At 56.7% G+C, this 57,671-nt stretch carries 43 protein-coding genes (2 of these 43 cut by a window edge); 18 read left to right on the forward strand and 25 right to left on the reverse strand.

What is annotated here, in order from left to right; all coding sequences use genetic code 11:
- On the forward strand, positions 1-338 hold the 3' portion of the coding sequence (locus tag ACOYW0_RS24835; RefSeq protein WP_180145134.1) for a hypothetical protein. The gene continues 10 nt to the left of window position 1, outside the view; only the last 338 of its 348 coding nucleotides appear in the window; the start codon falls outside the window, past its left edge; it ends in the stop codon at positions 336-338.
- A 65-nt stretch (positions 339-403) separates the two neighbouring features.
- Here ACOYW0_RS24835 and ACOYW0_RS24840 read toward each other — a convergent pair whose 3' ends face one another.
- From ACOYW0_RS24840 to ACOYW0_RS24900, 13 genes are all read right to left on the reverse strand, one after another.
- Complete coding sequence (locus tag ACOYW0_RS24840; RefSeq protein ID WP_482416394.1) at positions 404-1,537, reverse strand: amidohydrolase; 1,134 nt, start codon at positions 1,535-1,537, stop codon at positions 404-406.
- A gap of 207 nt (positions 1,538-1,744) precedes the next feature.
- A complete protein-coding gene (locus ACOYW0_RS24845; RefSeq protein ID WP_180145128.1) occupies positions 1,745-2,239 on the reverse strand; it encodes an Lcl C-terminal domain-containing protein in 495 nt (164 codons plus the stop codon).
- A gap of 122 nt (positions 2,240-2,361) precedes the next feature.
- Positions 2,362-3,153: a DUF3786 domain-containing protein gene (locus ACOYW0_RS24850; RefSeq protein WP_482416395.1), complete on the reverse strand. Its 792-nt coding sequence runs from the start codon at positions 3,151-3,153 to the stop codon at positions 2,362-2,364.
- Positions 3,154-3,282: 129 nt separating this feature from the next.
- Entirely contained in the window at positions 3,283-4,185 is a 903-nt protein-coding gene (locus ACOYW0_RS24855) for a universal stress protein (RefSeq protein ID WP_482416396.1), read from the reverse strand.
- Positions 4,186-4,246: 61 nt separating this feature from the next.
- The gene (locus ACOYW0_RS24860; protein WP_482416397.1) at positions 4,247-4,417 is read right to left on the reverse strand and encodes a hypothetical protein; all 171 of its coding nucleotides are present in this window, start codon (positions 4,415-4,417) and stop codon (positions 4,247-4,249) included.
- A 208-nt stretch (positions 4,418-4,625) separates the two neighbouring features.
- Positions 4,626-6,017, reverse strand: a complete 1,392-nt coding sequence (gene hmcF / locus ACOYW0_RS24865; protein ID WP_180145119.1) for a sulfate respiration complex iron-sulfur protein HmcF — start codon at positions 6,015-6,017, stop codon at positions 4,626-4,628.
- A 41-nt stretch (positions 6,018-6,058) separates the two neighbouring features.
- On the reverse strand, positions 6,059-6,736 hold the full coding sequence (gene hmcE / locus ACOYW0_RS24870; protein ID WP_482416398.1) for a sulfate respiration complex protein HmcE: 678 nt from the start codon (positions 6,734-6,736) through the stop codon (positions 6,059-6,061).
- A gap of 136 nt (positions 6,737-6,872) precedes the next feature.
- Positions 6,873-7,820 (reverse strand): cytochrome c3 family protein, encoded by a 948-nt coding sequence (locus ACOYW0_RS24875; RefSeq protein WP_482416399.1) that lies wholly within the window; start codon positions 7,818-7,820, stop codon positions 6,873-6,875.
- Positions 7,821-8,441: 621 nt separating this feature from the next.
- Complete coding sequence (gene hmcF, locus ACOYW0_RS24880) at positions 8,442-9,830, reverse strand: sulfate respiration complex iron-sulfur protein HmcF (RefSeq protein ID WP_482416400.1); 1,389 nt, start codon at positions 9,828-9,830, stop codon at positions 8,442-8,444.
- 79 nt (positions 9,831-9,909) lie between these two features.
- Complete coding sequence (gene hmcE / locus ACOYW0_RS24885) at positions 9,910-10,587, reverse strand: sulfate respiration complex protein HmcE (protein ID WP_482416401.1); 678 nt, start codon at positions 10,585-10,587, stop codon at positions 9,910-9,912.
- Positions 10,588-10,641: 54 nt separating this feature from the next.
- Positions 10,642-11,553 carry a cytochrome c3 family protein gene (locus ACOYW0_RS24890; protein WP_482416402.1) on the reverse strand — a complete coding sequence of 304 codons (912 nt, stop codon included), beginning with the start codon at positions 11,551-11,553 and terminating at the stop codon, positions 10,642-10,644.
- Positions 11,554-12,202: 649 nt separating this feature from the next.
- Complete coding sequence (locus ACOYW0_RS24895; RefSeq protein WP_482416403.1) at positions 12,203-12,796, reverse strand: hypothetical protein; 594 nt, start codon at positions 12,794-12,796, stop codon at positions 12,203-12,205.
- A 158-nt stretch (positions 12,797-12,954) separates the two neighbouring features.
- Complete coding sequence (locus ACOYW0_RS24900; protein WP_482418862.1) at positions 12,955-14,766, reverse strand: acyl-CoA dehydrogenase; 1,812 nt, start codon at positions 14,764-14,766, stop codon at positions 12,955-12,957.
- 221 nt (positions 14,767-14,987) lie between these two features.
- Here ACOYW0_RS24900 and ACOYW0_RS24905 point away from each other — a divergent pair, with 221 nt between their 5' ends.
- Entirely contained in the window at positions 14,988-15,809 is an 822-nt protein-coding gene (locus ACOYW0_RS24905; RefSeq protein ID WP_180145102.1) for an SDR family NAD(P)-dependent oxidoreductase, read from the forward strand.
- A gap of 344 nt (positions 15,810-16,153) precedes the next feature.
- Here the strand turns inward: ACOYW0_RS24905 and ACOYW0_RS24910 are convergent, their stop codons facing one another.
- Together ACOYW0_RS24910 and ACOYW0_RS24915 are read right to left on the reverse strand one after the other, a co-directional pair.
- On the reverse strand, positions 16,154-16,951 hold the full coding sequence (locus tag ACOYW0_RS24910; protein WP_482416404.1) for an alpha/beta fold hydrolase: 798 nt from the start codon (positions 16,949-16,951) through the stop codon (positions 16,154-16,156).
- A gap of 201 nt (positions 16,952-17,152) precedes the next feature.
- Complete coding sequence (locus ACOYW0_RS24915; protein WP_482416405.1) at positions 17,153-19,981, reverse strand: FAD-binding and (Fe-S)-binding domain-containing protein; 2,829 nt, start codon at positions 19,979-19,981, stop codon at positions 17,153-17,155.
- Positions 19,982-20,456: 475 nt separating this feature from the next.
- Between ACOYW0_RS24915 and ACOYW0_RS24920 the strand changes: the two genes are divergently transcribed.
- The gene (locus ACOYW0_RS24920; protein ID WP_482416406.1) at positions 20,457-21,722 is read left to right on the forward strand and encodes a 3-dehydroquinate synthase family protein; all 1,266 of its coding nucleotides are present in this window, start codon (positions 20,457-20,459) and stop codon (positions 21,720-21,722) included.
- A 16-nt stretch (positions 21,723-21,738) separates the two neighbouring features.
- Here ACOYW0_RS24920 and ACOYW0_RS24925 read toward each other — a convergent pair whose 3' ends face one another.
- Positions 21,739-22,179, reverse strand: coding sequence for an acyl-CoA thioesterase (locus tag ACOYW0_RS24925; RefSeq protein ID WP_482416407.1), 441 nt, complete (start codon positions 22,177-22,179; stop codon positions 21,739-21,741).
- Positions 22,180-22,595: 416 nt separating this feature from the next.
- Between ACOYW0_RS24925 and ACOYW0_RS24930 the strand changes: the two genes are divergently transcribed.
- From ACOYW0_RS24930 to ACOYW0_RS24965, 8 genes are all read left to right on the forward strand, one after another.
- Positions 22,596-24,380: a sigma-54 interaction domain-containing protein gene (locus ACOYW0_RS24930; protein ID WP_482416408.1), complete on the forward strand. Its 1,785-nt coding sequence runs from the start codon at positions 22,596-22,598 to the stop codon at positions 24,378-24,380.
- A gap of 481 nt (positions 24,381-24,861) precedes the next feature.
- A complete protein-coding gene (locus ACOYW0_RS24935) occupies positions 24,862-26,295 on the forward strand; it encodes a hypothetical protein (protein ID WP_180145087.1) in 1,434 nt (477 codons plus the stop codon).
- 76 nt (positions 26,296-26,371) lie between these two features.
- Entirely contained in the window at positions 26,372-27,082 is a 711-nt protein-coding gene (locus ACOYW0_RS24940) for a nuclease-related domain-containing protein (RefSeq protein ID WP_482416409.1), read from the forward strand.
- A 267-nt stretch (positions 27,083-27,349) separates the two neighbouring features.
- Positions 27,350-27,721, forward strand: a complete 372-nt coding sequence (locus tag ACOYW0_RS24945; RefSeq protein ID WP_482416410.1) for a hypothetical protein — start codon at positions 27,350-27,352, stop codon at positions 27,719-27,721.
- A 1,116-nt stretch (positions 27,722-28,837) separates the two neighbouring features.
- Positions 28,838-30,289 (forward strand): 4-hydroxyphenylacetate 3-hydroxylase family protein, encoded by a 1,452-nt coding sequence (locus ACOYW0_RS24950; RefSeq protein WP_180145078.1) that lies wholly within the window; start codon positions 28,838-28,840, stop codon positions 30,287-30,289.
- Positions 30,282-30,617 carry a hypothetical protein gene (locus tag ACOYW0_RS24955; protein WP_482416411.1) on the forward strand — a complete coding sequence of 112 codons (336 nt, stop codon included), beginning with the start codon at positions 30,282-30,284 and terminating at the stop codon, positions 30,615-30,617. The genes ACOYW0_RS24950 and ACOYW0_RS24955 overlap by 8 nt, the downstream gene beginning before the upstream one ends.
- 22 nt (positions 30,618-30,639) lie before the next feature.
- Positions 30,640-31,938: an acetyl-CoA hydrolase/transferase family protein gene (locus tag ACOYW0_RS24960; protein ID WP_482416412.1), complete on the forward strand. Its 1,299-nt coding sequence runs from the start codon at positions 30,640-30,642 to the stop codon at positions 31,936-31,938.
- 1,500 nt (positions 31,939-33,438) lie between these two features.
- Positions 33,439-34,593, forward strand: a complete 1,155-nt coding sequence (locus ACOYW0_RS24965; protein ID WP_482416413.1) for a uroporphyrinogen decarboxylase family protein — start codon at positions 33,439-33,441, stop codon at positions 34,591-34,593.
- A 104-nt stretch (positions 34,594-34,697) separates the two neighbouring features.
- Here the strand turns inward: ACOYW0_RS24965 and ACOYW0_RS24970 are convergent, their stop codons facing one another.
- Together ACOYW0_RS24970 and ACOYW0_RS24975 are read right to left on the reverse strand one after the other, a co-directional pair.
- Positions 34,698-36,062 carry an acetyl-CoA hydrolase/transferase family protein gene (locus ACOYW0_RS24970; RefSeq protein ID WP_482416414.1) on the reverse strand — a complete coding sequence of 455 codons (1,365 nt, stop codon included), beginning with the start codon at positions 36,060-36,062 and terminating at the stop codon, positions 34,698-34,700.
- 296 nt (positions 36,063-36,358) lie between these two features.
- The gene (locus ACOYW0_RS24975; protein WP_482416415.1) at positions 36,359-36,961 is read right to left on the reverse strand and encodes a hypothetical protein; all 603 of its coding nucleotides are present in this window, start codon (positions 36,959-36,961) and stop codon (positions 36,359-36,361) included.
- 493 nt (positions 36,962-37,454) lie between these two features.
- Between ACOYW0_RS24975 and ACOYW0_RS24980 the strand changes: the two genes are divergently transcribed.
- The 3 genes from ACOYW0_RS24980 (at position 37,455) to ACOYW0_RS24990 (ending at position 39,782) form a co-directional block, all read left to right on the forward strand.
- Complete coding sequence (locus tag ACOYW0_RS24980; RefSeq protein ID WP_180145060.1) at positions 37,455-37,655, forward strand: cold-shock protein; 201 nt, start codon at positions 37,455-37,457, stop codon at positions 37,653-37,655.
- Positions 37,656-38,001: 346 nt separating this feature from the next.
- A complete protein-coding gene (gene dctP / locus ACOYW0_RS24985; protein ID WP_482416416.1) occupies positions 38,002-39,030 on the forward strand; it encodes a TRAP transporter substrate-binding protein DctP in 1,029 nt (342 codons plus the stop codon).
- Positions 39,031-39,221: 191 nt separating this feature from the next.
- Complete coding sequence (locus tag ACOYW0_RS24990; RefSeq protein ID WP_482416417.1) at positions 39,222-39,782, forward strand: rhodanese-like domain-containing protein; 561 nt, start codon at positions 39,222-39,224, stop codon at positions 39,780-39,782.
- A 59-nt stretch (positions 39,783-39,841) separates the two neighbouring features.
- On the opposite strand, the gene ACOYW0_RS24995 is transcribed toward ACOYW0_RS24990, so the two are convergent.
- The 4 genes from ACOYW0_RS24995 to ACOYW0_RS25010 all read right to left on the reverse strand — a co-directional run bounded on the left by ACOYW0_RS24995 (position 39,842) and on the right by ACOYW0_RS25010 (position 43,312).
- Positions 39,842-40,690, reverse strand: coding sequence for an HAD family hydrolase (locus tag ACOYW0_RS24995; RefSeq protein ID WP_482416418.1), 849 nt, complete (start codon positions 40,688-40,690; stop codon positions 39,842-39,844).
- 543 nt (positions 40,691-41,233) lie between these two features.
- Positions 41,234-41,752, reverse strand: a complete 519-nt coding sequence (locus ACOYW0_RS25000; protein ID WP_482416419.1) for an REP-associated tyrosine transposase — start codon at positions 41,750-41,752, stop codon at positions 41,234-41,236.
- 676 nt (positions 41,753-42,428) lie between these two features.
- A complete protein-coding gene (locus tag ACOYW0_RS25005) occupies positions 42,429-42,758 on the reverse strand; it encodes a DUF302 domain-containing protein (RefSeq protein ID WP_482416420.1) in 330 nt (109 codons plus the stop codon).
- Entirely contained in the window at positions 42,758-43,312 is a 555-nt protein-coding gene (locus ACOYW0_RS25010) for a DUF302 domain-containing protein (RefSeq protein WP_482416421.1), read from the reverse strand. Before ACOYW0_RS25010 ends, ACOYW0_RS25005 begins: the two co-directional genes overlap by 1 nt.
- A gap of 1,586 nt (positions 43,313-44,898) precedes the next feature.
- On the opposite strand from ACOYW0_RS25010, the gene ACOYW0_RS25015 reads away from it, so the two are divergent.
- The 4 genes from ACOYW0_RS25015 to ACOYW0_RS25030 all read left to right on the forward strand — a co-directional run bounded on the left by ACOYW0_RS25015 (position 44,899) and on the right by ACOYW0_RS25030 (position 50,349).
- Positions 44,899-45,177: a hypothetical protein gene (locus tag ACOYW0_RS25015; protein ID WP_482416422.1), complete on the forward strand. Its 279-nt coding sequence runs from the start codon at positions 44,899-44,901 to the stop codon at positions 45,175-45,177.
- A 311-nt stretch (positions 45,178-45,488) separates the two neighbouring features.
- Positions 45,489-46,622, forward strand: a complete 1,134-nt coding sequence (locus tag ACOYW0_RS25020; RefSeq protein WP_482416423.1) for an RNA ligase RtcB family protein — start codon at positions 45,489-45,491, stop codon at positions 46,620-46,622.
- Complete coding sequence (gene prfH / locus ACOYW0_RS25025; RefSeq protein ID WP_482416424.1) at positions 46,619-47,245, forward strand: peptide chain release factor H; 627 nt, start codon at positions 46,619-46,621, stop codon at positions 47,243-47,245. The genes ACOYW0_RS25020 and prfH overlap by 4 nt, the downstream gene beginning before the upstream one ends.
- 1,445 nt (positions 47,246-48,690) lie before the next feature.
- Positions 48,691-50,349 carry a hypothetical protein gene (locus tag ACOYW0_RS25030; protein ID WP_482416425.1) on the forward strand — a complete coding sequence of 553 codons (1,659 nt, stop codon included), beginning with the start codon at positions 48,691-48,693 and terminating at the stop codon, positions 50,347-50,349.
- On the opposite strand, the gene ACOYW0_RS25035 is transcribed toward ACOYW0_RS25030, so the two are convergent.
- From ACOYW0_RS25035 to ACOYW0_RS25045, 3 genes are all read right to left on the reverse strand, one after another.
- Positions 50,333-51,676: a response regulator transcription factor gene (locus ACOYW0_RS25035; RefSeq protein ID WP_482416426.1), complete on the reverse strand. Its 1,344-nt coding sequence runs from the start codon at positions 51,674-51,676 to the stop codon at positions 50,333-50,335. The two genes, ACOYW0_RS25030 and ACOYW0_RS25035, sit on opposite strands and share 17 nt — an antisense overlap.
- Positions 51,677-52,225: 549 nt before the next feature.
- Entirely contained in the window at positions 52,226-56,266 is a 4,041-nt protein-coding gene (locus tag ACOYW0_RS25040; RefSeq protein WP_482416427.1) for an OmpA family protein, read from the reverse strand.
- Between the two features lie 728 nt (positions 56,267-56,994).
- Positions 56,995-57,671, reverse strand: the 3' portion of a protein-coding gene (locus ACOYW0_RS25045) for a hypothetical protein (protein WP_482416428.1). It continues 430 nt past the right edge of the window; the window shows 677 of its 1,107 coding nt (coding positions 431-1,107); its start codon lies beyond the right edge, outside the window — the gene reads right to left on this strand; its stop codon occupies positions 56,995-56,997.

The raw sequence follows: 57,671 nt of genomic DNA on the forward strand, positions 1-57,671 counted from the left end.
CATTTTCAACCAACCACGATATCAAGGGTAAAGCAACGGGTTTTTCCATAACAAACAGCGAAGGCAAGGAACGCAAGTTTGCCCTGACGGACAACACGTTGCCCGAGTCCCGCACAGACAGGCCCCAATCCTGTTTTGTCCGCGCCCCCTTCTCCCTTTTGTTCAAGGGCGCTGAGTGCACCTGCTCTTCCAGGGGAAGGGTGACCATCCGCCCCCCGGCCAAGGAAGACGCCTCCGGATTTGAGACGACCGAGCCCCGGGACGAAAACGGCAATGAGGCCCCGCGCCTTCGCTTCCAGGCGGTGTTCAATTCCAACTCCGGGTTGTGGAGCACCTGATCCGCCCTGGCCCGGATATTTCATGAGAAAACATCCTGATTTTCTCACCCTTCGGGCGAGCCGGGTCAGGGGGTCATGCTGCGCTGACATGTCCGGATGATGGCGGAAAACAGGGCAATGCCCGGCCCGAGAAGGGCGTCCGGAAAGTTGTAATCTGCGTTGTGAAGCTGCGGCCCCTCGCCGCAGCCCAGCCCCACCATCACCCCGGGGTAGCGGTGGGTGAACCACCCGAAGTCCTCACTCCACCTCATGGGCTCGGAGAGTGTGGTGACGTCCAGGCCCGCATCGGTGGCGGCCTCCATCACCATTTCAGCCATCTCCCGGTCCACGGGTGTTCCCGGAAACTCATTGGTCACCATCACCTCGCACCCCAGGCCTGAAAGCCCGCTTTTCTCCTCCAACGCCTCCTTGATACGGGACATGCGGTAATGCAGGTATGCGTCCGCCTCCCCCCGCAGGGTGAGCTGCACCCGCGCTTCGCCGGGGCTCACCCCGAACCCGGGCCCTCCCACCTGAAGATGGGTCACCGTGCTCATGAAAAACGGTCCGCCCTGTTCCCGTGCCAGCAGGCCCTCATCGGCCAGGAGCGATTGCACAATGGGCATGGGGGAGTTTCCGTGCTCGGGCCAGGCAGCATGGCTCGGCGTGCCGGAAAGATGGATATCCATGCCCAGGGAGGCGCAGGCAAAAAGCCTGTCCGGCACGCACACCTGCCCCAGGGGTCTGCCGGGCAGGTTGTGGAGGGCAAAGACCCGGTCCGGGATGATGCCCTGAAACCGAGGATCCTTGATCACGGCATCGGCCCCGGCCCCGGTCTCTTCGGCCGGTTGAAAGAGAAGCACCACCCGCCCCCGCTTAGGGGGCGCCTTTGAGAGTTCACGGGCCAGGCCGCAGAGGATGGCCGTGTGCCCGTCGTGGCCGCAGGCATGGGACAACTCCTTGTGGACCGATGCATAGGGAAGGCCCGTCATCTCGGTTACGGGCACCCCGTCTAGGTCGGCCCGGAAAAGAAGGGTCTCTCCGGTGGACGTCCCGTCAAAAAAAACCGCCACCCCGTGGCCGCCCAAATCCCTCACCATGCCGTGGTGGTCACAGCCAGTGAGCCAGTCGGCAACCATCCCTGCTGTTTTTTCCTCCTGCCCGGAGGCTTCGGGTATGCGATGCAGCGCCTGCCGCAGTGTCACCAAATCTTCATCCATAATCATCCTGTCTCATATCTGACGGGCACCAGCACGGTGCCCTTGTTGACCTTTGCCCAAAAGGGAACGCATCCGTATCACAGGCACAAGGGTACCCTCGGCAAAAGAGGCGTCTCCTTTGCCCTTTCAGCGTACGCTACCACCATCATGCCCGCAGGAAGCAGAAAAAAACGTCACCGCCCCGTACGGCCTGTGGGCAGAGGCGCTTTACGGAAGGGACCTCACGGCCCGAACATAATAGTGATTCGCTTTGTTGCTGATGTTGACGTACCCGATATAGTAGAAATCGATGCGCCAGGCATAGCCGGAATTGGCTTCGTAGGTTGTGGAGGACCAGTACCCCGAGGACGCCGTGTCCGGAAAAACTCGGGGGTCCACCGCAGGGTCGTAGCTCAGGTAGTTAATGATACTCTGGAGTTCATCGGAGCTGGGCAGGCGCCAGTCGTCGTACCCGGCCAGGTCGAGTTTTTTGCAGTAGGCCACCGCTTGGGCCCAGGTCAGGGCCTCATTGTCATTGCCTGTCTGGCGTTGCCACATGAGCCCTGTGGCGGTGTCGACAACCACCCCTTTTTTTTCATCCACCTTGAACTCGGCCAAGGCGGGCCCTGTGAGCATCACCACCAGAAGCAGCATGCCTCCCAGGGTCATTCCAAGGGTTCTCAGGTTTTTCCTCTCATCTTTTTTTTCTCCTTTTCCTGTCATGGCTCACCTCCATGCAGCTCTCGTTCCGAAAGGGGCTCCTCCCCTGCGACCACCGGAAGAAGAGGGCCTCTCCCAACCTTATATTGGTTCAGGTCCCGAGGCACGTCGGCGCATGTCCATTGTTACCCGTGCCGAAGGGCCAGGCGCTCCAGCATATACGTGAATCCCACGCCGAGGTAAAACAGGGATTCAGCGTCCACGTTTTCGATGGCGGTGCTGTCGTAATAAACATTCACGGCTGAACCCAGGCCGTCCTGATCGTTGCAGTAGCAGATCATAAAGGGAACCGTGGGGAAAAAATGAAGGACCACCGAGATGTCCGACTGGAACTGGGGCGGCACCTCTTTTGCGTCGAAGAGATGCACCAGGTCGTCAAACAGGCCGGTGTGTCCGTCCGCCAGGCGCAGAAGGTTCTCCTCGCAGCGCCGGTGAAACAGGTTGTACTGCTCGCGCCCTCCCGGAATATCCCGATAAGAGACCCACTGCCCTTTGGCCGGAACGCCCTTGCCGTCCAGGACATGGTTGAGAAAGGGAACCCCAAGGTAAGGGTTTACGTGCAGGTCGGTGTGAAACCGGCCCTGGTGATCCACCCCCACATCCTTGCCCAGCACTTTGAGGGTCAGCACCTCGCCGGACAGCGTTGCCCCGATGCGCCGGGATGCCTCGTCAAAATCGCAGGTCCCCATTTTTTTCTGGAGGGCGGCAAGATAGATATCGCCGTTGTCTCCGGTCTCCCCTGCCCCGCCCCTGAACAGGGCCCGTGTGGCCTCGTCTGCCCTGGGGCAGGCGTCTATGGACTTGGCGCCGGTAAACACCGCTCCGGCAAAGGCCAGGCAGCTCTTTTCGCCGCACTCCCGGCAATTGGATTTCTCCAGGTGCTTGAATATCTCCATGGCGTTTTTGGGTCGGGACACAGGTATACCTCCGTATTGTTGGGTCTCAGGATGAGGACGGTCGCAAAGGGAACCTACCTTCATTCATAGCCCAAAGAGAGCCGGGAACAAACCAAAATATGAACGCAGGCGGCGATTCCTTACGGGTGATTATCCCTTTTCGCCGTGGTTGACGCTCACCACCGGACAGGAGGCCCGTATGACAACCTGCTCCAGGGTTCCGCCCATGGCCGGGCTCTCCTCCGGTCCTTTGCCATGGTGCGCCATGACAACAAGGTCTCCGTGGCACCTGCGGGTCAGCTTCAGGATCTCAACGTACGGGGTCCCTTCGCACACCTCCACCTCCATGTTGGTGAAATCCCCGGTGCGGCTTAGAAAACGGGCTTCCACGGCTGCCCGCGCGTGGGCCAGGCGCCTGTCCATGGCAACGGGATCTTCGGGGATCCCGGAGATTTCCAGGGTATGGAGCAGGTGAAGGGTTGCCCCGGATTTCCGGGCGATCTTCACGGCAAAGGCAAAGGCGGCATCCGATGCCTGCGAAAGGTCGGTGGCAAAGACAATGTGCTTGAAATTCCAGTGCGGAAGGGGACAGAAACGGTTGATGATAAGGACCGGTGCCCTGGCGCTTTTTGCCACCTTCTGCATGGTGTTGCCCACGGTGTTGCGAAACGCAAGGGACGCCCCGGTGCAATCCAGCCGGGTGTGGGTCCCCATGACGATGAGGTCGCTCTCCCAGGCCCTGGCCCGGCGCAGGATTTCCGTTGCGGGGATCCCGGGTTTTACCACCACCTCGCAATCCATGGATTTGTCCGCAAGGTGTTCGTGGGAAGCCCGGATTTCACGGGTCAGGAGCGTTTCGTAATCCGCGTCCGGCACGTCCTCGCTTTCGGGGGAGTACGCCTGGACCTGGGCTGTAAAGCCGTGGGAGGGCAACCCGTAGACGTGAAGGACTTTTAAACCGGAGTGAAATTTTTCGGCCAGGTTGTAGGCAAACCGGGCGGCTTCGTCGCAGATGGGCGACGCGGTGGTGGTGAACAGAATGTTTTTGAACATAAGGAACCTGCCTGTCTGAAGTGTCAGCATCAAACTCGATCGAATGGTTCGACGAAAGAGGTCAGGGGAAACGGGAAGAGAGGGGCAAAGGGAGGTTGGTGCAGGGAGACCGGGTGACACGGGCAAGGAAAACCGAAGGGGCCGGGCTTTGGGGCGGACACGGCGTCGGGGTGCGGAAGGGGTCTCCCCCGCAGACCGGCACGTCCCATGCTGTCGCCGTCATACGCTTCATGTCCCTGGCTCCTGGTTTCCGGTGCCATGCCATGGCCTCCCCCGGGTGCCGAGTTGCAGCCGGGGGAGGCGGGTCATAACTAACTACTAACTAAAGCAGTTATTTTTTCAAAGTTCAATCAATTACCGTCCATGGGGTGTTTTTTTCCTTATGAAAGGGGCGTTCCCAGTGGAAAACGGCAATCCAAGCCATTGATAGAGACTTGTTATTATTCCTCATTGTGTGTCAGATGATCCGGCACCACCACCATGGGAATGAGCAGGGGTTTCAGGAAAGACCACCGGATCCCGATATGGTAGACCTCCTCCAGGTCCCGGATGGCATCCCAGCAGTTATGGCAGGGAGAGATCACCAGCTTGGCTCCGGTCTCAAGGATCTGGTCTCGCTTGACTTTCAGGCCGATGTTCCGCTGTTCCCGGTACCGTCCGATGCCGTTCATGCCCCCTCCCCCGCCGCAGCAGTAGTTGTGTTCGCGGTTGGGGGTCATCTCGCGAAAATCCTCGGCGATCTGGCTCATGATGTACCGGGCGTCGTCGGCCAGGCCTGCATTGCGGATGTAGTTGCAGGAGTCCTGGAAGGTCACGGGCTCTTTGATCCGTTTGGCCGGGTCGATCTTGAGCTTGCCCGTGCGCAGGGCTTCGGCCACCCACTCCACGTAGTGCAGGCTGTCCACCGGGGCTTTGCCCGACTTGATGCCCGCCCAGTAGGGCCCTTCGGTCACCGTGGCCCGGTAGGCGTGGCCGCACTCGGTGACCACCATGCGCTTGGGCTTCAACCGATCGATGGCGGAGTAAACGGACTTCACCTGCATGGTGGAGGCTTCCCAGTCTCCGGCGAACATGGCCAGGCTGGTCTCTTCCCACCCTTCGGAAGGAACGGTCCAGTTCTCTCCGGCCAGGTGAAAGAGGACCGCTGCGTCGGCGAGGTCCTCGGGGTAGTGCTTGGCCTCGCGGGCGTTGACCGTGTAGATGATGTCGGCATCCTCTTTGTCCACGGGGATTTCAAGGCCCGGCCACTCCTCTTCAGTCTCCTCTTCCATCCACTGGCAGGTGTCCACCCAGTCCTCGGTGGTGATGTCCATCTGGGCGCGATAGACCCGGTGCATGCCCGATCCGATCTTCATCTCCCACGGCACGAATCCCTGGGAGAAGAGCACCCCGCGCAGGTAGGAGAACATCACCCCCATGTCGATGCCCATGGGGCAATACATGGCGCACCGGTTGCAGCAGGTGCACTGGGACCAGGCCACATCCATGCAGTGCATCATAAAAGCGGTGTCCACCTCCCCTTTTCGCCGCACCAGCTCCCCCAGGGTGGACTGGATCTTGTAGGAGGGGACCTGCTTGGGGTCCTTGTCATTGGCGATATAAAGAAAGCAGGAGTCGGCGCAGAGCCCGCATCGCATGCAGGAGTTGAGCCAGGTCTTGAGCCGTGATTTCAAGGTGTTTTTCAAAAGGGCCTTCAACGCCGGGACGTCCACGTCGAGGCTCTCCATCTCTTTGTAATATTGGGCGCCACCCTTGTCTCCCAGGAGTTCCTGGAGTTTTGCTTTGGTTCCGATGGGGGTTCGGTTGCACAGTATGCCTTGCTGCTTTGTCATGGTTCCTCACTCACAAAATCGTTGTATCTTAAAAAAGATGGTTACCAGGGAAATCCAGGGGCCTTGAGTCCACCGCGCTTGATGCTGAAATCCATGCCGAGCTGGATGCGCGAGCAGAAAAAAAGCACGATATGGGAGAGCTTGGTAAAGGGCACGGCCACGAGAAAGAGCTCCCCGCTGAGGATGTGCGCCAGGGTCCAGAAGGTGACGTCTCCGATCTGGTGATAGGCCATGAAAGCGGTGGCAAAGGGCGCCACCGACAAAAAGAGCACGCCGATGTCCCGGGGCCTTGTGAGCTGTCGCACCTCGGGGAGCACCATGCGGCGGATGAGGAGCCCTGCGGCCCCTATCAGAACGCCCACGGTGAGGGCATCGGCCACGGCATCGGGCATGGCCGGAATGGAGATGCCCCAGCGGTACTTCAACAGGATCCCGTGGGCCGAGACAAACAGCGGAACGGCTACAGCCCCCACGTGAAAGAGATAAAACAGCAGGGTGTGCACGGGGTTCTGCCGCCAGCAACGGGTCCCGAAGGGCGTCAGCCAGAGCACAATGGAGCGCAGGGCCCCTTTCAGCCCGCTTGCGATGCATGTGTCGTAGGCCACCCGGTCCAGGCGGGCGTCGAGGTTTTTGATATAAAGAGCCACATGGGCAATGCAACCGATGGAAAAAATCCCGAGGGAAAGCCACAACAGCGGCCCGGTGATAAATTGATACATGGTGTTTCCTCTTTGTTCATTCCGGTAAGATAGGGCCCTCCGCCCACGTCCCGGCGACGCTGCCGCCGGGATGCGAAGGGTCCGGTCCCCGGGCTCGGGAAATCATCCGAGCCCGGGAGGTGTCCATCCCGATCGTTTAAGGGGTTCCCCCGCTGAACGGGGCATGGCAGCCGGTGCAGTCGTCCACCTCCCCTGCCCCCATGGTGTCATGGCAGCCGATGCAGCTGCGATCGGCTTGCCGGCTGTGCATGGCAGCGTACAGGGAGATGCCGCCGCCCCGGGAAGAGCCCGACGCGTCATGGCATTCGGAGCAGGAGGTTTCCGGTTCCTTGTGGTGACAGGTCTCGCAGGAGATGTCTGCGCCTTCATGGAGGTCGTGGTCAAAGAGCACCTCACCGCCACCGGCGGTAACGCGCGGCATGGAGGAGGTGTCCACAGGGTCGGTGTGGCAGGCTGTGCAGGTTACGGGACCGCCGGGTTCACCGGAATCAAGGGTGGATACATGGCAGCTTACGCACAGATCGTGGGAGGTTTCCCGGGGTGACATGGCCGGGCTGTCCGTTGCATCGGGCTCACCGTGGAGCCTGTCGTGGCATGTGCGGCAGTCAAGGGTGGCCTGCTCGGTGTGGATGCTGTGCAGGGTATCGTCAAAATCGATGGCGTGGGACGAAGAAGGCGATGATGCGGGCTCGCCATTAACGTGGCAGCCGCCGCAGACCTGGGGCCCTGTGGCCCCTGTTGCCGAGGCCGCATCGGCGTGGCACTGGATGCACTGGGCGTGGTAATAGTCCCTGGCCTCCATGCCGGAAAGCCCTTTACGCTGCCTGAACGCCAGGGAAACCCCGCCGTCTGGCCGCGCCTCATGGCACTGAAGGCACGTGTCCTTCTCGGCATCAATCACATGTTTTTCGTGTGGGAAGTGTACCTTGGGGCGCTGAAGTACCCCGTAGGAAGTGATGGTGTCCATGGAGATGACATCTACACCCCGATTCTGTTCGTCGGTGCCCTCGGAATATGCAAGACAGAGGCCGAAAAACAGAAGACCAAGGAGAAATGCCAGGCTTGCCCCGACTCGTTTGCGCATAACTGCTCCTTACCAAACCCTCAAGTTAACAGAAAACAATGGCTATATCCGTACCGGGTCGTCGCGACGCCGGTTTCAATGCCGAGCAATCGTCCCTGAATGTGAAATTCAGAAACAGCTTCTCTTTGTTTCCTGCTGAATGAGGGCAGACACCATCTGGTGCAAAGGTGCAGCCTGTCAGGGCGTGGGAATAACTATCCCCACAACAGACGTTATAACGCCTGCAATTATGTTACACGTATTACTAGATAAAAAACTCCAAGCCCACTGCGTATGAGCAAAAGCACTTTACCATGTGGCGGTTCATTGTCAAATATTTTTTAACAAAAAACGGAGAGCATGCTCCTGAGCACTGCGTTTTTTATCGTTAAAATACAATGTGTTAAGTTTAGAATTTTTTCCGAATTTCATTTACTATACCATATCAGTATAGATTGTAATAGTATGTTAAATTCAATTGAATACATTCCTCAGTTAGACTTTTTAAACACCCTTTTCAACGCGCCACAGACCTTCCTGAGCAAAAAGCCCGGCAGGCGAAGATCCCGCCTGCCGGGCCGGGGCAACGAACACCCTGATGCTCTCAAAAAAAGGCCCCCTGAAAAGGGGCTCCCCCATGGCCTACTCTTCCACGTGGGTCAGGTACTCGGGGACCTCCACCATCTTGATGAGCAGGGGCTTGAGAAACGACCAGCGGATCCCGATCTTGTAGACCTCTTCAAGGTCCCGGATGGCGTCCCAGCAGTTATGGCACGGAGTGATCACCAGTTTGGCCCCGGTGGCCAGGATCTGGTCCCGCTTCACCTTCATGCCGGTATTGCGCTCCTGGCGGTAGCGCCCGATGCCGTTCAGCCCCCCTCCCCCGCCGCAACAAAAGTTGTGCTCGCGGGTGGGCGTCATCTCCCTGAAATCCTCGGCGATCTGCCCCATGATATACCGTGCGGCCTTTGCCAGGCCCGCGTTGCGGATGTAGTTGCAGGAGTCGTGGTAGGTCACGGGCTCCTTGATGCGTTTGGCCGGATCGATCTTCAGCTTGCCGGTCTGCAGGGCCTCTGCCACCCACTCCACATAATGCAGGGTCTCCACCGGGGGCTTCCCGTCCTTGATCCCCGCCCAGTAAGGCCCTTCGATGACCGTGGCCCGGTAGGCGTGCCCGCACTCGGTGACCACCATGCGCTTGGGCTTGAGGCGATCAATGGCCGAGTAGACGGACTGAACCTGCATTTTTGCCGCCTCCCAGTCCCCTGCGAACATGGCCAGGCTGGTCTCCTCCCACCCTTCGGAAGGGACGGTCCAGCTCTCCCCGGCCAGGTGGAACAAGGTGGCGGCGTCGGCAAGGTCTTCGGGGTAATGCTTGGGTTCCCGGGCGTTGACCGTGTAGATGATGTCCGTGTTCTCCTGATCCACGGGTATTTTCAGGCCCGGCCACTCCTCCTCGGTCTCTTCCTCCATCCATTCACAGGTATCCACCCAGTCTTCGGTGGTGATGTCCATCTGCGCGCGGTAGACCCGGTGCATGCCCGAACCGATCTTCATCTCCCAGGGCACAAACCCCTGGGAGTAGAGCAAACCGCGCAGGTAGCTGAACATTACCCCCATGTCGATGCCCATGGGGCAGTAGAGGGCGCATCGGTTGCAGCAGGTGCACTGGCCCCAGGCCACATCCATGCAGTGCATCATAAAGTCGGTGTCCACCTCCCCTTTCCGCTGCACCAGCTCGCCCAGGGTGGACCGGATCTTGTAGGACGGAACCTGTTTGGGGTCCTTGCCGTTGGCAAGATAGAAAAAACAGGAGTCGGCACAGAGGCCGCACCCCTGGCAGGTATTGAGCCAGGTTTTCAATCTGGATTTGAGGGTCCGCTTGAGTTCTGCCTTCAGGGCGGGGACATCCACCTCAAGGGACTTCATCTCTTCATAATATCTGGCGCCCCCCTTGTCCTGCATGAACGCCTGGAGTTCGTCTTTGGTATCGATGGGTTTTCTGTTGCAAAATGTTCCTTCCGGCATCATCTTTTCCTTCTTATGATCATGGTCCGTACACATCGTAAGCCCCTTAAGGGACGTTGTTGTCTCCGTTTCTACCAGGGGGTCACACCGGCATGCCCGCGGATTTCATCCCCCCTCGCTTAATGCCGAAATCCATGCCCAGTTGAATCCGGGAGCAGAAAAAAAGCACCACATGGGAGAGCTTGGTAAAGGGAACGGCCACCAGCAGCATCTCCCCTGAAAGAATATGGGCCAGGGGCCAGAAGGTGCTGTCCCCTATCTGGTGATAGGCAATGAACCCGGTGACAAAGGGAGCCACGGCGATGACAAGGGTTCCGATCTCCCGGCTTGTGGTGAGAACACGCACTTCAGGCAACGCCAGACGGCGAATCACCATGGCCAGTGCCGCAAGGATCACCCCCACGGTCATCCAGTCCGCCACCACATCGGGCAGGGTCGGCAAGGCAATGCCCCAGCGCAGTTTCAGGATCACCACATGGGCGGAGAGAAACAGGGGCGCGATCACCGCCCCAAGGTGAAAAAGGTAAAAGATAACCGTATAAACAGGCTTTGCCCGCCAGCTTCGTGTGCCGAAGGGAAGCATCCAGAAAACAAGGGAGCGCAGAGCACCACGGATGCCCCAGCCCACGTGTGAGCCATAGGAGACCCGGTCCAGGTCCTGGTCCAGATTTTTGACGTACAAAACCACATGAACAACGCACCCGACAAAAAAAATGCTGAAGGCGAGCCAGAGAAGAGGCCCGGTAATAAACTGGTACATGATATGTCCTCCAAATTAGGATCCGATAAAAAAAACAGGCGCAAAGACGGTTGCCTACTCAGCCTCGGTGCCGAAGGGAGCATGGCACCCGGTACAGTCGTCCACCACGCCGGCACCCATGGTGTCATGGCATCCAATGCAGCTGCGATCAGAGGTACGGGAGTGCATGGCCGCCTGAAGGGAGACGCTGTCGCCCCCGGGCTCACCGCGCCTGGGATGGCACTCGGCGCAACCGGTGTCGGGCTCCTTGTGATGACAGACCTCGCAGGAGATATCGGCTTCTTCATGGAGGTCGTGGTCGAAGTCGACCTCACCGCCGTGGGCGGCCCCATGGCCCTCCCCTTGAGAGGCGGAAAGGGCATGACACCCCGTGCACTCCAGGGGGGCGTCGGAGGCCGAGTCCAGGTGGCAGGTGACGCACAGGCCGTGGGCCTCATCACTGTTCCCCCCTGACGGCAGGGCATCATGGCACGCCTTGCAGTCAAGGGCGGCATCATCGGTGTGGCGCATGTGGAGGTGGGCGTCAAAGGTTATGGCGTGTGATATGGGGAAAGAATCGGTGACAGGCTTTACATGGCACCCGCTGCAGACCTGGGGGCCGGTGGCAAGCCCTGCTGTTTCACGGTCGGCATGACAACCGATGCACTGGTTGTGGTAGAGGTCCTGAAGCGCCTCTCCGGAGAGTTCATGGCGGTTTTTCATGGAAAAAGAGATCCCATGACCGGCACCGGGGGCCGGGTCATGGCATGCCAGGCAGCCGGCAGACTCGCTTGTGGCCGACACATGGATCCCATGGGGGAATCGAACAGGGGGACGTTGAAGGGTGTCCAACGGGGCAATGGAATCAATGGTAATGAGATCAACGCCTTCTTCCGGCGGCATCCGGTGTTCGGTATACGCCAGCCGCAACCCCACACAGGACAGGATCAAAAGAACAGCCAGGGTTGCCTCGACTCGTTTTCGCATAACGGTTCCTTCTCATGGCTCAGGTTAACAGAAAACAATGGATATATCGGGCCCAGTCATCTCGACTGCGGCATCGGTCCAAACAAACAGATCCCCCGGCAGCGCTGCCGGGAAATGCGTTCTCCTGTGATCCCTGCTGAGAAGGCGAATTCCTCAAAATGTGGATTCCTGCGAGCGTGGGCCCGCAACGTAAAAATCGCCCCGTTATGTGTCTCTCAATGTATTACTCATCAATACTCCATGCTCACTGCGTATGAGCAATGAAACCCTACGCCCCGTGTGTGATCCTTGTCAATTATTTTTTTTAAAAGGGCTAAAGAAGAATGTGCATCATTCCTTATAAACAATATGATTCGAATACATTACAGAGAAAAGAACGTAAACGCATTTTGTATTTCAGCCCGATTTAGAGAAGAAATAAAAAAGACATCATCAATTATACTGATGATATCTTTCAATAGAATTGCAAGTGAGATATAAAGGAACAAATCAACCTTTTGCAGATGACAGCACGAGCCGTGGTTGGAACGCGGAATAAAGGGAAAAGAAGAGAGGGAGAAGGCATGAGGCCACTGCCGGGGCCCCCGTAACCGAACCGGAGGCTGCCCGCGTGCACACAGGTCTGAAGGGCATGAAGGAGGGAATGTGATCAGTAGCGCTTGACACGCCGGATGGATTCACCGTGCCAGAGACACCCGCCCAAAGCGCAAAGCCAGGTAGATCTTTCATCTGCCATCTGCCCCTTGGCAGGGGCAAGGGAGACCACCGGGTACTCCCCGAGCTGATCCTCGTTAAAGCTCCCTTTTTTCACAGTGTTTTCCAGGGCTGCAACCATCATGGGGGCGGTGACCACATGGCAGTTGTGAAAGGCATCGGACTTGAGGCGTTGCCGAGCGGTCTCATCGGGCTCGGTGCTTAAAAGCACCTCCACGGACGCGCATCGCCTTCGCATGGCCTCTGCCATGCGCACCTCATCGTCCCAGGAGGAGAGAAGGATCAACGGAGGCTCTTTTTTGGTCTTGGCGGGACGACCGCTCTGGCTGAACACCTTCTTCACCGCTGTCCAGCGATCATCCAGGCGCATATCAAGGAGGGTTCGGGTCAGGGCGTCGTGGTCTTTTTCCTGAAGGATTTCAGCATGGACGATGCGGTATCGCTTGGTGCCGCTGTAAAATCCCTTTTCCACCACAACCACCTCGGCAGTCCCCTCTTCCCGCTCCAGATACGCCCCCAGAAAAAACATCTCCGCCTCCACATCCACAATCAGCAAACAGAACAAAGGCCCTGGCAGATAAATCGTGGGATCTATCTGCCAGAGCCCCAATACACCGGAACCTTGGAACGATATCTATACCTGACGCCCCGTGATGTCAATCACGGAGGGCTTGTGTGCCAGGCACCTTACCCGAAAAATGAGGACTCCGGAATGGTCATGGCGGCATCCGACCCCTTGAGGATGGCACGCATGCGCCCCTGGGCCACAGGAAGCTCCGTCTGGATGTAGTGGGCGGCCGAGGCCAGGATGCCTCCGTAGAAATCCTTGTCTTTCTTTTTGGCCTTTTCAAGGGCCGCAGTTGCGGTAACGGCCCGCCAGAGATGCATCCAGGCAAAGACCACGTCCCCTGTGACGGTCATGAAGGGATGTGCGCTGGCAAAGGCGTTCATCACCTCGGTGCTCATGGCGGTCTTGCCCATGTACATGGCCACCTCGCCGAGTTTACCCACGGCCTTTTCAAGCTCGTCTGCAAGGGGAGAAAGGGCCTCCACCCCGCGCGCTTCGGCAATGGTCTTCTGCATCTCGCCCATGAGGTCCATGACGGCCTTGCCCTTTTTCATGCCGAGTTTGCGCCCCAGAAGGTCCATGGCCTGAATCCCGTTGGTGCCCTCGTAGATCATGGTGATGCGACAGTCCCGGAGCAGCTGGGCCTGGGGGTACTCTTCAATGAACCCGTAGCCCCCGTAGACCTGCATGCCGTGGGAACAGACATCGTAGGAGCGGTCCGTGACGTACCCCTTGCCGATGGGGATCAGCACGTCGATGATTCCCTGGAGGCGTTCCTTCTCTTCCTCGGAATCACTCACTTTTTTCAGGTCCGAGCAGTACCCGATGTAAAAGAGAAGGCTTCGCATGGCCTCCACGTTGGCCTTCATGGTGATGAGCTGGCGACGGATGTCCGGATGCTGGATAATGGGCACGGCAGGCGGGTTCTTCTCCATCATGGACATGAGGTTGGGCCCCTGGACACGCTCCTTGGCGTAGGTCAATGCATTGGCGTACGAAGCCCCGGCCACGCTGAGTCCCTGGATGCCCACAAAAAGACGGGCCTCGTTCATCATCTGGAACATGGCGCGCATGCCCTTGTTGGGCTCACCCAGGAGTTCGCCCACGCAACCGCCCTTCTCTCCCAGGGCAAGGGAGCAGGTGCAGTTGCCGTGGATACCCATTTTGTGCTCGATGCCCGTGCAGACCACGTCGTTTAGTTCCCCCACGGATCCGTCTTCGGCAACCCGATATTTGGGCACAGTGAACAGGCTGATGCCCTTGGTGCCGGCAGGGGCCCCTTCGATGCGGGCCAGGACAGGGTGCACGATGTTTTCGGCCATGTCGTGATCGCCCCCGGAGATAAAAATCTTGTTGCCCTTGATGCTGTAGGTGCCGTCGGCGTTGGGGGTGGCCGTGGTGGTCAGGGCCCCCACGTCGGAACCGGCGCCGGGTTCGGTGAGGAGCATGGTGCCGGTCCACTGGCCGGAATACATCTTGCGCAGGTACTTCTCTTTTTGGCTCTGGGTGCCGAAGGCCTCCACAAGGTTGGCGGCCCCGTGGGTCAGTGCCACGTACATGTACATGGCCATGTTGGCCCCGGAGAGGTACTCCGTGCATGCCATGGAGAGGGCGTGGGGCATGCCCTGGCCGCCCCAGGACGGATCCTCGCTGGTGGCGATCCACTCCCCGTCCCGATACAGATCCCAGATCCGCTTGAACTCGTCGGGGATCTGCACCTGCCCCTTATCCAGGCTGCAACCGGTCTGGTCCCCGGGGGCGTTGGTGGGAAGCACCTCTTTCAAGGCCAGGTTCCGCGCCTCGGAGATCACCAGGTCGATGGTTTTCTTATTGAACTCTCCGTAGGTTTCATGGTTGCTCAGGTCACTCAGGTTCAGCTGCTCATGAAGAACAAATTCAACGTCACGTCGATCTGCAAGTTGGTGTGCCATCATGCCTCTCCTCTGGTTGGAAACTCGGAATAAACAACATGGTGCAAGTACTTCGGCCGCTTTACGGGGTTGCCGCGGGATCTCCACAATAACGTTAACGTCAGCTTTAGCTAAGAGACCCCGTCCGTGTCAAGATGATTGTCTCCATATGTAAACTTTGTTACCATTTAAAGAAAAACACTCACCCATCTTCTTTTTTCCCTTCCGGGAGGCCCACTGACATGAAACGGATTGTACTCATCACCGGATGCTCATCCGGCATCGGAGAGGCCCTGGCCCAGAATTTTCTCAAGGCCGGATGGACCGTTTACGCCACTGCGCGCAAGCGCGACGCCCTGACGCCCCTTGTCTCCCTCGGGGCACAGCCCGTGGCCCTGGACCTCACAGCCCAGTCATCCGTCAGCGAAGCCGTGGAACATGTCCTGGGCCGGGAAGGCCACATGGACATGCTCATCAACAACGCCGGGTACGGAGCCATGGGTCCGCTGGCCGAGATGCCCGTGGACGAGGTCAGGCGGCAGTTCGAAGCCAATCTCTTCGGCCAGATAGCCCTCATCCAGGCGGTTGTCCCCGCCATGATCCAGCGCGGTGCAGGACACATCATCAATATCGGAAGCGTCTCAGGGATCCTGCCCACTCCGTTCTCCGGTGCCTATGCCGCCAGCAAGGCGGCGTTCCACGCCGCGAGTGACGCCCTGCGCCTGGAGCTCGCGCCCTTTGGCATCAAGGTGGTGATTGTGCAACCCGGGGGCATCGCCTCCCGCTTCTCCGCCAACGCCGAGGCCCAGCTCAAAGAGACCACGAAAAATCTCAACCACTACGCCGCCTCCATGGACGCCATCGTCCGGCGCACCCGCATTTCCCAGGAGAGCGCCATGCCCCTGGACCGATTCGCCGAAAAGCTCACAGCCATCCTCCTTCGGGAGCCCATCCCCCCGGTCATCCGCCTGGGTACCCATAGCACCCTGATGCCCTTCCTCAAGAAATGGGTCCCCACGCAGCGACGCGATGCCATCCTGATGAAGAAGTTCAAGCTGAACTGACGCCAGACACAAGCAGACAAAAGCGCGCCTCCGGCGGCGAGGTGAGCCACCTCGAAAGCAGGTTGCCATTGCGCTTTGCCCTTCGTTCCTCAGGGCAAAGCGCAATGGCATTTGTTGCTGCATGGGTTTTCATGACCTTCACAATTCTTCGGAGGTGCGCAAAGGGCAACCGACCTCATCCCCCTGCGCCGTCCGCTCCGCAGGTCTCGCCCATATGCAAAATAAAGCCGTGGATAGCACACGTCACAGAACCTGGAGGTATCTCACATGGAGGCAGAGCCTCCGAGACGCATGCCCAGGCGGAACCTGTTAATTAAAATTTGTATGTGAAACGTTTTAGAAGGTTACTTCCGGCAAGGCCGCCGGAGGCTTTTTTTCAGGAGGTCATAGAAGGGGGCCCTGGCCTGTGTCTCCTTCCAGGGCACGTGCCCGCACTGCGGCAAGAGAAAAAACTGAAACTCATCAAGGGCCTTTTCAAGGGGGACACGCACCCCGTCGGCCGGATGGGGGTCGTAGTCGCCGTGGATGGCGGTCACCGGGCAGGTCAGGGAAGAGGCCGCGGTCAGCAGGGAACCGTTTCGGCGGCACTGGGCAGCCTCGGGCCACACCGCGTTGAAGATGTCTGCGGAGCAGAAGATGTCCGCCTTATCAGTGTCCATGGGGTCAAAAGCGTCGGCCTTTGAAAAGATCCTGCCGAATCGGCTGAACACATCGTTGCGGACACGCGCAGAGGGATGCTTCAGGTCCGGCAGCAACCCCTTGACCTCGACACGCTCTTCAGGCGTCAGGCGCCCCATGCGCTCGGCATCAATGCCTGCGGCATCGGCTTCGAGAAAAGGGCCGCTTCCCACCAGGATCAGGTGGTTCACAAGCTCCGGGAAGCGAGCGGCCAGGATCACACTCAGCCAGGCACCCCAGGAAAACCCGATGAGGGCCACAGGGCACGTGGCATGCTCCAGAAGCGCCGAGCGAAGCTCTGCCACCTGGCCTTCAAGGCTCAAGGCCGTCTGAAGGGGCTCCAGCACCCCCCATTCGCGTGAGAGCTCCCGGGCCACCGGTGCCATCTCCCCTGCCCCGCCCGGCCCGCCGTGCACAACAGCCACCCCAAAGGGCGCCTTCCCGTACGTTCTTACATTTTCCATACCGTTCAGACCTTTCCATGGAATTCTCAGACGCAAAACAGCCCGCAACACAGAAGACCCATATCACGGGCTGCCCAAACATGCACCCCCGCCGCCCCTACACCCCAGGGTTAACGCATTTAGATTTTTGCCTCCGGCGGCCCTGCCCCCATACCCTATGCCCCATAACCTATGACCTTATTCCCCTCTATCCTCTTTCCCCTACATCTCCCCCGTCCTCACGATACGCTCCGTGCACCGATCCACCAGGTAGAGAATGGATGAATAGGTGATGCCGCCGTGGAGGGAGAGGCCGATCTCGCAGGTACGGCTGGTGGAAAATCCTTCCCGGCAGCCTGCCACCTTATCCTTCAGGCCGTCCAGGGCCGCTTCGTTCAGCTCAGGGACGTTGAATCCCCGGTCTCCGGCAAAACCGCAGCAGTTGATGTCTTCCGGCACCACCACCCGTGCGGCACAGAGTTCGGCCAGCTCTTTGAGCTTTCCCTCCAGGCCCAGCTTGAGGGTGGTGCAGGTGGCGTGGACGGCGATCTTGTCGTCGCTTTGGTTGAAGATGAGGCGCTTTTTCAGGAACTCCAGGATGAACCCCACGGGCTCATAGAGGGCAAGGGATTCGGAAAGGGTCTCTTTCATGTGGTAAAGGCAGGGGCTGGTGTCTGCAAGGATGGGGTATTCACCGTCCCGGCTCGCCGCCATCAGGGCCTTTTCAAGCTCAGCGGCCTTTTTATCGGCCTGGCGGGTATACCCCTTGCTGGCAAAGGGAAGGCCGCAACAGAGTGTGTTGAGTCCCTCGGGGATGATCACGTCGTAGCCCGCCTTTTCAAGGACGGAGAGGGTCACGTCCCCCAGTGGACGCTTATCTTCCATCTGAAGAGAGGCGCCAAAGCTTCGACTGATGCATGAAGGAAAGTAGACAACCTTCAGGGGATTCGATGATTTTCCTTTGAGCTTTCTCATTTTCTTTGCTGCGTCGGGGAGGGCACGGTTCCACATGGGAAGCGTCTTGAGGGAGAGGCGGCGGGCATGCATGGCCACGGCCTCCATGATGCCGTCCCCGGCAAGCTTATGCACCATGTGCGCCCCTTTGAGCCCTGCCCGCACTGTGCGGGTGGTCCCGTTGTAGTGGTCGGCCAGAAAAGAGGCGGTGTGGTTGCCCATTTTCCCGGTGGCCTCGGCCCGCTGTTTTTTGGTGAAGGTCCCGGTGTTGATCCCCACGGGGCACCGCTGGGCGCACAGGCCATCTGCCGCACAGGTCTCAAGGCCAGGGTACTGATATCCCCTCTTCCACTTCCGGGCACCGGAACTGTTTTCAAGACGCTTTGCCTCCCTCCAGGCGGTGATGCGATGCCTGGGGGTAAAGGTCAGGTTTCTGGAGGGGCAGACAGGCTCGCAGAACCCGCACTCGATGCACTTGTCCACGATCTCGTCGGCAGCGGGCATGGGTTTGAGGTGGGTGATATGGGCCTGGGGATCGTCGTTCAGGATCACCCCGGGGTTGAGGATCCCCTCGGGATCGAACAGGGCCTTGATCTCCTTCATGAGGGCATATGCTTCCCTGCCCCACTCCATCTCCACATACGGCGCCATGTTGCGGCCGGTGCCGTGCTCGGCCTTGAGGGAGCCATCATAGGTGGTCACCACCATGCCGGCCACCTCGTCCATGAAATCCCGGTAGCGGTTGATTTCCTCCTGTTCTTCAAAGGCCTGGGTAAACACGAAGTGAAGGTTCCCTTCCAGGGCGTGGCCGAAGATGATGGCTTCGTCGTAGCGGTATTTTTTAAAGAGGGCCTGAAGTTCCATGGTTGCCGAGGCCAGGGAGTCCATGGGAAAGGCCACGTCTTCGATGATCACCGTGGTGCCGGTTTCCCGCACCGCCCCCACAGCCGGGAAGAGCCCTTTCCGAATGGCCCAGAGACGCGTGAACTCCTCCGGGTCCGGGGTAAACACCGTGGGAACCACCTGGGTGAGATCGGCCAGGGAGGCCGTGACGGTTTCCACCTGGGCGGCAAGGGCCTCCCGGGTTTCGGCCCGGGTCTCCACCAGCAGGGCGGTGACGCCGTCGGCCAGCCCTTTGATGGCTTCGGGCATGCCCTCTTTGTCCTCCACCGACTTTAAGGCGGCCCGGTCCATGAGCTCCACGGCGGCCACGGGCTGTTTTTTCAAAATCATGGTGGCGTTGCAGGCGGTCTTGATGTCGGGAAACAAAAGAAGGGCCGAGGCTTTGTGGGGATGCTCCACCACGGTGTGATAGGTCACCGACGAGATAAACCCCAGGGTCCCTTCCGACCCCACCAGCAGGTGCTTGATGATGTCAAAAGGATCATCAAAGTCCACCAGGGCGTTGAGGCTGTAGCCTGTGGTGTTCTTGATCTTGAACTTCCGGCGGATCCTGTCGGCAAGCTCGGGGTTGGCTTTGACGGCATCACGCAGGTCGCAGATCCCTTTGAGCATGTTCGGGTGCTCCTCTGCAAAGCGGCTTCGGCTGGCATCGTCTTCGGTATCGAGGACCGTGCCGTCGTAAAACACCGCCCGGATATCCGCGATGGTTTTGTAGCTGTTCTCCGAAACCCCGCAGCACATGCCGCTGGCGTTGTTGGCGACGATCCCCCCGATCTGGGCGGTGTCGATGGAGGCGGGGTCCGGGCCGATCTTCCGGCCGAACTGCCCCAGCCTGCTGTTGGCCCAGCTTCCGATGACCCCGGGTTGGAGCCTTATTTTTTCTGCGTTGTCAAAAATCGCGCACCCCTGCCAGGTGTGGCCCAGCCTGACGAGGATGGAATCGGTGACGGCCTGGCCCGAAAGGCTTGTTCCGGCGGCACGGAAGGTCACCGGCAGGTTTCGCGCCCCGGCTTCCCGGAGGAGCCACACCACCTCCCGCTCCTCTTCCACGGTGATGACGATCTTCGGCACCATGCGATAAAAACTGGCGTCCGTGCCGTAGGCCAGGGTGTAAAGGGGATCCGTGGTAATTCGCTCCGGCGGGATCACCTGCTTCATGGCGCGTAAAAAGGCTTTATACTCTTTGGTCAGCATGGCGGGTCCTCGCTGATGGGTTGGCAGAGGGTTGATCAAACCACCGAAGCGTTTAGGAAAAAGGCTGAAAAAACATTGGGAAGGAGGAAGGGAAAAACGAAGGGGACGGAGGGCATCCGACGAAACAGCCCCGGCTTTTTCTTTATATTATGGAAAAACCGATGTGGGGTGTCAATGGGTATTCCGAATATTGCCCTGTTACGACAGGTAGTTGCGAATCCGGTAGGCGCGATATCGTCGGAGACGAACCGCCGCGATTCCATGCTGCCAATGCCCCTTGAAAAGGCGACATTCTCAAATTGTCATCATAAAATGAATATGCTATGGTTTTGTTAATTTTTTGCTGTCATATCGGCTACCCACGCCGTTGATAAACCTTGGACAGCACTGTTATTCCTGATTCTCATCGTCATTTCCAACCATGGATTTTGGATCCCAACACTCAGTCACGACAACCCTTTCAGGGGAGGTTTTGATGAATCGCACTCGCTTTCAGGTCTTTCCCACCTATACCCAGGAATTCCACACCCACCACAGCTACCCCGTCTGCTTTACGAACAACCTGTTTACCGGCACCAACCAGACCATTCGCCGGACCCTGACCAAGATGGGGCACGATGCCCCCCTTCGATGCGCCATTCTCGTGGACTCGGGTGTGGTGGCCCGCAACCGGAATCTGGTTAAGCAGATCATCCGCCACTTTCAAAAAGAGCACCCTTTCTTTGAACTCTGCCACGCGCCCTTTATCATGTGCGGCGGCGAGTCCGTTAAAAACAGCCAGCGCATGGTGGAGGAGACCGCCACCATCGCCCATGCCCACGGCCTGACCCAGGAGAGCCTGGTGTTCGTGGTGGGGGGCGGCGCGTTTCTGGACGCGGCCGGTACGGCCCTGGCCCAATGCCGGGGCGGCATCAAAACCATCAATGTCCCCACCTCCACCCTCTCCCAGTGTGCGGCCGGCATCGGAACCATGCGTTATATGAACACCCGCGGGATCAAGAATTTTTCCGGGATCACCGCCCCTCCCTACGCCGTGTTCATCGATTTTTCGCTGCTCAGGACGCTCCCCTTCGAGCACCACATCAGCGGCATGGCCGAAGCGTTCAAGATGGCCCTGTCCGCCGATACCGAATTTTTCTTATTTCTGGTGAAGAAGGCGCGAAAGCTGCGTCAGAACGATCTGGAGACCGTGGAAAAAGTGGTCCACAAAACCGCCACCCTCCACCTGGACCGGGCCCGTGCATCCAGCGAACCCACCCTGGACGAAGGGTCGAGCCTGGGGTGCCGTGTCGCCCACTGGCTGGAGACCCGCTCCGGGTACAAACTCCCCCACGGGCACGCCCTGTCCGTGGGCATTGCCCTCAACGCAAGCTACGCACGCCACACAGGCTCCCTGTCTGAGGCGGACTTTTCCCGGCTCGTCAACGGACTTGTCACAAGCGGCCTGCCGGTCTGGAACCGGTTTCTTGAGACCCGATCCGAAAAGGGTTCCCTGGAGGTGACGGCCATGCTCGCCCGCTCCCTTCAGAGTACCTCAGAGCCCCTCATGGTCCCCGACGGCCTCGGTGCGTTGAAAGCCGTCTCTCATCTGGATTTCAAAGCCTTTGAAAAGGGAATCGGCGTGCTTCGGGGGCACTGCCGAAAAGAGTTCTCCGGGGATCGGCGCCTCTTTGTGGTCACCCCCTGGAACAAAACCGTGCAGAGCGATCTGTCGGGCCAGGGCGCCCACGCAGACCAATAACCTCGCAGAGACAGGGTTAGTTGCCGTACCCAAAATCAAGGGCCTTCGCCTTGAACTCCGCGGGCAGAAACGCAATGCGACGCGCTGCGTAGTTGAAGGCAACGAGCCCTGTCTCCGCAACAGCAACGGTTTTGCCGCTGCATGTCACATGATAGTGGATCCGAAACCCTGCCTCTCCCACCTCACCAAAGGCGCACCCCACGGTGAGGTTGTCCCCCAGAAAGGCCTCGGCCCTGAAATTCACCACCAAATCGTCCATGACGATGCCGGTCTTGCCGTCCCCCAGGTCCCCTTCGTGGACCCCCATGGACCGAAACAAGGCCACGCGGGCGTCGTGGAGGATCCCCACCATTTCTGAATTTCCCACATGACCGCCGTAGTTCAGGTCTCCCACCCGCACCTGGATCTCGCAGGTAAACGGGTACTCTTCTTTCAGCGCAAGCTTGATTCGAGGCATGATTATTTCCTGTGCAAAGTATCTTGGGTCCATGGCCCCGGAGGCCGGAAGGACACGTATTTTTTCTCAGCCCGACCATCGGCCGGATTTCAGTGATAGCTGAAAGCAACCGAAAATGAAACCCGAAACAAGGCGACTCATTCCTTGTTTTCCCGCTGTCAGAAAAGGATTGATCCCGTCATCTTTTGCCTGTTACAACACATACTGTTTTCCAGGCACACCCATGGCATCCCATGGATTTCCAATTTTGCCGACAGGACGACGATGTCCTGCCTCGCGAACAGATGATCCAGGTGAATCAAGCCCCGAGCTGGTTCGAGTCTGGTGCGATGACGGTCAGTCCATCAAGGATGATGCGGCCCCGGGCACCCCGTTTCGAATGAGATCCCGGTTTGTTGCAGGTGGAGAGAGGTTGTATGACCAAGCAGACCAACCCCGTGGCCCGAGGCGATGCTGGCGCATCATTTTTTCAGAACCTCATGCAGAATATCTCGGCACAGATCATCGTGCTCATGGACTCCATCCACAACCCCGTGGTGGGAGTGGACAGCCGCAGCCGCGTGGTGCTGTGCAACCAGACGTTCACCAAGGTGGTGGGACTGTCCCGGGACGAGGTCATCGGCACCCCCATTGCCTCCATCATCCCGGAAACCCGGCTGACCCACATCGTGGCCACCGGCAAGACCGAAGCCGCCAAAAAAATCCGCATCGCCGGAAAGACCTACCTTGCCAACCGCACCCCCATCGTCAACGACGGCAACGTTGTGGGGGCCATGGCCCTTCTTCAGGATATCACGGGCATCGAAGCCCTGGGCAATGAGCTCAGGCACTCCAGCGACACCAACGAAGAGCTCCAGGCCATCATCGAGTCCTCCTTCGACGGGATCTTCGTCACCGACGGCACCGGCACGGTGACCCGGCTCAACCGCGCTTACGAGCGTCTCACCGGTATCAAGCGTTCCGAGATCATGGGCAAATCCATGACAGAGCTCGTCAATAAAGGGTACTACAGCGAATCTGTCACCTTAAAGGTCCTGAAGAGCAGGCAGCCCGAGTCGGTGTTCCAGGAGGTCAAAAACGGCAAGACCATCATGGTTACCGGCACCCCGGTGCTGGACAAAGAGGGTCAGATCGCGCGGGTGGTGACCAACGTGCGGGACGTCACCCAGCTCAACCGCCTCCAGCATGAGCTCTGCTCCATGCAGACCCTGCGTTCCCATTACGAGGTGGAGATCAACAGTCTGCGCCAGGAGAAGGGGGATGGCCAGTACGTGATCCGCTCCAAAAGGCTGCTGGAGATCAAGGCCCTTGCCATGCGCATCGCCCAGGTGGACTCCACGGTGCTCATCCAGGGAGAATCCGGGGTGGGCAAAGAGATGGTGGCCGAGATGGTCCACGAAAACGGCAAGCGCAAGGGAAAGCCCTTTATCAAGATCAACTGCGCCTCCATCCCCGAAGCCCTTTTGGAAGCCGAGCTCTTCGGCTACACCCCCGGCTCCTTTACCGGGGCCTCCAAAAAGGGCAAGGCAGGCCTTTTCGAAGCCGCGGACAACGGCTCCATCTTCATGGACGAGGTGGGAGAGATGTCCCTTCCGCTTCAGAGCAAGCTCCTTCGGGTCATCCAGGAAAAGGAGATCACCCGCATCGGGGACACCCGCCCCATCACCGTCAACGTGCGCATCATCGCCGCCACCAACCGGGACCTGGAAAAGATGGTCCAGGAAAAGACCTTCCGCAAAGACCTCTTCTTCCGGCTCAACGTGGTCCCCATCCACATCCCCCCGTTGCGGGAACGCTCTGAGGCCATTGTGCCCCTGATCCGGCATTTCCTGGCCAAGTACAACAAGCGCTTCGAGTTTGCCAAGCAGATCGACCGAGAAGCCGTGGACATCCTCACGGCCCACCCATGGCCCGGCAACGTGCGGGAGCTTGAGAACGTCATCGAACGCCTGGTGGTGATCACCCCGGGGGAGCTGATCTGTGCAGCGGACATCCCGGACTCCATCCGAAACCCGGATGGAAACGGAGGGCTCCCCTCGTTGACGGGGAAACCCTTGAAGGAACTCCTTGAAGAGGTGGAGGCCCGTGCCATTCAGGAGGCCCTCAAAACCCACGGCACCACTCGAAAGGCGGCCGAAGCCCTGGGCATCAACCAGTCAACCGTGGTGCGCAAGGCGTCCCGGTACGGCTTACGCCCCTGACCAGAACTGATGCATGGCTGCATTTTTGCGATGCCCCACAGCATCACCCGACCACCACAGACTGTTTAAAGAAGTATTTTAGCATGTTATCTGATTTCGCCCTCCATGATCTTGCCACCGGAGATGCCACCGTGCATCGCCGGTGTACCGCGTCTTTCCTTCGTCCGCACCTGTTGCCCGTCAAACATCTCTCCTGTGACGTGATGGCCGTAAGCCCCGTAAACATTGGACACCCTGAAGGTCCTCCGGGCAGAGACCGGCCCTTTTTACCACCGGAGTAAGTCATTCCTGCGGCTTGGCATGCTCCTTGCGAAATACCACCTTCGAAAGCCGGTCATGATCGGTCTTCGGCAGGAGGATTCCTCGTCGGGTCACAGTCTGTGTGAATCACATACACAGTCAGGCCGAGCGGATTGCAGGGAACACATTGCTTGCCGTTGCCCGGAGCACTGAACGTCAGATGTTGGAAGGAGAATGAAGCATGAGTAAATACCGCGAGCACGGTGGCAAGCAGTCCGGGATCCCCATGGGGCCCCTAACGCTCAGGCTGCCCTTTATTCACTACCGTTTCGAATGGCCGGATTACCTTCAGGGCCTGTTGATGTGCACCGTCTGTCTGGCCATTATTCCCGTCCTCACCGGCAAACTGGGCATGTCCTTTGAGGTGGCCCTGGCCATCGTTATCATGAACGGCACCCTTTACCTTGCCCACGTCACCTTCGGCGACCCGGTGGTGCCTGGCTGGGTCACCCCGGCCATCCCCCTTCTCATCGCCTATGTGGAGACTTACGCCCCTGGGGTGGAGCGCATGCAGTGTCTCATCGCCTTTGAGATGATGTTCGGGATTTTCTGTGTAATCCTGGGGGTCTCGGGGCTGGCCAAGAAATTTGTCTCCATCATCCCCAACGCCATGCAGTCCGGCATCGTGCTGGGGGCGGGATTTGCAGCCGTCATGATCGTCTTTAAGCCCGGCAACGGCCTGAAAAGCTTTGACAACTTCCCTTGGACCGTTGTCATCTGCGTGGGTCTTGCCTTCTACCTCCTGTTTTCAGAACACTTCAAGAGCCTTCGAACCAAAAACAAATTCTTCTTCTATCTTGCCAACCTCGGCATGATGCCCACCCTGGCCCTGGCCGTGTTTGTGGGGCCCCTCACCGGTGAGCTCTCCTGGCCCACCTTCACCGGAGAGATCATCACCTCCCCTGATTTTGCGACCCTTTTCAGGGATTTCACCATCCTCGGCAACATCCCCATGCCCTCGGGCCACATGTTTATCTCCAGTATCCCCATGGTGGTCAGCGCCTACCTCGTTATCTTCGGCGACGTAATTCAGAGCCAGGCCCTTCTCGACGACGCCCAGAAGTACCGCCCCGATGAGGACATCGACTACAACCCCAACCGATCCCACATCATCTTCGGCGTGCGTAACACCATCATGAGCGTCATCGGCCCGGACATCTCCATGTGCGGGCCCCTGTGGGCGGCCATGCAGGTGGTCCTGTGCGAACGATACAAGCACGGGCCGGAAGCCATGGACTCCATCAGCGGCGGCGCAGCCTCCTTCCGTTTCGGCACCTGGACCGGCTACTTCCTGGCCCCCATTGTCTCGGCTGTGAAGCCCATCCTGGGCATCGGCCTGGCCTCCACCATGCTGATCCAGGGTTATGTAAGTGTCCGCATCGGGGTCCTGAAATCCCGGTCTTACAACGACCTGGGCATTGCAGGGGTCACCGGCGCCATCGTGGCCACCCGCGGGGCTGCCTGGGGCCTGGGGGCTGCCATCGTCATGTGCGCCCTCATCTACTTGGGCGGAGACAAACGCAAGGCCTACATCCAGGAAGAGCCTGTCTTCCCCGGAGATTCCCCTGAAAAAATCAACAAAGAGATCGAGGAACACGTGGGCAACGTCGCCTAACGCGATGTAAACCGACACGACGCCGCCCCGCCCCTTTGCGGCGGGGCGGCATCACACCCCAGAAGGAGTTCACGCCATGGCATACATTCAAGGCAACCCCGTTGAAGGGCTCAAGCAGACCGTCACGCGCCACCTTTTTCTCATGGGCACCGTCACCGTGGTCCTGGCAGGGATGATGTTCGCCTTCTCCGAGGACCCCGTGGCCGAGGCGGGCCCCATTGCCGCCATCACGGTAGTTTGCGCCGCCATCATCGGCTTTGTCTCCTTTCGCTCCAACCCCCTTGCCCTGACCATGCTCTTCAAAAAGGACCGGTTCGGGGAAGCTGTGGCCCGGGAAGAAAAGGTCATCACCCATCTGGAGGCCCTTTCCGACCGCTGTTACGTCTTCAACAACCTCACCCTGGAGCTCTTCCGCATCGACCACCTCGTCATTTCCCCCTGGGGCATCTTTGTCCTGGGCCGCGTCCGCAAAGAGGGCGAGCTCCACGTAAAGGAAAAAATCCTCCACGCAGGCCAGACCTCTCTGATCAGCCTCTGCACCAGCACATGGCGTATCTGCCACCTCCTGAACATCGTCATCCGCAAAGGCTGGAGCCAGGAGATCATGCCCATGCCCGTCATTGTTCCCCATGAAGCTCACCCCAGCCGGACCAAGGCCGTGGACGGCATCATGATGGTGGAGGCAAACCGTCTGCCCTCTTTCATTGAGTCGGGCCGTAAAGAGACCATCTCCAAGGAGATGGTGGACTCCATTACCGCCTATCTCCTCAAGCGCTACACCGCTTAACCCGGATCTTTCATGAGAAAACAACCATTCAAAAGAAAAATAATATGATTTCAAATGGGTTCAATAAAAATGTCTGCTATTTTGAAAATGTAAATCAGCGTTTGCTGTTTGATTTCCTCACCCTTCGGGCGAGCCGAATGCACCTATCTTCTGCGTTATCAGAGCTTTGAGGTAAAACACTACATCTGCAGCTCTGATGCCTTGAATATTGGGTGCACTTGACCCGTGAAATATCCAGGTTAATCACATACAAAAGGGAGTTTTGCCATGAACAGCCTGCACCGCCTGACGCTTTCCCCCACCCGAAAAATCGCCCTTGCCACCCTTACGGCGGCATGGGCCCTGGACCTGGGCTACGGCATCTTCGTGCTCAAGGGCCTCTCCCTCATGAAGATCACCCTGCTGCTCCTCTCCTTCACCCTGGCCCTGTCCGACAAAAAAAGCGGCGCCATCGGATGCGCCGTGGTCTCCATTTTGATGGTCCTCTTTTCTGCGGGCACCGCCGCCACCTTAAGTCAGCAACCGCCCTCCTCCCACCTCATGGTCACCCTGGTGTCCCTGGCCCTTTTCCTCATTACCACCCTTGCCATGGGGGTGGCGGCGATAAAGCAGGGAAAACAGGTGATAGGTGATAGGTGATAGGTGATAGGTGATAGGTGATAGAACAAAAAAAGAGATCTCAGGGTCAGTCAAGACGGTTTCCGGTTTTTTGTGCCTGTAAACCCCCTCCTTAAAAACGTATCGCGCCCAGTCGTTCCATCCCCGTCCAACCTCCCCATAAAAATCCCCAGCACCGGTGGTCATCATGCTGCGTATCTGCCCAGGACACCGACGGCTTTCGTCTCGGTGCGTGGGACGCACCCTACGTGGTGTTGATCGGTGGTTTTTTTGTTGGTGCCACGGGGTGTTGTAGGGTGCGCCGTGCGCACCGCAGGCGATTCATGCCTCTGAATTAGCCGATTTCATGAGGACATGCCGATTGGCAGGTGGTTAAACCCAAAGCCGGTGGTTTGCGTTAAGTAAATCGGTGCGGGAGCCGCACCCTACGGGCTCCGATGCCCCCAATTTTCATCATAAGTCCGCGTCTCCACACCCTGTAGGGTGCATTTATGAACCATGTTCGAAATGCCAGACACTCCCTATTCACGGAAAAAGTCTGCAGCACTGATGTGATGGCTGCCATGCTGCGTATCCCTCCAAGGTACCGATGGCTTTCGTCTCGGTGCGTGGGACGCACCCTACGGGCCCCGATGCCCCCAATTTTCATCATAAGTCCGCGTCTCCACACCCTGTAGGGTGCATTTATGCACCATATTCGGAGCTCTATAAATCACCGATTTCCGCACAAATTCAGAGCAATACAGACTTTTCCACTCACTCAAAATTAGAGTCATGGCATTGTGATGCGCCAGCGCATCACAATGCATCCATGCATCTCCCGCCCAACCCCTTGTTTGCATGCAATTTCTGACCCCGGACCCGCGAAAGCGATGCTGCTGTGCATCTCTCATCCTGGTGGGCTGTCGAAGGGTCGGTCATGGTCCGGCCCGCGGAGCACTCTGTGTAACGGCCTATTATTATAGATAATCAGAACAAATCAAGTAAATTCAGGCTAAAAAATAACTTCCTGGCATGCTTCTTGGAATATCTATCACCAGTCATTTTGGATGGCCGGCTTTCACCCCATTCAATCTCTTGTTAACGCCCTGATGTCGGGACGTTCCATCCATGAAGTTAGAACAAGGAGTAAGCGATATGAAAACCGCAGCGGAATACGAAGCAAGTTTGAGAGAACTCAATCTGAACGTCTACCAGTTCGGTAAAAAAGTAGAAAATGTCGTGGACGATCCCATCATTCGCCCCTCCATGAACGCCGTGGCCGCCACTTATGACTGTGCCCACAAACCCGAGTACGAAGACCTGATGACGGCCACCAGCCACATCACCGGCAAAAAAATCAACCGTTTCACCCACATCCACCAGAGCACCGAGGACCTTGTTAAAAAGACCAAGATGTGCCGCCTTTTGGGCTCTTTGACCGGATGCTGCTTCCAGCGCTGCGTGGGCATGGACGCCATGAATGCCCTGTCCATGACCACCTTTGATATCGACGCCAAGTACGGCACCGAATACAACAAGCGCTTTCTTGCTTATCTGGAATTTGTCCAGGAGAATGACCTGGTCTGCGACGGCGCCATGACCGACCCCAAGGGTGACCGAGGCCTGCCCCCCCACAAGCAGGCAGACCCCGACATGTTCCTCCACGTGGTGGAAGAGCGGGAAGACGGCATCGTGGTCCGGGGCGCCAAGGCTCACCAGACCGGTGCGGTGAACTCCCATGAGATCATCATCATGCCCACCATCTCCATGCGCGAAGAGGACAAGGACTACGCCATCAGCTTTGCCCTGCCCAGCGACGCCGAGGGGATCACCTACATCATGGGCCGTCAGTCCTGCGACACCCGCAAGCTCGAAGAGGGCAACATCGACCGAGGCAACGTCCTGTTCGGCGGCCATGAAGCCCTGGTGGTCTTTGACGACGTCTTTGTGCCCTGGGATCGTATCTTCATGTACAAAGAGTGGGATTTTGCCGGTCAGCTCGTGGAGCAGTTCGCCTCCTACCACCGCCAGAGCTATGCCTGCAAGGCGGGCGTGGGCGACGTCCTCATCGGGGCTACCCAGACCATCGCCGAGTTCAACGGCGCCCAGAAGGCCTCCCACGTCAAGGACAAGATCATCGAGATGAACCATCTCAACGAAACCCTTTTCTGCGGCTCCGTTGCCTGTGCGGCGGAAGGCCACAAAGAAAAATCCGGCACCTACCTGGTCAACACCCTCCTTGCCAACGTCTGCAAGCAGAACGTCACCCGCTTCCCCTACGAGATCTCCCGGCTGGCCCAGGACATCGCAGGGGGCCTTATGGTGACCCTGCCCTCTGAAGACGATTACCGCTCTCCGGAAGTAGGCAAATGGGTGAAAAAGTACTTCAAGGGCAACGACGAAGTGGACACCGAAGACCGAATGCGCATGCTGCGCCTCATCGAAAACCTCACCCTGGGCACCGCGGCCGTGGGCTACCTCACCGAGTCCATGCACGGCGCCGGCTCTCCCCAGGCCCAGCGCATCATGATCTCCCGCCAGGTGAATCTCAAGCAGAAGCAAAAAGTTGCCAAGCGCCTGTGCGGCATCACAAAGGACGATGAGTAAGTCGGATACGGGGGCCCTGAAGGGCCCCCCACCCGGCCCGAGGCGTATCGGCCTAAAGTATTGCGGGGGGTGTGCCCCCCGCTACGACCGGGTCGAGCAGGTCAAGGCCATGGAGCGAGAGCTCCGCGGACTGGTCACCCTGCTCTCCCCGGACGCGGAAGGGCTGGAAGCCATACTCATTGTAGCGGGCTGCCCCACATGCTGTGTGGACACCTCGGACTTCCGGCCCCTGCCTGTTCTCAGGATCCGGTGCGAGGCCGACGCCCGCCGATTTATCGACGACATACGATCCGAACCGAGCCGTGACCTGGCCGGGAGCACACTCTGAAGTGGTTGGATGAGGAGAGCACATGAACTGGAACGCACATTACGAAAACCGACAGATCACCCTTGAGGAGGCCGCACAGAAAATCGAATCGGGCAACCGGGTGGTGGCAGGCCACGCCTGCGGCTCCCCCGAGCCCATTTTGGATGCCCTGGTGGACCGGGCCGATGAGCTTGAAGACGTGGAGATCGTCCACATGGTCTCCATGGGCAAGAGCGCGTACTGCCTGCCGGAATATGAGAAGAACTTCAGGCACAACTCCATTTTCGCAGGGGGCGGGTCCCGCAAGGCCATTGCCGAAGGCCGGGCCGATTTTACAGCCTGCTACTTCAGCGAAATCCCCCTGTTGTTCCGAAACGGGCACCTGCCCGTGGACGTGGCCCTGATCACGGTCTCGGAGCCGGACAAGATGGGCAACATGAGCCTGGGCATCTCCGTGGATTACACCCTGGAGGCGGCCAAATCCGCGAAAATTGTCATCGCGGAGGTCTCTCCCCACATGCCCACCATCGGGGGCAACGCGTACGTCCACGCCTCGGACATCGACTTTTTCGTAAAAAGCGATCGCCAGATGATTGAGCTTCCCCTGCCCCGCATTGGCGAGTTGGAAAAAGCCATCGGCTCCCATGTGGCAAGCCTCATTGAAGACGGCGACTGCCTGCAGCTCGGTATCGGCGCCATTCCCGATGCGGTCCTCACCTTCCTGGACGAAAAGAAAGACTTAAGCGTCCACTCGGAGATGATCTCCGACGGGGTCATGAACCTTGTTGAAAAAGGGGTCATCAACTGCCGCCGCAAGCAGCTCCACCCGGGAAAAATCATCATCACCTTTGCCATGGGCAGCCAGTCCTTCTACCAGTGGCTGGACCACAACTCCATGGTGGAGATGCACCCGGTGGATTACGTCAACGACCCCTTTATCGTCTCCCAGAACGACAACATGGTCTCCATCAACTCCGCCATCGCCGTGGACCTTCTCGGTCAGGTGGCGGCGGACAGCATGGGGGCCCGACAGTTTTCCGGGCCGGGCGGCCAGGTGGACTTTGTCCGCGGCGCCAAGCGCTCGAAAAACGGCCGAAGCATCATCGCCATGCCTGCCACGGCAAAAAAAGGCACCATGTCACGAATCGTCAGCACCCTGGCTCCGGGCCAGGCCGTCACCACGCCCAGGAACGATGTGGACTACATCGTCACCGAGCACGGCCTCGCCCACCTGACAGGGAAAACCCTGGAACAGAGGGCCAAAGCCCTCATCGACATCTCTGCCCCCGAATTCCGAGACACTCTCTGGTACGAATTCGAGGAGATCTACAGAGACAAATAGGGATTGTTTTCGGTCGGCACCTTTCACCCTTGCGTCCCTCTCCCAGGCCTTCCGGCGGTGCTGTCCCTCCATCAGCGCCGCCGGGGTCGGGCCCAAGGGCCCTTCCGCACCAACGCCAAGGCCGGAACATCCCGACTCCTTCCCACCAGCCCGCACCGTACGCTCCCACATCAGACGGGGCGGGCCGGATGGGAGGCATCCCTACCCCATCACGTGTTTAATCCCCACACACGACATCCCACTATCAAATCCTTCATCACACGCGATGGGCACGGCGCCACGGCAGTCTCCACTCCAACGAATACGGTTGCCTTTGCCCATCCTACAGGACTCGGGAGAGTGGCTCCCATCGCCATGCGTCACACGTAGGATGGGCAAAGCGAAGCGTGCCCATCTTTGCCTCGTTAACCCGCACGCCCCTACCCCATGAAGGAAACCTTCGCCACACCCGATGGGCACGGCGCCAAAGCCGTCTCCACCCCAACGAATACGGTTATGCCTTTGCCCATCCTACAGGACTCGAGCCAACGGCTCCGGTCGCCATCCGTCACACGTAGGATGGGCAAAGCGGAGCGTGCCCATCTTTGCACCGTTAACCCACCTTCCCAACCCCATAAAGGAGACCTTCGCCATACGCGATGGGCACGGCGCCAAAGCCGTCTCCACCCCAACGAATACGGTTATGCCTTTGCCCATCCTACAGGGCTCGGGAGAACGGCTCCGGTCGCCATCCGTCACACGTAGGATGGGCAAAGCGAAGCGTGCCCATCTTTGCGCCGGTCCCCCCTCACCTTCCCAACCCCATGAAGGAGGCCCTCGCTATACGCGATGGGCACGGCACCAAAGCCGTCTCCACCCCAACGAATACGGTTATGCCTTTGCCCATCCTACAGGACTCGGGAGAACGGCTCCGGTCGCCATGCGTCTCACGTAGGATGGGCAAAGCGAAGCGTGCCCATCTTTGCATCGTTAACCCTCACGCCCCAACCCCATGAAGGAAACCCTCGCCACACCCGATGGGCACGGCGCCAAAGCCGTCTCCACCCCAACGAATACGGTTATGCCTTTGCCCATCCTACAGGACTCGGGAGAACGCCTCCGATCGCCATGCGTCACACGTAGGAAGGGCAAAGCGAAGCGTGCCCATCTTTGCATCGTTAACCCGCACGTCCCAACCCCATGAAGGAAACCCTCGCCACACCCGCTGGGCACGGCGCCAAAGCCGTCTCCACCCCAACGAATACGGCTTTGCCTTTGCCCATCCTACATGGCTCGGAAGAACGGCTCCGATCGCCATGCGTCACACGTAGGATGGGCAAAGCGAAGCGTGCCCATCTTTGCATTGTTAACCCGCACGCCTCACTTTTTTCACAATATGGCAACAAGCTAAACCATTCCCATATTACATTGACACAATACGGAGCGTGTGCCACCCTCGTTAGCACCACGGGTTAACTCTTCACGCATACGATCCCACGTAATGGGACAAAGGAGCTGGACATGAACCATAAAGAACGCGCACTCACCGCCCTGAACCACGAAGAGCCGGACCGGGTCCCCATTGACCTGGGGGGCCGCAACACCACCTTGATGCTCAGCGGATATGAGGCGTTTAAAAAAAAGCTCGGAAAAGAAGAGATCCCCACCCAGGTCATGTCCAAGGTGTGGCAGACCGCCTACGTCGATGAGTATTTCCTGCAAAAATTCGGTGCGGATTTCCGCCAGGTACGGCCCCGCAACATCGCGGTGCTGGGAAATAACAAACCCAGAGAATTCGCTGAAGATGGCTGTGAGATCTTTACGGATCAGTGGGGCGTAAAGCGAAAAGTGGACGGTGAGTACGCCACCATCTACGAATACAACCTGAACAACCCCACCCTGGATGCCCTGGAAGCCTACCCCTGGCCCGACACCACCAAAGATTTTGATTTCAGTGGGGTCCGGGAAGAGGCCAAAAAGCTCCACGACGAAGGGGAATATGCGGTGGTGGGCTGCATGGGCAACGCAGGGAACCTCTTTGACCAGAGCTGGTACCTGCGGGGCATGCCCGAATTTTTCATGGACATGATGAGCCGCAAGGATTTTGCCCACGCCCTGATGCGCAAGGTCTGTGATGTGAGAAAGGAAAACGCCCGCCTTTTCCTTGAAGAGGCCGGTGAGTTTATCGACGTATTTCAATGCGCCGACGACCTGGCCATGCAAAACGCCCCCTTCATGTCCCTGCCCATGTACCGTGAGTTCATCAAGCCCTACCAGGCCGAACTCTTTGGCTACATCAAGGGCATGACCAAGGCCAAGCTCTACTTCCACAGCTGCGGGGCGGTCGCCACCCTTCTGGACGACCTCATTGAGGTGGGGGTAGACATCCTCAACCCTATCCAGGTTTCTGCCACGGGCATGGAGACGGACAACCTTAAAAAACGCTACGGCAAGCAACTCTCCTTCTGGGGCGGTATCGACACCTTTGACGTCCTCCCCAACGGCAGCGTACAGGACGTCCGCAACGAAGTGGCTAAACGCATCGGCGACCTGGCCCCCGGCGGCGGCTACATCCTGGGCTCCGTCCATAACATGCAGTCCGACGTGCCCCCTGAAAACGTCATCGCCATGCTGGAATCTGCCGTTGAGTTGGGTCAGTATCCCATCGCCTCTTGATCAAAAAAGGCGGAAGAGATGAACCCATCCCTTCCGCCCGAACCCGCCTCGTTCAACCTGTTCCGAAGCAAGACCTTACATCATTGAATTAGTCGCCGCATTTATCAGGCGACTTTGGTGGCCCCTTTTTTGTTGGAGCCCCTCCAGATCCCCATGGCTTCGGCGTCTTTGATCAACGCCTCGCGGAAATCGGGGTGTGCGATGGAGATAAGGGCTTCGGCACGTTCCCAGGTGCTTTTGCCTTTCATCTGGGCAATGCCGTACTCTGTTACGATCATATGGGTGGCGGTACGCGGGGAGGTAACGATGGCCCCGGGGGTCAGGGTGGGCTTGATGCGGGACACCGGCCCGTTGGGGGTGTTGAAGGTGGAGGTCATGCAGATGAAGCTCTGGCCGTTTTTGGATTTGTAGGCCCCTTCCACAAAGTCGAGCTGGCCACCGGTGCCGCTGATGTGTTTCGTGCCGACGCTCTCGGAGCAGACCTGGCCGAAGACATCCACTTCAATGCAGGCGTTGATGGAGACAAAGTCGTCGATTTTGGCCACCACCACCGGGCTGTTGGTGTAATCCACGGAGTAGGAGATGACCCCGGGGTTGTCGTCGATGAAATCGTAGAGATCCTGGGTCCCCATGGCAAAGGAGAAGACCTGCTTGTACTTGTCGATGTTTTTATACCGACCGGTGATCTTCCCGGCTTTGGTCATCTCCAGATATGCGTCCACGTACATTTCGGTGTGCACGCCCAGGTCCTTGAGGTCGGATTTGGCCACCATGGCCCCCACGGCGTTGGGGATGCCCCCGATGCCAAGCTGGAGGCAGCAGCCGTCGTAGAGCTTTTCGATGATGTAGGAGGCGATCTTCTGCTCCTCCGGAGACGGGCTGGCTGCGGGCAGGGTCGGAAGGGCAGGGTTTGAGCTCTCCACCACATGGGTCACCTGGGAAAGGTGAACACACTCCTGGTTGCCGCCGAGGACCCTGGGGCAATTTTCGTTGACCTCCACGAGGACGTAGTCCGCCATCTCGATGGCAGCCATGGTGGCGGGGGCACCGGAACCAAAGCTGAAGTACCCGTGACGGTCCATGGGGCTGGCCGTAAACATGCACACCTTGGCGCTGGTGCAGTTGTTACGGACCATAAAGGGCTTTTCATGGAACTTCATGGGCACGTAGGAGAGCAGGCCTTTTTTGTAGTACTTGCGGTCCAGGCCGCCGCAATGCCAGCTGTTCCAGTAAAAATGGTCACCCGTGGGGTCGGCATCGTTCGTATGGTGGGGCATGGCACCGATGTCGCATCGAATGTTGACCCCTGCCAGCTCATCCTTTCGCCTGGCAAGGGCGGCGTCCAGTTCGTTGGGAGCGTTCACCCCGAAGGCATACTCTATCCAGTCTCCGCTGTTTACGACCTTGACGGCCTCATCAGCTGATACCAGTTTCGCTTTATACTCATCCTTCGTAAAATCGATGATCATAAGTACCCCTTATCTTTCGTTATGGAAATTGAATACCAACAACTACTCGACATTTCAGGAGTTATGCCAACCATCGGGGTAATTTATTAACCATCTGAATTAACGAACGCTTTTATTCTAAACGCTATTTCCCTGCAAGACACACGTTCATCGCAATGGCTGGGGTTATTCCGCCACACCCCAGCCGGGGCTTCCTGACAACAGTCTGAATACATGGGCGAATCAAAGGATGGGGTCAAAGGGCGCCAATATGTGTCGAATCGGTAACATCACCATGCCAAAAAGGCTGTGCCACGTCAGGATTTTTCCACGGACACAGCAATGGCCTCGGTATATCGCGCATGGATGGAGAGGCCCACCTTTAGCGTGTCAAAGGTTTCCACCGAGGTATCGACCCGGGTGGTAATGACATTGCCGTCCGGCAACTTCAGGGTCACGCTTCGGTTTTCCCTGTCGATGGCCACGATCTCGGCAGAGACGTCCACGGTCTCCACCAGGATCCCTGCAGGCTTTTCCCCTTTGGCCGCCCTGCCGGTAACGCTCCCACTGCGGGTGGCGGGCTTCATCCCGTGGTCCCCCAGGTACAGGGCCACCGATCCGTAATATTCCACCCGGACCCGGTCGCCGATATCTATCTGATCGAAATTCCGTGCGTCCTCACTCACCTCATAGTGCACCACGTCGCCATCCGGTCCGGAAAGCATGAGCACACGATCAGCGTAGTCGATTCCCACGACCTCCGCCGTGATGACCTTTCCGCTGCCCAGCTCAAACCCGGACTCCATCTCGGAAACGGCTGCGTTTTTCCCGTCATCGGCCATAACATAAAGGGGCGCTGAACAAACCATAAGAGCCCCAAGGGCAACGGCACACAGAAATACTGATACGTTGGTTTTCACGTCATCCTCCTGTTCGTGCGTTATTGTTGCGTTATTAATGTTATTGCAAAGCGAACACAGGTAGATTATCACCGCCGTTTACGACAATTCAAGAAGTTCCTGCAAAGGGCCAAAAGCGCTTAAAAGCCTGAGGCCCCCACGGGCAGCCGGTTTCCAGCAGGGCACAGCCCCCCAGAAATCAACAGGGTTGAAACACCGCGGCAACCGATACGGTCCTTCTGCGAAAAACACTTACAGAATCAAGCAATTCCGCCGTTTCGGCCCGGGGCTCACGGCCTTTTATTTTCAACCCATTTGTCCCCTGAAAATGCCAATTGTTTAAAAAAACTAAAAAAAGTCTTGACCAATCGAACGTTTTCATAGACTATACGTTTCCAGTGCCTCACCGGAGGCTTTAGTGTTTCGTTATCTTAAGGTAAGATCCATTTCAAGAAGTGGCAGACCCTGAAGTATCGAACAAAAATTAACACATACCAAGTAAGGAAACGTCACGATGGCTAATGGAATCGTAAAATGGTTTAACGAATCTAAAGGTTTTGGTTTTATTGAGCAGGAAAACGGCCCCGATGTATTCGTACATCACTCTGGAATTAACTCCAGCGGCTTCAGAACTCTCAATGAAGGCGACCGTGTTACTTTCGACATCGAGCAGGGCCAGAAAGGTCCCGCTGCTGTCAACGTAACCGTGCAGTAGCTTGATTAAGGCCTGATGGCCTTTTCAGCATATTGAAAGCCCCCTCGCTTTACAGTGAGGGGGCTTTTTTATTTCGTGCCCGAGCCTGCACGCCCAGCCTGCGCAGACACACCGCGAGCCATCCCCCGGCATGACCTCCTTCGGTACGGTGTTGATTTTGCCACCGCAAACCGGATAAAATAAGCTTTCTTCTCTCCGGATCCATCACATCCGAGCGCCTCCATCCGATCCGGAACAGCCCGGTTATCAAGCGATCGTCCCCTCTGTCGACCCCATGAGTCCTGCTTGGCCATGGCGGTAAACCCGTTTGTTTTATGGATGAACCCCCGTAAAGGAGCACCTTTCCATGAACAGATTTTTCACCACGGCGGCAGCGGTCCTCCTGGCCCTGGGACTTGCTGCGGGATGCGGCAAAGAGAGTTCCGACACACCCGAGGACACCAAACCCGTGACCCTTCGCATGGCCACCCAGTACCCTGAAGACCATCCGGCCCACGCGGCTGCCCTGCGTATTGAAGAGGCTGTAGAAAAAGGGACCGAAGGCAGGGTGAACATTACCGTCTTTCCGGACAGCCAGCTGGGTGACCCGGGGCAGGTGTTCAAAGGCGTCCAAAACGGCTCCATCGACGCTGCACATATCTGGATTCCCGCCCAGGACGATCCCAGGCTGGGCACCGGAGACCTGCCCTATATCGCGCGGGGCTACGGGGACCTCAAAAACGTCTTTGCCCCGGACGCCTTTATCCCCACCCAGGTCGGGAAGCTCCTCGACAAAAAAAACGTCACCCTCTTCGGCTATTACATTGAAGGGTTCATGGGGGCAGGAACAACCGGAGAGGCCAAGAACCTGCGTTCCCTGGGCACAGACAAGGGGGTTGTTGTCAGTATCTCCGACTCTTCCACGGTCAAAACAGGCATGGAGGCCCTGGGGTTTCGAACCACTGCCCTGCCCTACACGGATGTCCTTGCAGCCCTTAAGGCCGGCGTGGTGGATGGATGGGTCGGCGGCCCTCCCCGCCTCACCTACACGGGATTCCGTGATGCCATCACCACCTATTACCAGCTGAACTCGAACGTTGTGAACTCCCAGTACATCATGAACACCAAGATCTTCCGTTCCTTCAGCCAGGCAGACAGGAAGGTGGTGGCCGAAGCCTTTGCAGCCGAAAGCCTCAAGAGCTTTGAGATTGCCGAGCAGGAGGAGGTCTCCTACCGAAAAAAAATGACGGAGGCCGGCATCACGGTCAATGAATTTTCAAGGCATGAGCTCCGCGCCATGGCCGACTACGTCCGTGAAAACGTGTGGCCCGGTTTTGAAAAAGAAATGTCTCGCAAGTGGATGGAGGAGCTGGCGACGTCGTACGCTGACAAATAGCAGAGACGAACCAGCAGAGTTGTGCTGTGGACGACGCCGCATTTCATATCAAAATGGTCGGAAATATCGTCTTGACACCAACGCAGCGATCCCCCACAATGAGTCGTTTTAAAAGAAAAACAACCCATGGAATAAAAAGGCACGGGGCCAAGGGCCCTGTGCCTCGCTTGATTACAGCAACAGGAGTTCCCATGCGCCAACGACTCATGTATGTCATCACCTTCGTTCTTTTGACGGTGATCCCAGCCGGAGGGGCTTTAGCCGAGCCGCCTTCGGTTCCCCTGATGAAACAGACGAGCCTGGGCCTTTACATCACAGCCGCAGACGCCTGGGCCGAGTGGCAGAAACACCCCGAAGCCACAACAATCCTTGATGTCCGTACCCAGGAAGAGTACATGCTCGTCGGCCATCCCCCCATGGCCCGCAACATTCCCGTGATGCTCATGGAACCCATTCGCGAGCGTATCACCATGTCCGCCAACCCCGATTTCGTTGAGCAGGTCAAAAAAGTCTACCCCCCGGAAACACGACTTCTTGTCCTTTGCCGGTCCGGCGGGCGCAGCGCCATGGCCGTCAATATCCTGGCCAAAGAGGGGTATACCCAGGTCTACAACATTGTGGATGGATTTGAAGGAGACACCCTCAAAGAGACGGGCCATGAAGACTACGGCAAACGCACAGTAAACGGTTGGAAAAACGCCGGGGCTCAATGGACCTACGACCTGAACCGGGAGCTGCTCTACCTGCCCTGACGGGCCCACCCGATCCTTTCAAGCCTCCGGCGCCCCTGCCGGAGGCTCCTCACAAAGTCCTATTCGTCAGCCTGTTTTATCCCCACGGCTTTCACATTCCCATTTTCCGCCACCTTGTCCACCATGGCCTTGACGCTCCGATCCATGGGGCTGCCGTCCGTGTAATCTGCCGGGGCAATAAGGGTGGCGCGCCCGTCGTCCACCAGTCCGGCGGCCCGACTCTTTGCTCCGTTGCTCCCCGGCGCATAGGCCGCAATGGCATTGCCTCCCATGCTTGTCACCACCCGCATGCACGGAATATCCGTCTCCCCGTCTCCGATAAAAATCATGTTGGAAAAGGGAACCACCCGGTCTTCCCGGGGCATGCGTTTGTTGATGAGGGAGTTGTCATAAACATCCAGGCTCCCTTTGTTGATGCGAAAAAGGTATTGCGTCTTGGTGGTGTAATTCACGGCCAGGGCCGGCCAGCTTGCGATGCCGTGGTGGTCGTACATGAACCCCGAGGCAAAAATGGCGTCAAAGCACTCCGCGATCACCGTCCCGCGGATCATCTCCCGCAGTCCGGACGAGACAATGTAGTGGCACACCTTCACCCCCTTCTCCGCCCCGTAAGTATTGATGCGATCAAACCACCCTTCCACCCCATCAAACAGCTCGATGCCCGCCCCGAAAGCATGAAAATCTTCCCGCCTCACCGGCACCTCATGCTGCCGGGCTTTTTTGAGCATCAGCCCCATGTACGCCAGGATCTGGTCGGCATCCTGCTCCCGGGCATACGCATCCACCTCCGCCCAGAAATCCCGGGACGCCACCTTCAGCCTCGGAATAAAGTCATACTCCTGCATGTTCCCCGGAGACAGGGTTCCGTCAAAATCATACGCAATGGCCATGGGAATCAGATTGGACACAGGCAACCTCCCTGAAGCAAAATCGAAAAGAAAGAAGACGGAAACACAATAAAACAGACAGGGCCGACAGCGCAAGGGGCATGCAGTCCGCGAACCATCGCCACCGGTGGCCGTACGTCATACGTAGGGGGGCAAAGCGAAGCGTGCCCATCTTTGCTTCGGTTACCCACATGTTCCAAATCAAAAAGCCCCCTCCGACGAACCCGATGGGCACGGCATCAAGACCGTCGCCACCCCAACGGCACGGACTTGCCTTTGCCCATCCTACACCCCCTCGAATTATCGCCACAGCTCGCCGTGCGTCATACGTAGGATGGGCAAAGCGAAGCGTGCCCATCTTTCCTTCGGTTACCCCACATGTTCCAACCAAAAAGAACCCTCCGACACACGCGATGGGCACGGCGCCAAAGCCGCCTCCACCCCAACGGTAGAGACTTGCCTTTGCCCATCCTACATCTTCTCGATTTATCGCCACCGATCGAAGTGTGTCATACGTAGGATGGGCAAAGCGGAGCGTGCCCATCTTCCTCCCCCCCAAACATGTTACTCAAAATCCAACACCAGGACCTCCTCATCAATCGCGACGCCCGCCTCATACCACCCCTTGCGGACCGCCTGATGAAAAGAACCGTATTCCCAATCCTCAGGCTTTGAAACATACCCGTGCTTCACCGGGTTGTAATGGATGTAATCCACATGGCGCCGCCAATCCTCTTCGTCGCGAATCATATGTTCCCAAAACCGCCTTTGCCAAATGCCCCTCTCCCGTTTTTTCGCTTTGGAAGAACCGACAACACCCATCGGCAAGCCCGTTGAAAAATGGCGTTTGATTACCATCCATCGCATGGAAAAATTGATATCACCGTCCGGAAGCCGCCACAGGGTATGCACATGATCCGGCAACACGACGATCGCCTCAATCTCAAATGGGTGCCGTTTCACACACACCCGAAAGGCCTCGCGCAACCGATCGATGTGCTCAATAAGCAAAGGGCGCCGATTTTCTGTGACCACCGTAAAAAAATACCGTGCACCAGGTTGATATACTCTTCGATATCTCATAGCATCCTCGCATTCTTGCTCTGTCTCGAAATATCTCCACCGGTTGCCGTGTGACCATCTTTAATCCCTACACACGATGGGCACGGCGCCAAAGCCGCCTCCACCCCAACGGCAAAGACTTGCCATTGCCCATCCTACATCCCCTCGAATTATCTCCACCGGTCGCCGTGCGTCACCCGTAGGATGGGCAAAGCGGAGCGGGCCCATCTTTGCTCGGGTAACCCACATGATAATCTTCATCACACACGATGGGCACGGCACCAAGACCGTCCCAACCCTAACGGCAAAGACTTGCCTTTGCCCATCCTACATCGTCTCGAATGATCGCCACCGATCGCCGTGCGTCACCCGTAGGATGGGCAATGCGGAGCGTGCCCATCTTTGCCTATACACCCTGCATCACATCAATGACTTATCAATAGAAATCAATCCACGCAACACCAGCGACTGAAGCCCCCAGCATAACCACTTGAAAATTCATAGCACAACATACAACACTACGCAGCACACCAAACCATTGCTCAGGCAGAAAGCGTAGTCAAAAATTGGGTAATCGGAAACTGGTTCAAATTGACAAAATGCCCATTGCCCACTCATAGCACAAAAAAAGCCGCACTGGATTAGGCGATCCACTGCGGCTCGTTGTCGCGAATTTTTTCAGGTTGGGTCTATTACTCTATTCTATCTGCCCAAGCGCCCCTTTGAATGTCTCCGTGAGCCTCCCGTTAATCACGTGATGGGGCTTGATGCTTTTACCGTAATGCAGCTCGGCAAACCGGACGATATTGTTGTACGCTATCTGAACCTCCCCTTTTCCATTTTCGTACACCAAAACCTTCTGGCAGAAAGCATCAAGGCCCAGCCTCGGAAATTTCGCCATGGCGGCCCCGCCCGGAGCAGGACCGCCGAAAAGCAGGAGCTTCATCCGGGGCAACTCTTCGCCCAGACTCCTTGCGTCCTCCTGGTAGTCAATGATGGTGAACCATTTGGTATCCCCTTGGGCCATCACGTTTTGTTGCAGCAGCTTAATGGTCTCCTCAAATTCGAAGGGAGAGGACAAAAATTCGATTCCATACCCCGGTGTGACGCCCTCTCCGTCAACCTCGGATACCCGCGTTTCAGGGGATTCGTCAGGGCCTCGGTATACGCATCCAAACTCACCGAGGCATCAAGCCCATGTCTTTTCCTCAGAAAGTCGGCGGATGCATACGTCACGTTGGCTGTCTTCCCCTGCATCTCCTCGCTGTACACAAGAATCCGAAACGGAAGGTCCACCCCCACAAGGGGATTTTCTTTCAGCAGATGGGTGTTCACACCGGGATCGGTGTAGAAGGTCACTTGGGATGCAGGCATCTCAACCCCCGCCTCCTCTGCCAATCGCGAATGATCAATGACCAGAATTATCTCTTCAGAAATTTCCGCCTCAATGGACTTACTCAGTTCATCCACTGCACGGAACCGATCTTGGGGCTCTCCCCCTGATTTGCATCCCCCAAGAAAAACCGACGCCACACCAAACAGGCCAACGATAGCCAATGCCCTCAATGCAGAAATTCCCATGCACCCTCCTCGGAGCGTTGCCCCTTATAGAGAATCGGAAAAAATGTCGCGCACACCAACGGCGCTTATGGCCTATGGAATAGACTCATTGGCCTTTAGCCCTGGTTTTACGGCTATTTAAAGATGCCTGTTACAGAAAAAAGACATGCTCATTCGCATGGAGGAGGCGATTGAGATTTGCCCAGTTTTTTCAAGAAATGATTTTATATAACGTTACACAAAACATGCAGAAAACTCAATTTTTCAAACAAGAAACAGGTTTCGCCAAGGACTGCCCCCTCGAAAAATTTCGCCTTTCCCAACAGACGCGACCCTCAGAGCGCCTCACTCCGTGCGGAATGGGGAAACACAAAAAAAAAGCCGCACGGGAGTGCGGCACTCCAGGGTGGTGATGCCATCCATATCTCATCCCTGTGTGGAAGCTTTCGTTGCATTCGATGGGCACGGCGCAAAGGGTGTCGCCATCCCAATGGGTAGGACTTGCCTTTGCCCATCCTACGTGTTTTCGACTTACCGCCATTGGTTACCATATGTCACCCCGTACGAAGCGTGCTCATCGTTGCGCGTGTACCCGCACCTTCCAAAAGCCATCATGTGATTGAATTCCACACAGCATGGAGACCTTCGTTACTCGCGATGGGCACGGCGCAAAGGCTGTCACCACGCCAATGATTCGGGCTTGCCTTTGCTCATCCTACGTGTTTTCGGGCTATCGCCGTCGGTCTCCGTGCGTCGTACGTAGGATGGGCAAAGCGAAGCGTGCCCATCGTTGCACGCTCAACCCGTAACATACCAAATCCATGACACATTCGGACTCCACACACCACAATCCTCCATGAGAACAATCGACCCACGCGATGGGCACAGGCTTACCTTTGCCCAGTTTACGTGTTCCTGCATGGACGCCTCTGGTGGCCTTCTGGGAGCGTTTTCCGGGCTTTGTTACTTCAAATCAAACCAACATAGGGATTTTTCAGATAAAAAGCATTGACATCTTGAAAGGAAGAAACTATCGTGGGCGGTAATAACTAGTTATTGACGCAATGAAGAGCGACCCGACAGGATGCGCTAACATCCTGCCAGGCCTGACCAAAACAACCTTTCCAGGAGGTCGTCATGGCTACACGTTTTTTTACACCACACCCACCCCCTTTTCAAGTCGTATTTTCCTCATCACGCGGTAACCCGCACCTTTTCACACCACATGTGTGTCGCAACAGATGGCCGCTAAAGGCGTGCGATCCTGATTAACGGGAGGGGGAAGCGCCTCTTCGGATCTCTGTACGATCTCTTTCAGGCCCGTCACTATTGGCGTTCCACGGGTCTCCTGCGCCTGTCCTCACCGAAGAGGCACTTTTCGTTCGCTCCCTTTGCCTATGGGTACGCATTGATATGTCGTGCCTGGACATCCACTCATTTTCCTCACGCGATGCGTTGATTTCCTCTTTCCAGAAGAAGGAAATGAGCAAGGGGCCACGGTTGCGTGCATTCTCGGGGGGAAGCCTGGCTCGTCTAAGCCGGGCGTCACAGCGTAGAATGCACCCTACCCAAACATGCTTAATCACCATACACCAAGGAGGCCTGTCATGACCTCACCCATGTTCTCCGGGAAAGAGATCCCGGAACTTTGCGATGCCATCAAAGATATCCACCGCCTGCTGACATCCGTGGGTGTTTTTTTCAGCGAGCTGGACGGTGCCGAAGACCCCGGCGGCAACGGCCTGCAGATCGATTTCAAAAAATGGGGCATCCGAACCATCGCCGAGGATCTTCTGGCGCGGCAGTATGAAAAAATCGACCGGATTGTGGCGATTTATCGGGAAGAACAGGGGCGGATGAAAGAGAACAAGACAGGTCACAGGTAATATAGGTAAATAGGTGATAGGAAAAGCGGGGGGAGGCAACAAACGGGCATCATGCGTGGGGTAACGCGCTCTATTTCGTTGAAAAACATGTGATAATAACGTAATGTCGCGCCCACATGGGTTGCAGGCCCATCGGAGAAAACCGGAGACAACGCTGGTCAGCTACCCTGTTGCCCCCACTCATCCACAAATCATTCACATCGATTTTATCGAAAAAGGAGGTCTTATGACGATGCATGCAGATCGAGTCAACACCATACGGCAAACCGACCCAATGAAACAAAGCGTTCAAAAAAATACTATGGAGTCCCATGGGCACATCAGAGACATCGGCGATCATTCGTGTCATCGCCTCCGAAAAAAACTGGATTGAAGGGGCTGCCCTTCAGCAGCTGAACACCACCGCAACACTTCCCGGCATGAAACTGGCCATTGGCCTGCCGGACCTTCACCCTGGAAAAGGAACCCCTGTGGGGGCGGCCTTTTTCACCCTCACCACCCTCTACCCCTTCCTCATCGGCAATGATATCGGATGCGGCATGGGGCTGTGGCAGACCGATCTGAAACACACTAAAATCAAACGGGATCGCTGGGTTAAAAAACTAACCGGGCTGGATGCACCGTGGAACGGAGACCCCGCGCCTTTTCTTGATGAAGAGCCCCTGACGCAAGACGAATGGGACCCGGCCCTGGGCACCATTGGCGGCGGGAACCATTTTGCCGAATTGCAGACCGTCAATACCATTGAAGACGACGCACTCTTCCATAAGGCAGGCCTGTCCAAAGGCGCATTGATGCTGCTGGTTCACAGCGGTTCGCGGGGCCTTGGGGAGTCCATTCTGAGGCGGCATGTAGCTGTGCACAAAAACAACGGCCTTGAAGAAAGGTCAGAAGAAGCCGCGGCCTACCTTCGGCAGCACGACCACGCCCTCGCCTGGGCACGCGTCAATCGAGCCGTCATTGCCCATCGGTTCTTATCCGCCCTGGGCACCCGGGGAGATCGCATCCTTGATATATGCCACAACAGCCTCACACCCCAGACCATCCAGGGGCAAGCCGGTTGGCTCCACCGCAAAGGCGCAGCCCCGTCCGATCAAGGATTGGTGGTGATCCCGGGTTCCCGGGGCAGCCTGAGCTACCTTGTGTTCCCCACAGCTCCCAACGAGATGCACGGGTTTTCCCTGGCCCACGGCGCAGGCCGAAAATGGAAACGAAGCGAAAGCAAAGGCCGCCTCCAAAACAGGTACACCCTGGAGGCACTGACGCAGACGGCCCTGGGTAGCCGGGTGATCTGCAAGAACAGAGCCCTGCTTTACGAAGAAGCGCCCCAGGCCTACAAAAACATCGACGTGGTCATACAGGACATGCTGGAGGCGGGCCTCATCACCGTTGTGGCCACCCTGAAGCCCCTCATCACATACAAGACCCGGGAGGTGCAGGCATGAGCACCTGGATACAGATCACCGCAGGCAAAGGCCCGGCAGAGTGCTGCTACGCCGCCCACCATGTAATGAAACGGTTTTCCGGCGATGCCAGGGCGCGCCAAATCAAGGTCGTCACCCTGGAAACAATCGCGGGGCCACGGCCCGGCACCCTGAAGTCGGCCCTTCTCTCTCTGAATGGCCCGGACATTGAAGGGTTTGTCGCCTCCTGGGCCGGAACCATTCAATGGATCGGGCAGAGCCCTTTCCGGCCCGGGCACAAGCGGAAAAACTGGTTTGTGGGTATTTACGCTGTCACGCCCCCTGAAGAGACGGATTTCCGGGATAAAGACCTGAGAATCGACACCATGAGGGCTTCGGGGCCCGGCGGGCAACACGTCAACACATCCAACACGGCGATTCGCATCACCCACCTCCCCTCCCGGCTGGTGGCCGTGGCCCAGGAAGAGCGGTCCCAGCATCTCAACAAAAAGCTTGCCCTGGCCCGGCTGAAGGCGCTGCTTCAAGCAAGAAACGATAAGGCAAGCATGGCCGCCCAGCACGCCCAATGGGAAAGCCACACCACCCTTGAGCGGGGCAACCCGGTTCGGGTTTTCCATGGGCCGGGGTTTAAAGAGAAAAAGTAAGTCCAAGACATAAAAAAGCCGCACGGGAGTGCGGCGCTCCATTGTGGCGGTGGGCCTCGCTCCTTTGCGGGGTTCATCGCTGTACGTGATGGGCACGGCGCCGAGGATGTCGCCTCTCCAATGGGCGGGCTTGCCTTTGCCCATCCTACATGATTTCGGCTTATCGCCATTGGTCGCCATATGTCACCCCGTAGGATGGGCAAAGCGGAGCGTGCCCATCGTTGCGCGGGTTGCCGTACATTCCCAAAGCCATCATGAAATTGGTTTCCCCACACAGCATGGATATCTTCGTTGAACGTGATGGGCACGGCGCCGAGGGTGTCACCACTCCTATGGAGCGGGCTTGCCTTTGCCCATCCTACATGCTCTCGACTTATCGCCATTGGTCGCCATATGTCACCCCGTAGGATGGGCAAAGCGGAGCGTGCCCATCGTTGCGCGGGTTGCCATACATTCCCAAAGCCATCATGAAATTGGGTTCCCCACACAGCATGGATATCTTCGTTACACGTGATGGGCACGGCACCAAGGACGTCGCCACTCCAATGGGGTGGGCTTGCCTTTGCCCATCCTACATGCTCTAGGCTTATCGCCATTGGTCGCCATATGTCAGCCCGTAGGATGGGCAAAGCGCAGCGTGCCCATCGGTGCACGGGTTGCCGTACCTTCCCAAAGCCATCATGAAATTGGTTTCCCCACACAGCATGGAGACCTTCGTTCCACGCGATGGGCACGGTGCCAAGGGTTTCGCCACTCCAATGGGGCGGGCTTGCCTTTGCCCATCCTACATATTCTCGACTTATCGCCATTGGTCGCCATGTGTAACCCGTAGGATGGGCAAAGCGCAGCGTGCCCATCATTGCGCGGGTTGTCGTACATTCCCTAAGCCATCATGAAATTGATTTCCCCACACAGCATGGATATCTTCGGTGCACATGATGAGCACGGCGCCGAGGGTGTCGTCACTTCAATGGCGGCGGGCTTGCCTTTGCCCATCCTACATGCTCTCGGCTTATCGCCATTGGTCGCCATATGTCACCCCGTAGGATGGGCAAAGCGGAGCGTGCCCATCGTTGCGCGGATTGCCGTACCTTCCCAAAGCCATGATCAAATTGGTTTTCACGTCTCTCTCAACCCAATATATGGGGTCGGTACCAAGGTTTGCATCCTTTCTCCACACCAGCATAAAGGCCGTTAGGCGACTCATTACACCCCTGCTCAACCCATTGATTTTAAACACAAGACGACATCAGGGACGACATAAAATCATGTCGGTTTACAGTGGGACGACTTTACCCTCTTCTTAAAAACGTGAAATCTGATCCCATAGGTTACCCACGGATGGGGCATGCCTGATACGGGCGAAGGATCGTCGCCCTGACTGAGGGTGTCTCCAAAGGTCATGGAGCCACACAGACAAACCCGACAACTGGAGAGGTACGTTTATGAAGATTCACGGGAAGACAAACTGGATGAAGAGGCTGCTGATGGTGTTGATGGCCCTTACCCTCGTGGCCTGCGGAGACAGCGACAGCGACAACCCGGTCAGCACGCCAGCGACGTCAAGCACCATCACCGGTGTGGCAGCCAAAGGGGCTGCCATGGCCAATGCAAATGTGATCCTTGTGGACAGCACCGGGAAACGCCTGGCCGCCAAAACCGACGGGAATGGAAAATACAGCATCACCGGCAATGATCTCACCCCTCCCTTTGCCGTGGAGGTAACCGACGGCAATGGAGACACGTTCTATTCGGTCTCCATGGACTTCGGGTGCATCAACATCACACCGTTGACCGGGGCCATCACCTCGGCGCTTCTGGGCGGGGCCGACCCCGCAACCATTATGAACCAGCTGTCAACGGTGACGGCAGCGAAGATCACCAAGGCACAAAATGAACTGAAGGCCGTCATGGCCCCCCTTCTGGAGGCATACGGCGCCAAGGACATGGATCTTATCTGCGGTGAATTCCAAGCCAACAGCCGTGGCATTGATGCTCTGTTGGACGCTGTACGGGTTGAGATCGACGGGGCGTCCGGGACCCTGACCCTGAAGTCAACATCGGATCAGGTGATTGTGGAGGCAACCCTGGACACCAACGGAGCCACGTTGACCACGCCCTTAAACATGAACAACATGCCTGAGCTGACAGATAAAGTATACGGCCATGATTACCATGTGGTGGACTTCAACACAGCCACCACCGACGAGACCTCGGAGGTCAACTGGGGCTCGGCCCGGTTTATTGCGGACGGGTACGTCACCCTGGCCATCTCACAGACCAACAACGGAGATGTTGGCAGCACGGTCTATGACTATTCCCTTTCTGACACAGGCATCTTAAAAGTTGATGGTGAAGCCGGTGTAGAGGGGGCTTGTAACTCGGACAAGTCCCTCATGGTCCTCAGCGATGTTTCACCGAATGACGGGGACTCGGGCATGGTCTTTTTCATCAAAAAGAGCACGGAAACGCCCGCCATCGACGGAGACTACGCTATGATGTATTTCACGCGCAACAACACCGGGGAATTCGAGACCGACAGCTGGCCCACGGACCTTGATTTTACCTGGGACGCCAACAACAAAGAAGCCGCTTACGACGATGATGGCACCCCAGCCACCCTTGCCTACGGCGCAGACGGGACCCTTTCCGGCCCCAACGGCCTGACCGTCTTCCCGGCATGCGAGGGAACCATCCTTGTGGCGCCCCATGCCTCCCCGGACGACCCCGGGGTCACCTTGCTGGTGAAAAAACCCACGGCACCCTATCCGGATTTCACGGACACCAATGTCAACACCATGGCGGATTTCATCACCCCGGGCTTTGTCATCAACACGGGAGCCAATAGCTTTACAGGACACCGCAATATGATGTTGATTGGAAGGCAAACCGATACAACCGGGGCACTCACATTAGGAAGCCTCATCAACGGGGCAACAATCCAATGCGAAGACGGGGTCTTTTACAAAATGAGCGGCGCAACGCGCGAAGAAGGGGTTTTCGGGGTATATCCCCACGAAGGAATTTTCCTTTGGGTGGATGAAAAGGAAGGCGATGCCGATCACAACTTCGGTTTTCATATGGGATTCAGGACAAATCCATAGATTTGGGGGCGCAGGAGTTCTCTTCTGAAGAGGCTCCGTAGGCATAGACCTTTTCCAGAAGTTCCTTGCGATTCTTGCAATCGAACTTCTGGAAAAGGCGCTGCATGTAGGTTTTCACAGTGGATTCGGCGATGCCCTCAATCTCGGCGGCCTCTTTGTAGGTCTTGCCCGCCACCACATGGGAGAGCACAGCCTTCTCCTTATCGGAGATGCGCTTTAATATCCCTTTGGGCAGGAGATCCGACAGCACAGAGGCAGGCTCTTCATCAGCGCCGTTTCCGTGACGATGAACCAGGACCTGGATCTTCAGATGGGAAAAAAGGGCCAGGGTGAGCACCAGCACCACGTTTGCCACCACCATAAGAATAGAGAGATAGGGGCTGAAAAGGGACACGATGAGGCTGCCCAGAAAAATCCCCCCGCACATGGACCCCATCATGCAGAACTGTTCGGCCAGAGTCCGCCTCGGGGCAATAACCAGGGCAATGACCAGCAGATCAAAAACCCCGAAGGATGCATAACTTGCGAACATCCCGACCTGAAGCAGGAGAAGGGCGTTGAAGGCCACCATGGAAAACGCCACGATCCCCAGGATCACGGCAAGGTAGATGGCTGCGTCATGGGACTTTTTCAGTATAACAACGGTAAGAGGCAGCATTACCAGGTAGGCCAGGGTATAGAGGTGGCTCGTATCCCCGGCCTCGGCAAGGGCTGGGGCGAGGTACCCGTGCATGAGTCCTCCGGTGACATAAAAAACGGAGAACAACAGGTACACAGCCAAAAAGGGACGCGCCCACAGGGTTGGAGCCGGGGCCGTGGGCTTAAAGTGGACATGTGAAAATGAGATGGTCCCCTGTATCCAGAGCCCGGCGATAAACAGTACCACGCTCATGCCCCCGAGTTTCACGGGTAAGGCCACCGGAAGCCAGTAGACGGACAAGGGGATCAGGTTGCCTGCGACGCAGGCAAAAGCTGATGCAAACAGGGGTTGCGGGGCGGCCCTCAAGGTGTTCATCACCCCCACCACAAGGGGTGCGGAGACGATGCCCATGGCCATAAACAGAATAGCGGTGTGGGAGGTAACCGCCAGAAGAGAGGCACTGAGCACCCCAAGCAGGAGAAAGGCGTACTGCGACACAGCATTCAAAAGTGAAGAAGAGACCCGTGAGCAAAGAAAAAGGGCCACTGTGTGCACAGACAGGAAGTGGTACACATGCAGAGAATCGGCCCACGATGGCAGCAGCACCCCTTCAAGGGATATGGCATTGAGCCATGTCAGATAGAGGGCAAGCCCGGCCGTTGCCTTTAAAAACCCTTGATGAAACATAACGCCCCCACCGATACCTACCCGTAAAAAAGCACCTGTCCCTCCCTCACCCGGTCCCGAGCCGAGCCGGGGTCCCCGACCGTTTGAATGCATCATATAAACTTAATACAAAACAAGCCGGGCCTTCAAGGGCGATTTCTCTAATTTTAAATTACCGGAGATGTCGTAAGGTGGCATAAATGCGAGGTGTTAAAGGTGGGAAAGACCATCAAGATTGCATCTATTTTTATCTCAACAGGAAATTCGTCACGTTCGATGGGCACGGCGCAAAAGGTGTCACCACCCGAATGGATGCGACTTTGCCTTTGCCCATCCTACATGGTCTCGGGTTCTCGCCACCGGCCGTCGGGTGGCGGCCCGTAGGATGGGCAAAACGGAGCGTGCCCATCTTTGCTGCGAGGGACGATGGGCACGGCGCCAAGGCCGTCACCACCCCAATGGATGAGGCTTGCCTTTGCGCCATCAAAGGCTACAAACAGGGTTATCGACGCTGATCGGAACGCGTTATACAAAATGAGCTGGTAAAACAGATCAATGCTCAGGTTTCGATCAAGACGGATCAATGGGTTCCATGCATCCGGCCCGCCTCACCGGTTTGATCACCTGGCTGTAATCCGTGATCCACTCTTTCACGGTCAACGGCTCCTGCTCATACAAAAGGGGCTTGGCCGGGCTGGGGACACGGTTCCACGGGGCCTTCTTGTCATCTGGGGTATTGTAGTTGCTGGGTGCAGGGAATTTGAATGTGCACGTCATCCAAGCCCTGTTATTAATCTTGCATCGCTTACATTGAAGACCGGACTTGTCCGGCGTGCTTACTTCCATAAAATACTTATAGTGCTTGCCGGGCTTTATCATCTTTCCGAAGGGACGAATCCCATTGATATGCACACCATGGAGTGAAGTGTAGTGCATCTTAAAACGGGCTGCAAAAACATCCCTCTTTTCGCCGTACTTGGTCTCGTTAAAACAAAAGTCCTCTTTGGTTACTGTCAGGTCAACGCTATCTTTTTTACGGAGGGTCACCCAAGAGCCCATAAGCGCTCCGGCGTGTATCTGCTTGGAGGGTGTTTCAAACCAGGAAATGAGCTCGTTAAAGGAAGCGTTTTTGTTTTCCTTGCCCGTGTAGGCGTTGGTGAACTCAATGTCATTTCGCCGCATGGTTGCCTCGCCTAAATACTTCATATTCCCTATACTTTGATACGTGGGGCCCTGGATATTATTGAAAGCACTGTCCTGAAAAAGGGTAATGGTTGCGGGGATGGACTTCCAGTCGAAGCCCCTCTTTTCATAGTTTTCCTTGGCTGACTCTGTCACCTTTTCACAGGAAGCAATCACCATGAACTCCACAGACTGATCCCATGTAAAATCATCCAATGTGAGGTTGGTGTCACCCTTTCCATCGTCGCGAAAAAGCATATGCCCGTTCATCCAGTCACTGCCCCCAACTTTGATAAGGATTGTTGCATGGATATCGTCTTCCATCAGTGTGGGATACGCATCCGAAGAAGTAAGAGAGTTGAGAAAATCCTTTTCCAGGAACAGGTCTTCGTCTTTCACAAGGTAATGCCCGTCGCCGTTTGTTTTGTACCCGGCATCCCCATACATCTTTTTCTCAAGAACAGAGAGACATGCGGGGTCGATGACATGCGCTCTGTCAGGGTCAACGGTCAAATGGAAGCACCCGTCGTCGCTACTGCCTTCTTCCATCATCGACTTGAATTCATCATGGCTTTCCGGATAACAGATCACCCGTCTGCTTCTCGGTGCATGGGCGACCATGACCGTCAGATAATACGGAACGTTCGCAAGCGATCCCATGGCCTCGTACAGAAACATGGGCATCAGATTCATTGAGAACCCTGCCATGGGCTTGATGCCACGGACGGTCTGGGACGCCAGTTGGTAAAACGGCTCAAACACAAATCCGATGCGACCTTCAAAGGCTTTCTCCTCATCGGTGATAAGCTCAGCCTTGGTCAGGGGGCGCATGATGGTTTTAAACTTAATGCCTGCTCTGTTCTCATCCCACCTGTGGAGCTGGATGGAGGCTGTGCAGGTTAAGGCATACTCCTTTTTCAGCACCACGATCACCCGCACCTGATCAAAGGGGCTCAGGGCGTCAAAATGATATTTCTCATCCATGGGAGATCCGTCGGGCATGTGCAAATTGGTGTAGACACTCCTACGGCGCCGCGTTGCCATGGGCACCCAGTCTTCATCTTTTTTCTGTTCACGTCGCCGGGTGTAGATGTTCATGTATTCATAGATATCCTCACCGTATTCACCGGCACGTGTGGGCGCAAACATCTCGGATAGTCGTTTGACATCCTTTGAATCCATGGTGTGTATCGGAAAATTTTTCTGGAAATCAGACACCACATGGTCCAGCCGGCGCACCCCGTGGGCAATCCGGTAGGATGCGGTTATATAAGGGGTTCCGCCCCTGTAACTCCCCTTAAAAGAGAGGGCCTCCGCCTGCTCATCCGGTGTACCGTCATTCCCGGGAGGGGAGCTGACATGCCCCATGGTGAGCCCCTCACCAAGAAAGAAAAAATCCTTATCAAGGAAGAAGCTACTTCTATAACTAACGGACAGCACACCTTTTTCGTCCTGCTCAACGCCTTTTGTGTTCACGGCAAGCTGCCAGAACTCGGCCAGGGATGAGCGTTCATGGCGCTCCAGGGGAAAGGACCACCCGTCGTTTAAGATAAAATTGGCGATGTATTCGGCAACCCGGTTCTTTCGAAGTTCATGCTGAACCCGTTCAATGGGGGACTCTTTCGGGTTTTCACCGGTATCCCGCCAGTACTTTTCACAGGCCGACAGCTGTGCCCTGTAGAGGAGATTGAATAACCCGGCAACGGCTTCGGAACGGATACGAAAATTGGTGTCCATCAAATCGATGCTCTCCACAAACTCATCGGCGGAGAGCTTCTGGTTGTCCGCCACCTTCTCATCAATGATGAGAAGGGTATTTCCGTGGGAGTTCTTGGTAAACGACTGAAGTTCCTTTTCCAGGGTTTTGATTCTGTTCATCAACCCGTCAAACATCCAGTTGTCCACAACGGTAAAGGCGTTGTCGTAAAGTTGAAGCCCTGCCTTGCCCAGTTCCAAGGTCGCCGCAAGAAAAAGGGCCGGGGCTGCTGTCAACGGCACAACGGATGCAACGCCCAAAGCCGCATCAAAAATGGCCAACAGCGACTTCTTCCGGGCGTTATCCATACCCAGCATGTTGGCAACGGTGAGTTTTCTCTGCTTTTCAAGATACTCCATGCCCTCACGGAATCCACCCTGGGACCAGGCCCCCACACCCAAATGGATATCAGACCGCCTGTTGGCCGCTTTCTTGGCTTCGTCCCCTGTGTCCTGACCCGCGTATTTTTCTCCGTACCCCAACGTGAGGATGCGATCGGAGAGAGCATTCAGGTGAAGCTTTTCACCGGAGTCTTTGCGGCTGCGGAGTTCTTCAACCATGGCCTGCTTCACCCCGGAGGCCCGACCGAACGAAAGCTCCAGGTTATGGGCCGCCGATGCCGTGGAGTCCGTGTACCCCTTGACGAACACAACCCGCGACACGTCGTCCCGGTGAGCAAGGAGATACCCAACCGCCGTGTCCACCGGCCCCTTGTACTGGGCGGTTACCTCGAACAGGTCGCTGTCGTAAAACACCTGCTCCATGGACTCTTCCGCAAAAAACGTCTCCCCGCCTTTCTCCTCTTCCTGATCGATAAAAAAGGTCCTGTTGAAATAATCCCGCACTATGTTCTGGTACTGATCCACCGACACCTCAAGGGAGTGGGACGCGGATGAATAATCCTTAAGGCTTCCGATGGCACTGGAGATGCTCGACGCGATCTCAACCGGTTTCATCAGCCGATTGATGGGCGTCAAAATATGCTGACTCGCCTTGGGAAGGTCAAACCGAAAAACCCTCTTGCTTATCTTCGAAGCCACGGTGGCATCAAAATGCTCTATCTCCTGCCCGGTCGTGAGAAACCCCTTCCCCAAATAACTCTTTTTGAGCGCGCTCCGCACGGTATCTACTTTGTGGTCGCCCTTGGCATACGAGAGCACCCGGGTGCCGCACTCTTTAAAGGATTTCATGCTCTCCCAGGTCTTCATGGTGCTGAAGGCGAGGTTCATGGCTGGAATTGTGGCTTTATCTGTATCCTTCAGGGCATCCTGCAGGGCTTTCCCCAAGGCAAACGTCAGGCTGGTTCCAGAGTCCGCAAAGGCCACCCCATGGATAAGCCCAGCAATCTCTTTTTTCCGTTTGAGCATGGCCGCACACCTGTCGAACCCTGCGGGGGGAACTTTATTAGAATCCCCCTTTTTCCCTCCGGCCCCCTCATCAACAGCGTCCCTCACAAGGTGCATGTACTGGTCCGGAAACTGGGTCACCAGCGCCTCTTCGGCAGAAACGGGGTCACAGAGGATCACGTCCATCTCCGTAAAGTGGCTCCTTATGGGAAAGCGGACGTAATCAATGATGGTGTATCGGCCGGATTCGGCTGTTCCTCGGTGCCAGCGCTTTGACTCTGATTCTGACCGTTTGCCCACCTCTACGTCGATGCGGTATTGTCCCACAGGGAGGGTTTTGTCGTTGCCATAGAGAACGTACCCAAATAAATCTTCGACGCCTGAAATTAATCCGACTTGGAACCTATCCTCAGTTTTGGTACTATATTTTTTCCCGTTTATATAGACAGATACCCATGCCTCTGCATACCTGGGATGAACAAGAAAAAAAACAGCGCGGGTCTTGGGAATCACAATCGCCTTTATGCCGTGAGGATCGTTTTTTTTCATCTGATACCATGCTCTGTAACCCTCATCCTCATCAATCCCATCTTTGGGAATATCCCTAGGTTTTCGAAGGTTGTTAAAAGGAATCCATTTAGATTCAAAGGGCATGGTCTCTAATTCAGGTGTTTGGCAAATCGCCTCTCCAATCTGTTTTGTCCAGTTGTAACCGTTTGCCTCGTGTTTATAGGCTGCCGATGCCTGTGCGATCATCCCGACCGGGGGCAGCACAAGGTGATGGGTCTCCACAAGCCCCAGGGGAGAAACGCCTCTGAAGGTCTTGGTGATGGGCTTCAGAGCCCCGTAGCTGTTGGTGGTACAGGCAACCAGAGGTATCTTTTTTGTCGAGGCGTCATCATTAGAATTATAACTAACATTGCTGTAGACAAAAAAATGTTTCACCGGTTCGAGTTTAGAAATAAGATCTCCGCGGTCATGGTATCCTGTTAATACAATCTTTTCGTAGATCACCCCGTCAACCCGTTTTCCTGGTGTCTGCACAGCTGCCTCCTTCAAATATTAATCAGCGTAAGTTTTCTGCATTTAATCGGGAGTTTTACATCGAGAATGACCTTCCCATCAGAAATTTGTTTTTTCTCAAAACCATCATAGTTCGGCACATATATATGGTCCGAGTCCTCAGAAAAAATGGGTATATATCTGTCACTTTTGAATTTTGAGACAACCGCTCCGTTTTTTGTTGAGTAGACCGTAAAAAAATCCAACGCATTTCCCCGAATAATCTTATGCCTGTCAGGTGACACATCAAAACAATACCCACCATCGGTGATCAACATCCTATGCTTGGACCAATCGGGATTAAAAATGCAGACGCCATAGGTTTCGACCAAATTGTCCGGTCTTTTCAACCCTCCATGATTCAAGGGAATCGATCGTTCGTACCCTTCTGCAAAAATCATATTACCGTCAGGGTGGATCAAAAACTTTAACACCCCAAAATAAACATTTTTGGATCGGTCATAGAGAGTGATGGTTTTGTCGATAATGTCATATTTGTAGTATTCATAAAGCCGGCCGGATGTTTTGGTGAATCCCCCTCCCCCAAAAAAAACCACGGTTCTGCTGTCGTTCATCCAGCCAAACCCCTTAGATTTACCATGCCTGATAATCACATCTCGCTGCCCGGTTTTGAGGTCAAATACCACCTTGTGAAACCCGTTGGGCCGAT

The sequence above is a fragment of the Desulfoluna sp. HI9BLuna genome, from assembly GCF_056829775.1.

Excerpts from the sequence above, each read along its gene's own strand:
- ACOYW0_RS24930 (WP_482416408.1), top strand. The coding sequence starts at position 22,596 with ATGACCAAGCAGACCAACCCCGTGGCCCGAGGCGATGCTGGCGCATCA.
- ACOYW0_RS24915 (WP_482416405.1), bottom strand. The coding sequence starts at position 19,981 with ATGCTGACCAAAGAGTATAAAGCCTTTTTACGCGCCATGAAGCAGGTG.
- ACOYW0_RS24875 (WP_482416399.1), bottom strand. The coding sequence starts at position 7,820 with ATGCGCAAACGAGTCGGGGCAAGCCTGGCATTTCTCCTTGGTCTTCTG.
- ACOYW0_RS24920 (WP_482416406.1), top strand. The coding sequence starts at position 20,457 with ATGAATCGCACTCGCTTTCAGGTCTTTCCCACCTATACCCAGGAATTC.
- ACOYW0_RS24955 (WP_482416411.1), top strand. The coding sequence starts at position 30,282 with ATGAGTAAGTCGGATACGGGGGCCCTGAAGGGCCCCCCACCCGGCCCG.
- ACOYW0_RS24980 (WP_180145060.1), top strand. The coding sequence starts at position 37,455 with ATGGCTAATGGAATCGTAAAATGGTTTAACGAATCTAAAGGTTTTGGT.
- hmcF (WP_180145119.1), bottom strand. The coding sequence starts at position 6,017 with ATGACAAAGCAGCAAGGCATACTGTGCAACCGAACCCCCATCGGAACC.
- ACOYW0_RS24855 (WP_482416396.1), bottom strand. The coding sequence starts at position 4,185 with ATGTTCAAAAACATTCTGTTCACCACCACCGCGTCGCCCATCTGCGAC.
- ACOYW0_RS25030 (WP_482416425.1), top strand. The coding sequence starts at position 48,691 with ATGAAGATTCACGGGAAGACAAACTGGATGAAGAGGCTGCTGATGGTG.
- hmcF (WP_482416400.1), bottom strand. The coding sequence starts at position 9,830 with ATGATGCCGGAAGGAACATTTTGCAACAGAAAACCCATCGATACCAAA.
- ACOYW0_RS24935 (WP_180145087.1), top strand. The coding sequence starts at position 24,862 with ATGAGTAAATACCGCGAGCACGGTGGCAAGCAGTCCGGGATCCCCATG.
- ACOYW0_RS24960 (WP_482416412.1), top strand. The coding sequence starts at position 30,640 with ATGAACTGGAACGCACATTACGAAAACCGACAGATCACCCTTGAGGAG.
- ACOYW0_RS25015 (WP_482416422.1), top strand. The coding sequence starts at position 44,899 with ATGACCTCACCCATGTTCTCCGGGAAAGAGATCCCGGAACTTTGCGAT.
- hmcE (WP_482416401.1), bottom strand. The coding sequence starts at position 10,587 with ATGTACCAGTTTATTACCGGGCCTCTTCTCTGGCTCGCCTTCAGCATT.
- dctP (WP_482416416.1), top strand. The coding sequence starts at position 38,002 with ATGAACAGATTTTTCACCACGGCGGCAGCGGTCCTCCTGGCCCTGGGA.
- ACOYW0_RS24840 (WP_482416394.1), bottom strand. The coding sequence starts at position 1,537 with ATGGATGAAGATTTGGTGACACTGCGGCAGGCGCTGCATCGCATACCC.
- ACOYW0_RS24910 (WP_482416404.1), bottom strand. The coding sequence starts at position 16,951 with ATGGAAAATGTAAGAACGTACGGGAAGGCGCCCTTTGGGGTGGCTGTT.
- ACOYW0_RS25010 (WP_482416421.1), bottom strand. The coding sequence starts at position 43,312 with ATGGGAATTTCTGCATTGAGGGCATTGGCTATCGTTGGCCTGTTTGGT.
- ACOYW0_RS24860 (WP_482416397.1), bottom strand. The coding sequence starts at position 4,417 with ATGAAGCGTATGACGGCGACAGCATGGGACGTGCCGGTCTGCGGGGGA.
- ACOYW0_RS24940 (WP_482416409.1), top strand. The coding sequence starts at position 26,372 with ATGGCATACATTCAAGGCAACCCCGTTGAAGGGCTCAAGCAGACCGTC.
- hmcE (WP_482416398.1), bottom strand. The coding sequence starts at position 6,736 with ATGTATCAATTTATCACCGGGCCGCTGTTGTGGCTTTCCCTCGGGATT.
- prfH (WP_482416424.1), top strand. The coding sequence starts at position 46,619 with ATGAGCACCTGGATACAGATCACCGCAGGCAAAGGCCCGGCAGAGTGC.
- ACOYW0_RS24945 (WP_482416410.1), top strand. The coding sequence starts at position 27,350 with ATGAACAGCCTGCACCGCCTGACGCTTTCCCCCACCCGAAAAATCGCC.
- ACOYW0_RS24965 (WP_482416413.1), top strand. The coding sequence starts at position 33,439 with ATGAACCATAAAGAACGCGCACTCACCGCCCTGAACCACGAAGAGCCG.
- ACOYW0_RS24970 (WP_482416414.1), bottom strand. The coding sequence starts at position 36,062 with ATGATCATCGATTTTACGAAGGATGAGTATAAAGCGAAACTGGTATCA.
- ACOYW0_RS24950 (WP_180145078.1), top strand. The coding sequence starts at position 28,838 with ATGAAAACCGCAGCGGAATACGAAGCAAGTTTGAGAGAACTCAATCTG.
- ACOYW0_RS24895 (WP_482416403.1), bottom strand. The coding sequence starts at position 12,796 with ATGTTTTTTCTGGGGGCGTATCTGGAGCGGGAAGAGGGGACTGCCGAG.
- ACOYW0_RS25005 (WP_482416420.1), bottom strand. The coding sequence starts at position 42,758 with ATGGCCCAAGGGGATACCAAATGGTTCACCATCATTGACTACCAGGAG.
- ACOYW0_RS25000 (WP_482416419.1), bottom strand. The coding sequence starts at position 41,752 with ATGAGATATCGAAGAGTATATCAACCTGGTGCACGGTATTTTTTTACG.
- ACOYW0_RS24845 (WP_180145128.1), bottom strand. The coding sequence starts at position 2,239 with ATGACAGGAAAAGGAGAAAAAAAAGATGAGAGGAAAAACCTGAGAACC.
- ACOYW0_RS24990 (WP_482416417.1), top strand. The coding sequence starts at position 39,222 with ATGCGCCAACGACTCATGTATGTCATCACCTTCGTTCTTTTGACGGTG.
- ACOYW0_RS24900 (WP_482418862.1), bottom strand. The coding sequence starts at position 14,766 with ATGGCACACCAACTTGCAGATCGACGTGACGTTGAATTTGTTCTTCAT.
- ACOYW0_RS25035 (WP_482416426.1), bottom strand. The coding sequence starts at position 51,676 with ATGTTTCATCAAGGGTTTTTAAAGGCAACGGCCGGGCTTGCCCTCTAT.
- ACOYW0_RS24925 (WP_482416407.1), bottom strand. The coding sequence starts at position 22,179 with ATGCCTCGAATCAAGCTTGCGCTGAAAGAAGAGTACCCGTTTACCTGC.
- ACOYW0_RS24890 (WP_482416402.1), bottom strand. The coding sequence starts at position 11,553 with ATGCGAAAACGAGTCGAGGCAACCCTGGCTGTTCTTTTGATCCTGTCC.
- ACOYW0_RS25020 (WP_482416423.1), top strand. The coding sequence starts at position 45,489 with ATGGGCACATCAGAGACATCGGCGATCATTCGTGTCATCGCCTCCGAA.
- ACOYW0_RS24905 (WP_180145102.1), top strand. The coding sequence starts at position 14,988 with ATGAAACGGATTGTACTCATCACCGGATGCTCATCCGGCATCGGAGAG.